Origin of the sequence: Stappia sp. TSB10GB4 (genome assembly GCF_900185745.1) — a bacterium.
In the GTDB taxonomy this organism is placed as follows: Bacteria; Pseudomonadota; Alphaproteobacteria; order Rhizobiales; family Stappiaceae; genus Stappia.
This window is the reverse complement of the sequence record NZ_FYAV01000024.1, coordinates 1-56,110: the sequence shown is the minus strand read 5'-3', so window position 1 is coordinate 56,110 and position 56,110 is coordinate 1. Positions and strand designations below refer to the sequence as shown.

Genomic DNA, 56,110 nt, shown 5'->3' with positions numbered 1-56,110 from the left:
AGCATCGCGACCGATCGGCATGCCGCAAGCCAACCAAGGCACTGGAAAGACGCACCGCCATACTCAGCTCTGCCTGGAAGGAAGGCGGCTTACCCGCTCACGGTTGCAGGGACGACATCCGTCGTCTGGTGCAGCCCGATGTTCGCTCCCATGCGGTGCGACAGGCGCGTGGCGATCCGCTGGACACTGGCAATGATGCAATCCTGGCTGGTGTCCTCCAGCCGGTCGACCGGCAGGCTGACAGCGACACCTGCCATCGGCCGGTTGCGCGAATCGAGGACGGACGCACCAAAGCAGATGATCCCTTCGGCCACCTGCTGGTCGTCGACGGAAAAGCCGTTCTGCCGCACCAGCGCGAGTTCCGACAGTAGGGTCTCGATGTCCTTTACGCTGTAGGGCGTGCGGGGCTCCGGAAGCCCGTCGGGATACAATCTCCGGACCTCGAACTCGCTCATATGGCTGAGGAAGGCCTTGCCGGTCGCGGTGAAACAGGCTGGCAGGCGCATGCCGGCGCGAAACTCGATGAGGGAGTGGGAAATGGCCGAATTCCGCGCCGCGATATACACGACCTCGCCCCCTTCCAGCACGGTCAGGGTAATGGTCGCACCCGGCAGTTCGGTCTCTTCGTCCCACAGTGTGGCGAACTCGGCGGCGACATCGGACTGCTGAACGAAGGCGTTGGCCCAGCGCATCACATGCGGGCCGACGCGGAAGGTCTGATCCGGCCTGCGGATCAGCAGTCCCAGCTCCGTGAGCGTGTGGCACAGCGTATGCGCGGAGCTCTTGGCGATCTCGAGTTCCCGGGCGATCTCGGTGAGCGAGGGGGGATTTCTGGCGTGAGTCACGAAATCGAGAATCCGTATGCCCCGCTCCAGCGCAGGCACCAGCCGCGGCTTCAGCCCATCCGTCGCCATCCATTCCTCCTGTGCCCGCTGCAATCTTCGCGAGTGTTCTACGCCCCCCGCCCAGCTTGTCAATTCAGGCAATATATCCGCGTTTTGTCCTTGACATGCGTCTAGCATGATGACTAACGTTCAGTCCACAGAAAAGAGTTCAGCATATTGAACCGAAATCGCCAAGGAGAACGCAGTTCTTCTTGAGGGTGGATTGGGCGGCACTCCTGGCGCCGCCTCCGGGGAGGAACAGCAATGGTGATGAGCCTGCGCGACTGGGCCGTGCGCTTCAGCGAGGCTTCGGATCGTGACGCCACCATCGGCGCGATGGCCAAGTATTTCACGTGCACCTACATGTGGGACATGGGCACGGCGAAGGTCATCGTCGAAATGATCGACGGCAAGGTCTATCGCATCAACACCGATCCCCGGCCGCTGGATGCCTACGACTTCGCCCTGCGCGCAAGTCCTGCGACCTGGCGCGAGTTCGCCCGCCCGGTTCCCGAGCCGATGTATCACGGCATCTGGGCAGCAAGTTTCCGCCGCGACTTGAAGATCGAGGGCAACACCCTCGTGATGATGCAGAACCTGCGGAACTTCACCGTCCAGTTCGAGCTCCTGCGCAAGGTCGGCGTTCCCGTCTGACCCCGCGTTTCAATCCCAGACCTGAAGGACTCCGGTATGGCCAAGCACTCGCCGGTCATCGGTCGCTATGTGACCATCGACGTCGACGGCTATGAATACAAGGTGTTCTACCTGCGCAACGGCCAGGGACAGCCCCTGGTGTGCCAGCATACGGCCGGCTGCCACAATCATCAGTGGCGCGGCCTGCTGGAGGACGAGGCGATCACCCGGGACTACGACGTGATCGCCTATGATCTGGCCCGGCACGGCAAGTCCGACCCGCCGCACAATCGCGAATGGTGGAAGGAGGAGTACCTCCTCACCGCCGATCACTACATGAAGTTCGTCGTCGCGTTCTGCGACGCGCTGGAGCTGAAGAACCCGATCTTCATGGGCTCTTCCTTCGGCGGCAACCTTGCCCTTCAGCTCGCCCTGCACCATCCGGACCGCTTCCGCGCCGTGATCCCGGTCGAGGCGGCGGAGCATGCCCCCGGCTTCTTCCTCGACTGGTGGCGGCATCCCCACGCCAACGCCGCTCAGGTTTGCGCCTCCGGCGTGTGGGATCTGATGGCGCCGCAGTCCCCCGACCAGGACCGCTGGCTGACCTGGCACTACTACACGCAAGGCTCCGAGGTGTTCCGGGGCGATCTCTATTTCTACTCGATCGACCACGACCTGCGCGGCCATCTCGGCAACATCGATACCCGGCGCTGCCCGGTGATCATGATGACGGGTACCTACGACTATCTGACGCCCCCCGAAGCAACCGAGAACACCGCCCGCCAGATCCCCGGCGGCATCTACATCGAGATGGAGGACATCGGCCATTTCCCGATGTCCGAAAACTATCCGCTGTTCGCCGTCTACCTGAGGGAAGCGCTGCGCATCATCGAGGAGCGGACATGAGCCGCGCCGCCGCCGGAGGAGTGATCGCCCGATGAAGATCGTGGAGTTCGACGATAAGGGCCTGCGGGTCGAGGTCGAAGCGGATGGCGCCGGCGGCAGGAGCCGCGCGGACGGCTCGGCGCTTGCCCCCCGCCCGGTCTTCGCGCCGACGCCGGCACCGGCCGCAACGCCGGCGCGGCGGCGCAAGTCCTCGGGGATGGAGCTGCACATGTTCCAGACCGGCACGCTGCGCACCAAGCTCAAATACATCAAGATGAACCAGGGCGAGGAGGACTTCGAGATCCCCGTGCCGTGGTTCCTGATCCGCCACCCCAAGGGCAACGTGGTGATCGATGGCGGCAATGCCGCCGAGGTCGCCGTCGACAAGCGCGGACACTGGGGCAAGGTGGTGGATGCCTATGACCCGGTCATGGGCCTGTCCGAGAACTGCATCGAGCAGCTCAAGATGGTGGATGTGGCGCCGCATACGGTGCGCTACGTCCTGCAGTCGCACCTGCATCTCGACCACACCGGCGCCATCGGCCGCTTCCCGAAGGCCACCTATGTCGTGCAGAGGGCGGAATACGACTATGCCTTCCGCCCCCACTGGTTCTCCCAGGGCGCCTATATCCGCTCGGATTTCGACCGGCCGGGCCTCGACTGGAAGTTTCTCGGCGGCGACTACACCGACAATTACGACCTGTTCGGCGACGGCACGGTGCGGATGATCTTCACGCCCGGCCATTCTCCCGGACACATGTCGTTCCTGGTCACCCTCCCCCAGACCGGACCGGTGCTGCTGACCATCGATGCCGCCTACACCCAGGACCACTGGGAGGACCGGGCGCTGCCGGGACTGGTTCACTCCGCCGCCGATGCCGCCAACTCCGTCGCCAAGCTGCGCCGGATCGCGAAGGACACCGGCGCGATGGTCGTCACCGGCCACGACCCCGACGGCTGGGCCGCGTTCCGCAAGGCGCCGCACGACTTCTACGACTGAAGCCACGCCCCGAGAGAGGGCAACTGAGGAGGAAATAGCATGACGCTGAAAAGATACCTCGGCCTGACCGCAGCCCTGCTGGCCGTTGCGATCAGCCCGGCCCTGGCGGAAGGCCTCGACGAACTCAACCCCGCTGTCGTCGAGCGTCTCTACAACAAGGACATGCTCGACCCGATGCAGCCGGTCGGGCCCAGCGCCTGGCGCGAGTTCAAGGCGAAGAACCCGCCGCCGTGGAAGATCGGTTATGCCTCGTCCTATGCCGGCAACACCTGGCGCGCCGCCGCCATGGACGAGTTGCAGAACACCATCATTCCCGAATGGCAGTCGCTGGGGCTTGTGTCCGAGGTCGTCGTCACCCAGTCCAACCTGAACGACGCGACGCAGATCCAGCAGATGCGCCAGTTGGTCGACCAGGGCGTCGATGCGATCATCGTGTGCTGCTCGAACCCGACCGCGCTCAATGCCACCGTCAAGTATGCCGCCGACCGCGGTGTCCCGGTGTTCTCGATGACCGGCTACCTGACCTCGGAATACTCGGTCAATTCCTCGGTCAACTACCAGGTGGCGGGCTATGAGATCGCCCGGGAAGTGGTCGAGCAGCTCGGCGGCAAGGGCAACGTCCTGGTGGTCGAGGGCATTCCCGGCACCTCCGGATCCGACAGCCAGCATCGCGGCGTCCTTGCCGGACTGGCAAGCTCGCCCGACATTCGCGTGGCCGGCCAGGTCGCGGGCATGTGGACCGATCAGGTCGCCCAGGGCGAGGTCCAGCGCTGGCTTGCGACCAATCCCGGCCAGCTTGACGCGATCGTCGTCCAGTCGGCCGCCGAGATGGGCGTGCTGCGCGCCGTGCAGCAGTCGGGCCGGGGCAACATCCCCGTCGCGATCGGCGGCGAGCTGGGCGCGCTCTGCTACTGGCGCAAGAACCCCGACTACATCACCGCGGCCTATCAGGTCTGGCCGCCGGCCGACGAGATCCAACTGATCTGGAACATCATGATGCGCACGCTGCAGGGCCAGGGTCCGAAGGTGCAGTCGGTGCTCGTCGATCCGGTCAAGATCACCCACCAGGATCTCGCCGAGGTGATGGGCGAAGACTGCAACGAGGACAGCCCGGACTGGCTGGCCGTCGGAGCGAGCCGCTGGGGCCAGGACCCCGCCTATCTGGACGACTTCTTCCTGCGTCCGGCCGATCCGCGCGCCTACAAGCCGTGAACCGGATCTGAAACCGCGGGGCCGCACACCGTGCGGCCCCCCTTTCCACCTGACCGCCGGAACCCCATGGCCGACGCCGCTCCCCCCGCCGCAACAGCGAAGCCCGGCCGCGAGACCATCGCGGTTCGGAACGTTCGCAAGTATTTCGGGCCGACCCGCGCGCTCGACGGCGTCAACTTCTCCGCCCGGGCCGGAGAGATCCATGCCGTCGTCGGCGGCAACGGCTGCGGCAAGAGCACGCTGGCAAAGGTTGTTTCCGGCATCCTTCCGGTGGACGGCGGCACTGTATCGATCCTTGGCGAAAGCCCGTCCACCCCGGCCGAAAGCCGCGCACTCGGCATCTCCACCGTCTATCAGGAGGTGCTCGTCGCCGACGAGGCCAGCGTCGTCGACAACATCTTCATGGGCGCAGACACGCTCTTCACCAAGACCCTGGGCCAGGCGCAGAAAGTCGCTCGCGCCGCCCAGTTGATGGAAGAGCTTTCGGGGGAACCGGTCGATCCGCACGCCCTCGCCGGCACCCTGCCCCTATCCCTGAAACAGTGGCTCACGATCGCACGCGCGCTTCTGTCGGATCCGCGCATCCTGATCCTCGACGAGAGCTCGGCGGCGCTCGACTTCGATTCCACCGAACGGCTGTTTTCCAAGATGCGCGCCCTGCGCGACGCCGGCACCACGGTGCTGATCGTGACCCACCGCATCGCCGAACTGGTCCGCATCTCGGACCGTGCCACGGTCATGCGCGACGGCCGCGACGTCGGCGTGCTCGAGCGCGCCGATATCACCGAGCGCAATCTTCTGTCGCTGATGACCGGCGAGGACCCTGGAACCGGGCACATGACGCAGGAGCCGGCCCGGCCGGCGACGCCGGAACGGGCCCTGCGCGCCGCCGCCCTCAAACTATGGCCGACCAGCCGCAGCTTCGACTTCGACCTGCGCCGGGGCGAGATCGTCGGCATCGCGGGATTGGACGGACAGGGGCAGGACGCCTTCGTGCGGGCGCTGGCGGGCGTCCAGCCCGCCCCTTACGGCAGCGTCGAGGTGCAGGATCGGCACGGACACTGGCATCCGGTGCGCGCCCTTGCCGAAGCTGTCAAAGGACGCATTGCCTACGTCTCCGGCGACCGCAAGCGCGAAGGCATCTTCGCGTCGCTGTCGATCTTCGAGAACATGGTGATGCCTCTCTACCGGGAGAAGAAGCGCGCCGGCGTCCTCGGCATCATCGACTGGGAAACCCTGAACACCACGTTCCGGCGCGAGGCCGACAACCTGCTGATCAAGTTCGGGGTCAAGGAAGACCGCATCACCTCGCTGTCGGGCGGCAACCAGCAGAAGGTGCTGATCGGGCGCGGCTTCGCCATGCGTCCCGACATCATCGTGCTGAACGACCCGGCGCGCGGCATCGATGTCGGCGCCAAGAACGAACTCTACAAGCACCTGCATCGCTTCGCGGCCGAGGGGCGCTCCGTCGTCTATCTCTCGTCCGAGATCGAGGAGTTCCTCGGCTTCGCTACGCGAGTGATCGTCTTCCGCGACGGTGCGCCGTTCGATGCGTTTGACGGGCGCGGCCTGCGCGCCAATCTCGTGCTCGAGGCGATGTTCGGCCAGACCGACGGACGCGGGCTCAACGCCCCCTGGGGGCTGAAGCCGGTTGCCGGCGAAGCGGCGGAAACGCCCGCGACCGGCGACGGCGTGCGGGTCCGCGTCGACATCCCTGACCACCTTCGCGCCGCCCCGCCCCAGCCCCGCCCGCCGGCGGAAGACCGCGTGCCGCAGGCGGCTCACCGGACGCCCTCCCCCGCAGCAACGCCCCCGGCGCGCCGTATCAAGATCGTCGAGTTCGATACCGAAGGTCGCCAGACCCGTGGAGGCCAGCGGTGAGCATGACCACGACAGGTCCCGGTGCCAGCGCTCGCAGCGACGCCCCCCGGCAGGGAGGACGGTCGAATCCGTTCCTGCTGATGCCGATCACCCTGTTCTTCGCGCTGCTGACGCTCGCCGTCCTGCGCTCGCCCAGCCTGACCACCAGCTACGGCCTCGGCGCGGCGGTGATCGTCGTCTCGCCGCTGATCCTGGCAACCTATGCGTTGATGGCCTCGGTGATCTCCGGACGCGGCACCGTCGACCTGTCGGTCGGACCGCTGATCGGCTTCATCAACGTCACGCTGATCCAACTGAGCGGCGCCGGCATTATCTCGTCCCCGATCGCGGTGTTCCTCTACGCCATCGCCGCAGGCGCGCTGTACCAGTTCCTGTTCGCCCTGATCGTCATCTATGTCCGCGTCCAGCCGATCATCGTGTCGCTGTCCGGTTATCTGGCCCTGTCGGGGATCAATCTTGTCATCCTGCCGCGACCAGGCGGCCTTGCCCCGGAATTCATGGCCGAATGGGGCTACGGCACCACCATCTTCTCGCCGCCGCTGATCATCGTCCTGATCGCCACCGGCCTGTGGCTGCTGTTCACCGCGACCGCCTTCTACACCCATCTGCGCCTGATGGGCTCGGACGAGCGCGCCGCCTATACCTCCGGCGTCCAGATCTCCGTCGTACGGATCGGCGCGCATCTGATTTCGGGCGCCTTTGCCGGGTTGGCTGCGATCTGCTTCACCGCCCTGATCGGCTCCGGCGACCCCTCGCAGGGCACGACCTACACGCTGATCGCCGTCACCGCGCTGGTGCTGGGTGGCGCGTCGCTGGCCGGCGGGCGGGCGGGCGTCTTCGGGTCGGCGCTCGGCGCGCTGAACCTCTACCTCATCACCTTCTCGCTCTCGACCTTCAACTTCGGCGCGGTGCAGAGCTTCGTCACCAATCTCGCCTATGGCACGATCCTCGTGGTGTCGCTGCTGCTGACGCTGCTGATCCCGGTGATCCAGCGGCGGATACCGAACTTCTCGCCGCTGCTCTACTTCGTCGCCCTGTCGGTGGTGGTGCTCGGCGTCATCCTGCATGCCAGCTTCGACTATCGCAGCCTTGGCGCTGTCGGCGCCGTCCTTCCCGGCCCGCTCGACATGCAGGCTGCCCTGACCGGCCCGCTGGAAATCGCCGTCGTGTCGCCGGCAACCGAGGCCCTGCGCCTGCAGGCCGCGCCGCTGATCCTTTCGGTGATCGTCCTTGCCGTGGTTGCCCTGTTCCTGCGCCTTGCGATCACCGAGGCCGGCCGGCGGCGTGAGATCGGCATGGCCACTGGCGTCATCGTGGCGGCGCTGGTTCTGGCAATTGCCTGGGTGATGAGCAGCGAGAGACCGGCACCGCCCGCACAGACTGCGGCGCCCGTTTCGCAGGAGGCCGCCGAATGACCGACGCCGCCCGCATTGCCCCGCGCACCCCCCTGCCGCTCGGCGCCCGCATCCTCGGCCTGGTGGCCGGCCTGATCCTGACCGGCATCGGCATCATCATGGGCTTTGCCCAGGATGCCAGCGTGCAGTTGGTGATCCTGGCCGCCATCGCCACGCTCGCCCTGTGGATGTGGGGCTGGCACTACGTTCTTGGCCAGTTCTGGGAGATCGGCGGCGACAGCGAAGACGGCCCCGGTCCGATCCGCAGCCTGTGGAACAGCTATCGCTGGCCGCTTCTGGGGCTCGCCGCGATCCTGCTCGCGTTCCTCGTGCTCAGCGCGACCGTGACGGGTTTCTTCAATGTCTGGAACGTCATCTCGCTGCTGATCCTGCTGACGATCCTGGTCCTGACGCGCACGCTCGGCCGGCAGTTCCAGCAGAACCGCTCCGCCTTCATCGGCATCATGGTTCTGTCGGGCCTCTTTTCCGTCGGCGCGATGAACATCGAAGGCTTCTCCTCGGCGCAGAACATCAAGTCGATGCTGCTCTTCGCGGCCTTCCTCGGGCTGGCCTCGGTCGGGCAGACCATGGTGGCGCTGCTTGGCGGACTGGACCTGTCGATCCCCTTCATCATCGGCGCGGCGAATGTCGGCCTGCTCTACCTGATCTCGCTCGGCGTGCCGCCCTGGCTCGCCATGATCATCGTGCTGACCGTCGGCGTCATCCTGGGCGTCATCAACGGGTTCCTCAGTTACCGGCTGCAGGGTCAGGCGCTGATCGTGACGCTGGGCACCGGCTTCGCGATCTCCGGCGGCGTGCAGATCCTGACGTCGATCGGCACCGCCTATTCGGGCAACGTGTTCGGCACCGTTCCCAAATGGCTGGCCAACCTGAGCTCGATGAACGGCACCACGTTCGGCCTGCCTGTTCCGCCGGTGATCGTGATCTGGGCCCTCATCGCGCTGGTTCTGATCGTCGGCATGCGCACCACCGTCTATGGGCGCTACCTCTACGCGCTCGGCGTCAACCGCACCTCGGCCAACCGGGTGATGATCTCGGAGCTGCGTTACTGGGTCTCCATGTACGCCCTGTCCGGCTTCTTCGCGGCGCTGACCGGATCGCTGCTGCTCGGCTGGTCGGGCGGCGGGTTCATCGGCGTCGGCGACCAGTATCTGTTCCTGACGCTGGCCGCTGTCGTGGTCGGAGGCACCTCGCTGCTGGGCGGACAGGGCGGCTACGGCTTCACAGTGATCGGCGTCCTGGTCCTGCAGGTCCTGTCGAGCTTCCTTGTCGGGCTCGGCCTCAACTTTCAATGGCAGCAGTTCATCTTCGGACTGCTGATCCTGCCCATGGTCGCGCTCTATGCGCGCTCCCCGCACATCCGCACACAGATCTGAGGCGGAACCATGGGCAACAGGCACATCCGCGAACGGAGGAAACGCGATGGCGGTTTATGAGACGGCCGACCTGACCGCGGCAAGCTATTCGGTGGCGATCTTCGGTCTTGCCGCGACAGCGGTGCTGCTGCTTCTCGGCACGGCCTGGGTGGGGCGGGCCTGGAAGCTGCCGGTGACGCTGTGCGCCGTTGCGGCGCTGGTGGGCGTCGCCGCGGCCTGGGAGGGACGGATCGCCTGGGGCGCGGCCGGACAGGTGCCGGTCGTCTATCACTATGTCGGCTGGGTCGTGTCGATCCCGCTGCAGGTGATGGCCCTCTACTTCTTCGCCGCCACCTCGCGGCGGCTCGGAGCCGGCCTGTTCTGGCGCCTCATCGTCGTCGCCGTGCTGATGGTCTTCGTCCGCTACCTGGGCGAGGCGGCCTATATGAACGCCACGCTGGCCTTCCTGATCGGGCTCGTGTTCTGGCTCTACATTCTCGGCGAGCTCTATTTCGGCGGAATGGACGACGCGGTGCGCGAGGCCGAAAGCGATGCGGTGCGCAGCGGCTATTTCTGGCTGCGCCTGATCGTCACCATCGGCTGGGCGATCTATCCGCTCGGCAATTTCCTGACCGCCTTCGCCGGCATCCCCGACACCGGGGAACTGACGGTGGCCTACAATATCGCCGACATCCTGAACCGCATGGCCTTCGGCGTCGCGGTGCTGGCCACCGGGGTGCTGTGCGCATCCTCGGAGACCCGCCGTGACTGACGCCATCGGTCATTCCTCTGCCGCGCATATGAAGGGAGCACGTCCATGAACGGTGCAGACGTCATTGCCATCATCATCCTGGCGGCGATCGTCATCGCCGTGGCCGCCTACCTGCTTCACTGGCTCTACCGCCGATCGACCAAGGACATCTCCTTCGTGCGAACCGGCTTCGGCGGCGAGAAGGTCGTCATGGGCGGCGGCGCGCTGGTGCTGCCCATCCTGCACGACATCACCGAGGTGAACATGAACACCCTGCGGCTGGAGGTGACGCGCGCCCGCGAGCGCTCGCTCATCACCAAGGACCGCATGCGCGTGGAGCTGACCGTGGAATTCTACGTCCGCGTCGCCCCGACGGAAGAGGCCGTGGCGATTGCCGCGCGGTCCCTCGGCTCCCGGACAATGAATGCCGAACAGCTCAAGGACCTGATCCAGGGCCGTTTTGTCGACGCCATGGGCGGCGCCGCGGCGAAGATGACGCTCGAACACATCCACGAGCACCGACAGGCCTTCGTCAAGGAGGTCAAGCAGGAGGTGGCCGAGAGCCTTGCCCTCGACGGGCTGGAACTGGAAAGCGTCTCGCTCACCTCGCTCGACCAAACCGACATCAAGCTGTTCGACGAGTCCAACACCTTCGACGCCGAAGGCCTGACGCGCCTCACCGAGCAGATCGAGAGCCGCAAGAAGAAGCGCAACGACATCGAGAAGGACACGGCGGTCGCGATGCGCGCCAAGAACCTCGAAGCCGAGAAGCGCAGCCTCGAGATCCAGCGCGAGAGCGAATATGCGCGGCTGGCGCATGAAGCCGAAGTGGCGGTCGAGCGCGCCAACCGCAAGGCCGAGATCGCCAACGAGGCGGCCGCCCGCGAACGCGAGATCGAGACGGCGAAGGTGAAGGAACGCGAGGCGGTCGAGCGCACCCGCATCGAGATGGAGCTGGAAATCGAGCGGCTGGAGATCAAGCGCCGCGAGGCCCTGGATCTGGAGCAGCAGATGCGCGAGATCGCCGTCTCGCTGAAGTCGAAGGAGCGGGCCGAGGCGCAGTCGATCGCCGAAGCGGCACGCGCCGCCGCCGTGGAGGCCACCGAACGGGTGCAGACCCTGCGCGACCTGGAGATCGCCAACCGCCAGAAGAAGGTGGAGGTGATCGAGGCCGAGCGCGCTGCCGAGTCCGAGGCCGTCCGGCTGCGCATCCTGGCGGAAGCGGAGAAGGCCGCTGCGAGCGACCGGGCGGATGCCGACCGCATCGCCGTCGCTGCGCTCGAGGAGCGTCTGCGCGTGGAAGCGGAGGGCAAGGAGAAGCTGAACGCGGCCGAAAACCTGCGCTCCGACGCCAGCCGCCGGTCGGCGCTGCACAAGGCGCTGGTGGAGAACCTTCCCGCCATCATCCGCGAGAGCGTCAAGCCGATGGAGCAGATCGACGAGATCAAGATCGTCCATGTGGAAGGCTTGCCCGGGCTCTCGGGAGCCTCGCTCTCGGGACAGGCGAGCGGCGCTGCGATCGACGGCGGCACCCCGCGCGACGGCAACCTGGCCGACCAGGTGGTGACCTCGGCCCTGCGCTATCGCAGCCAGGCGCCCTTCGTCGATACGCTGCTGGGTGAGATCGGCCTGTCGGCAGACACGGTCCACCGCCCGCATACGCTGCAGGACCTGTCGAAGATCGTCTACACCGACCCTTCGGCCCCCGCACCGGCGACCAAGGGCACCAAGGCGCGCGGCGGCAAGCCTTCGGCCAACTGACACATCGCGGGGCGCGCGACCTGCGCCCCGCCCTCCCCAACGGAGCGGCTGAGCCATGCGCGAACGCACCCCGAACGTCGACCGCGGAATCCTTGTCTTCTCGATCTGGGGCAGCCTTGGCTTTCTGGGCCTCGGGCTGTTCCTTGAAGGGATGGCGCACGATGTCTGGGCCGTCTCGGCAGCGGGCGTCGCCGTGATCCTGACGGCCCTTGGCGCGCATGTCGTCGTCAATGCCGTCCACGGCACCGGGTTCACCCGCGGCGAGGCGGCGCTCGGTGTCGGAACCTACGGTGTGCTCGGCTTCGTGTTCATCGTCGGGGCGCTGCAGGGAGACATGACCATGGCCGATTACTATGCGGGCCTGACCCTGTTCGGCACGCTGGCGGCCGGCTTCCTTGCCTATCTCGTCACCCGCCACGGGCTGCGCGGCGCCTTCTCGCAATTCCACATGCGCTCGGCGGGACCCGCCATGCGGAAGGGTGACTAGATGATCTGGCTCCCGCTCTACCTGCTGTTCTGGGCTGCCGTCACCCTGTACTGGGCGCGGGTGGCGGCCCTCGCCAACGCCGGCCACGAGACCTGGTTCTCGGCCGGACACACGCTTCCCGCTTGGGTGTCGGCGCTGGTCGTCGCCGGCGCCTCCGTCTCCGGCTGGGCAACGCTGGCGCTGCCTGCCGAGATCGCGGCGCAGGGCTTTTCGCATCCCTCGCTCCTGCAGGCAGGCGTGGTTCTGGCCATCCCCGGGGTCCTGTTCTTCAAGCGGCTGTGGCTGGTCGGCCAACGGCTGCGCCTGTCCTCGCAAGGGGAACTTCTGCGCGTCTATTGGCAGTCGGAGTTCCTCGTGGTGTTTTCCGCCCTGGTGGCGGTGGTCTTCGCCGTGGCCTTCGCAGGGCTGCAGTTGCGGACCCTCTCCGCCATCGCCGCGCAGCTCACCGATGGGGCACTGTCGCTTGAAGGAGCGGCCTTGCTGCTGGGGGCGATCCTGATCGGCTATGTGGTGATCGGCGGCATGCGGGCCGTCGGCTATCTCGGCGCGATCCAGGCGGTGCTGGCAATGGCCGCGCTGATCGGCCTTGCCACCTTCGCCCTCGTCGAGGCCGGGGGTTTCGCCGCGCTCAACCGGGGCCTGCAGGCCGTTGTGGCCGAGAGCGGCGGCGGCCACCTGACCGTTGCCGGCGTCATCCAGTTCACCGCCGGGATCGGGCGCGAAGCCGCCGCCGGGCATGAGGGCACCGCCGTCGCTGCCCTGTCGCTGGCCTTTGCGCTGCTGGGGATGCAGGCCAGCCCCGTCGTGCTGAAGGTGGTGCTGTCCACGGCCACGCCGCGCGGTCTTGCCGCCGGGCAGACCTGGGTGATGGCGGGCGCCTTCGGTCTTGTGGTGGCGCTGGCCGCCGCCGCCGTCGGGGTGGCCGGCTATACCGATCCGGCGCTGTCTGTGCCGGCCCTGATGGCGAACCTGTCGCCCTGGTTCGCGGCCTGGATCTTCATCGGCATCCTCTGCGGCATCCAGCTCCTGGCCGGGCTGGCCCTGCTGACGGCGGCCGAAGCGCTGGTCCGCACCCTCTACAAGCCCTGGTTCCACAGTGCCCTGTCGCGCTCGGCGACGGTGTCCCTGGCGCGCATCGCCGTGGTGCTTCTGGCACTGCTGTCGCTGCTGATGCAGGCGCTGACCCCGGTCACGCTGTCCGTGCTCGGCGCGCTGGCGCTGCCCCTCTCCGTCCAGTTGTGGACGCCGCTGCTCGGCATGACCTGGGTGCGCTGGTTCACGCGCCCCGCGGTCATCACCGGCACCGGCTTCGGCATCGCCGGCGTGCTGCTGACCGAGCCTTTCGGCCAGGCGGTGCTGTCCTTCCTCGGGCTGGACCTGCCATGGGGGCGCTGGCCCTGGACGATCCACTCCGCCGCCTGGGGTCTTGTGCCCAACCTTGTCGTGACCATGCTCGTCTCCCTCTTCACCCAGCGCCGGGGCTTCGGCAGCGAGGCGGAAGAAGCAAGGCGGTTCCTTGCCGGCACGCTGCGCCAGTCGCCCCGCGCCGAGGCGCTGCGCTCGACCGCCTGGTCGGTGGCGCTGGCCTGGGCCTTCTTCGCCGTCGGTCCCGGCCTGGTGTTCGGAAACATCGCCTTCGGCGCGCCCGCAGGCACCTGGCTGGTCGGAATGCCGTCGCAATGGGCCTGGGGTCTTCTGTTCTGGGCCCTCGGCCTCGGGCTCGTCTGGTTCCTCTCCTACAAGATGGAGATGGCCAGCCCACACACCGGCGCCATACCGGCCTATACCCCGCCGCCGCGCCTGCGCCCCGACACGCGCGCGGCAGAGCGGGAACGGCTGCGCGCCCTGGTGCTGACCGCAGCCATCGGTTTCGCGCTGATCGTCCTGACGGCGCTGTCCTTCGGCGGATAGGAGCAACAACATGACCGCCCCCTTCACCTTCAACACCACCCGTTCCGTCCGCTTCGGCGCCGGCGTGCTCGGCGAACTGCCGGCCCTTGCCCTGCCGCTGACAGGCCCGCGTGTGCTGATCGTCACCGATCCCGGCATGATGGGCACCGGCATCGTCGATCGCGCGGTGGCCCTGCTGCGTGACGCCGGCTTGGAGACGACGCTGTTCGCGGATGTCCAGGCCGACCCGCCGGAAGCCGTGGTGCTTGCCGCGGTCGATGCCGCACGCGAAGCCAGGGCCGGCGGCATCATCGGCCTGGGAGGCGGATCGTCGCTCGACGTGGCGAAGCTTGTCGCGCTGCTTGCTCCGGGAACGGAAGCGCTCGCCGATGTCTATGGCGTCGGCAAGGCCAGGGGGCCGCGTCTGCCGCTGGTGCTGATCCCCACCACCTCGGGCACCGGCTCGGAGGTCACGCCGATTTCCATCGTCACCACCGGGGCGGCGGAGAAGATGGGCGTCGTCAGCCCGCACCTGATCCCCGACCTCGCGCTGCTTGATCCCGAGTTGACCCTGGGTCTGCCGCCGCATGTGACGGCCGCCACCGGCATCGACGCGATGGTGCACGCGATCGAGGCCTATGCCTCCGCCAGCCCGAACAACAATCCGGTGTCCCGGGCGCTCGCCTGCGAGGCCCTGCGGCTGATGGGTGGAGCCTTGCTGAGGGCCGTGCGGGATGGCAGCGATGCGGCGGCGCGGGCCGACATGCTGCTCGGGTCAATGCTCGCGGGCCAGGCCTTCGCCAATTCCCCGGTCGCGGCGGTGCACGCCCTCGCCTATCCGCTGGGCGGACATTTCCACATCCCGCACGGCCTGTCGAACGCCCTCGTCCTGCCCCATGTCCTGCGGTTCAACGCGGTGGTCGCCCCGGCGCCCTATGCGGAACTCGCGCCCCATGCTTTCCCCGATCTTGCCGCTCTCGACGGGCAGGAGCGGGCCGCAGCCTTCATCGAGCGGCTGGCGACCCTGTCGGCCGATTGCGGTCTGCCGCAGCGGCTGCGCGACATGGACATTTCGGCCGAGGTGCTGCCACGGCTGGCGCGCGACGCCATGAACCAGACCCGGTTGCTGGTCAACAATCCGAGGCCCCTGACCGAGGCCGACGCCCTCGCCATCTACACCGCCGCCCACTGACGTCTCCATCGACGCCCCGAAAGGACAGATCATGGCCCTTGCCTTGCGTGACCCCTCGCTCCTGGAGCCGCGTGCCTTCGTGGCGGGACGATGGGAAGAGGGAGGCGCCCGCTTCGCCGTCACCAACCCGGCCACCGGAGAGAAGGTGGCGGAGGTGGCGGATCTCGGGCCCGCCGACATCCGCCGCGCGATCGACGCTGCCTATGACGCGCAAAAAAGCTGGGCGGCGCGCACCGCAAAGGACCGCTGCGCGATCCTGCTCGCCTGGCAGGCGCTGATGCTGGACAATGCCGACGACCTCGCCGCGATCCTGACCGCCGAAATGGGCAAGCCGCTGGCCGAGGCCAAGGGCGAGATCGCCTATGGCGCCAGCTTCATCCAGTGGTTTGCCGAGGAAGGCCGCCGGATCTATGGCGACGTGATCCCCGGCCACCAGCCCGACAAGCGCATTCTGGTGCTCAAGCAGCCCGTGGGCGTGGTGGGATCGATCACGCCCTGGAACTTTCCCAATGCGATGATCGCACGCAAGGTCGCACCGGCGCTCGCCGCCGGCTGCAGCTTCGTCGGGCGGCCGGCGGAGAAGACCCCCCTCTCGGCGCTGGCGATGGCGGTGCTGGCGGAGCGCGCCGGCATCCCGGCAGGTGTGCTGTCCATCGTGCCGGGCCTCGATGCTCCGGGCATGGGTCTTGAGCTTTGCACCAACCCGAAGGTGCGCAAGCTGACCTTCACCGGCTCGACCAATGTCGGGCGCATCCTGATGCGTCAATGCGCCCATGACATCAAGAAGCTCTCCCTGGAACTCGGCGGCAATGCCCCGTTCCTCATCTTCGACGATGCCGACCTCGATGCCGCCGTCGAAGGCGCGTTGATCGCCAAGTACCGCAACTCGGGTCAGACCTGCGTTTGCGCCAACCGCATCTATGTGCAGCGCGGGGTGATGGACGCCTTCGCCGAGAAACTCGCCGAGGCAACGGCGGCCCTGCGCGTCGGCGACGGGGTCGTCCCCGGCGTCCAGATCGGGCCATTGATCGATGCCCAGGGGCTGGCCAAGGTCGAGAGCCATGTGGCCGATGCCCTGGCCCACGGCGCGCGCGTGATGACCGGCGGACGCCGCTCCGAGCTCGGCGGCACCTTCTACGAGCCGACGGTGCTGGCCGATGTGGCGCCGGGCATGAAAATCCTCACGGAGGAAACCTTCGGGCCGGTCGCTCCGCTGATCCCCTTCGACACCGAGAGCGAGGGCATCTCGATGGCGAACGACACCGAATTCGGCCTCGCCTCCTACTTCTATGCCCGCGATGTCTCGCGCATCTGGCGCGTCGCGGAAGCCCTGGAATACGGCATGGTCGGCATCAACACCGGCCTCATCTCGACTGCCGAGGCACCGTTCGGCGGCATCAAGTCCTCAGGCCTCGGCCGTGAAGGGTCGAAATACGGGATCGAGGACTATCTCGAGACCAAGTATCTGTGCCTCGCGGTCGCCGCCTCGTGAGGGAGATGGAACCCCGCAGCGCCGCCTGACCGAGGCCGCCGCCCCGGGTGGACGACCGGGGCACCAGCGCCAGCGATGAGATCGATCTGGCCCCCCCTCAGGCCGGTCGGTCGAGCCGCCAACGTGCGCCGGCCAGTCCGACGCGGCGCTGGATTATCACAGGTGTCGGCCCTCCCGTGCTGCTTGAGGGCGTGCGGGGAGGGCTGGCCGCCTGCCCTGCCCGACCCGACCCTGCTCCACCCGCGTCCCTGCTGCTTCCTGCCTTCGCTCGGCTCTGGTGCCGCCGGCCGGCCGCATCACTCGCCCCTCAACGCCCTTCCCCGTCCTTTCACCACCGGCCTTCACCTCCCCGTCGGGAGTTCTCAAAAGCGCACCCCTTCAAGTCATCAGTTGTCAGACATCGGATCACCTGCTATGTAAGATTTCACAAGGGAGACTGCAATGAGCCGCGCCGAACAGGAAAGACCGTTTGCACCGCGACCGCTCGGCCGCCGCCGGCTTCCGGACGAAATTGCGGAGCAGCTTTCCGAGATGATCGTGTCCGGCCGCTTCTCCGCCGGCGACCAGTTGCCGACGGAAGCAACGCTCACGGCGGAGTTCGGCGTCGGCCGAAGCGCCGTGCGCGAGGCGATCGCCAAGCTGCGCGAGGCGGGCCTGGTGGAAACCCGCCATGGCGTCGGGGCTTTCGTGTCGTCCGACCCCACTCCCGCCAGCTTCCGCATCGATGCCGGACGGCTCCAGTCGATCGAGGCGCTGCGCCAGGTCCTGGAACTGCGCATGGAAATCGAGGTGGCCGGCGCCGCCATGGCCGCCCGCCGGCGCACCCTGGCGCAGATGGCGCTGATTGACGAGGCCTTCGCCGCCATGCGGGCCAGACTGGAAGCGGGTGATGCCGCCGTTGCGGAACAGCGCGAGTTCCAGCGGGTGGTCGCCGCGGCGACCGGCAACCCCTACTTCCGTGATTTCATGCAGTTTCTCAGCCTGCGGATCGGCACCGGCATCGCCGACGAACTGGCACGCTCGGTGCTGCGCGGCACCGGCCCCGCCGACCTGATCCGGGAGCATACCAACATCGTCGAGGCGATCCGCATCGGCGATCCCGACAAGGCCCGCCGCGCCGCCTGGAACCACCTGCTGCGCTCGGCCGACAGACTTGGACTACGCGGCCTGCAAGGCTGGGAGGAGAGCAGAATGACATCCATCGGCGAGACGATGATCCCGGTTTGCGCGGCGGCCGACCCGGCTCCGCGCGCGCCGCGCTTCACGCCGCCTCCCGGTGCCTGCGACTGCCACGCGCATATCATCGGCCCCGCCGCGACCTATCCTTTCACTCCGCACCGCACCTACACCCCGCCGCCGGCGAGCCTGTCCGCCTACATGGCGATGCTGAACGCCCTCGGCCTCGAACGCGGTGTCATCGTCCAGCCGAGCGTCTATGGCCGCGACAATCGCTGCACGCTCGATGCGACACGGATGATGCCCGACAGGCTGCGCGCCATCGTGGTGGTGGACCACACGGTCACCGAGCGCGAGTTAGAGGAGATGCACGAGGCCGGGGCGCGCGGCGTTCGCCTCAACCTGCTCTTCCGCTCAGGCATCGAGGTCTCCGACGTTCGCACCATGGCGGAGAAGGTGGCGCCGCTCGGCTGGCATCTGCAGATGCTCGTCGACGTGTCCGAGTTCGCCGACATCCGCGAAACCTTCGGCAAGCTCCCCATCGAGACCGTGTTCGACCACCTCGGACACATGCCGACCTCCGCCGGCATCAACCACAAGGGCTTCCAGGACATGCTCTCGCTGATGGCGGACGGGCGCGCCTGGGTGAAGCTGTCGGGCAGCTACCGCATCACCAGCGAGGCGCAAACGCCCTATTCCGACATCGCACCCTTTGCGCGGGAGATCATCCGCGCCAACCCGGAACGGGTGTTGTGGGCCAGCGACTGGCCGCACCCCTACATCAACGTGCCCATGCCCAACGACGGCGCCCTGCTCGACATGCTCAGCGACTGGGCACCCGATGCCGCCACACGCGACCGGATCCTCGCGGACAATCCGGCCCGGCTGTACGGCTTCTGATCCGCAACACCAACGGAAACTGGGAGGAAACGATAATGAGAATGTCCTTTACCCGTAGCTTGCAGGCCGCTGTCGCGGTCTGTGGGATCGCCATTGCCGGCCTTGCACCGGCAGACGCCGCCGACAAGCTGCGCATCGGCTGGACGACATCGGACGGGCCGACGGATCCCTATGCGATCACCGCGCGCACCCTTGCCGCCGAACTCGACCAACGGTTGCCGGGCAAGTTCGACGTGGCCATGTTCCCGAACAACCAGTTGGGTGACGAAAAGCAGATGCTGGAAGGCCTCGGCTTCGGCACGCTGGACGTCGGCATCATCACCAATGCCCCCATCGGCAACATCGCCCCGGCCTTCCAACTGAACGACATGCCCTTCCTCTACGCGAGCGAAGAGCAGGCACACCAGGTGCTGGACGGCGAGATCGGCCAGCAGATCCTCGCCACGCTCGATGGCAAGGGCATTGTCGGCCTCGGCTTCGCCGAAGGCGGCTTCCGGCACATGATCAACAACAAGCGCCCGGTCCTGGAGCCCGAGGACGTTTCTGGCGTCAAGTACCGGGTGATGCAGAACCCGGTCTTCATCGGCATGTTCGAGGCGCTCGGCGGCAATGCGACGCCGATGGCCTGGGGCGAGACCTATACGGCCACCCAGCAGGGCACCATCGACGGGCTGGAAATCCCGCTCGCAGTGATCGCCGCTAACAAATATGCCGAGGTCACCAAGTATCTCTCCCTGACCCGCCACACCTATTCGGCCCTCGGCGTGCTCGTGTCGAAGCGCTTCTTCGACAAGCTCTCCGCCGAGGAGCAGGAGGCCTTCCGCGCGGCGGCAGCCGCGGCGATCACCAGCCAGCGCGCCGAGACGGCGCGCAACACCGCCGAACTGCTCGACGTGCTGAAGGCGGCCGGCATGGAGGTCAACGAGGTCAAGGATGCGGCCGCCTTCCGCGCCCGCGTCGGCAATGTCTACGAGCAGTTCAAACCGGTGATCGGCGCCGAACTGTTCGACAAGGCCCTTGCCGCGGTCGAATAGAGTGCAGTCTTCCGGCGCCCGTCAAAGGGCGGGCGCCGTCCCCGCCCCGCACGAAACGGAACCGGCCATGGCCTGGCTTTTGGATCGCCTCTCGCATCACGTGGCGCGCCTGACCAATGTCGTTGTCGCCATCATGGCGACCGTGATGATGGCCGCGCTCATTCTCCAGGTCTTCTCGCGCTATGTGCTCGGCGCCTCGCTGGTCTGGTCCGAGGAACTCGCCCTGATGCTGTTCACCTGGTCGACGCTGCTCGCCGCGACGACAGCCCTGCGGGCGGGGGCGCATGTGCGGCTGGACCTGTTCCTCTCCCTTCTGTCGCCGCGCCTGCGGCGAGCCTGGCAGGCCTTGATCATGCTGGCGATCCTCGGCTTCTGCCTGGTGCTGCTGCGCTCGGGCATCGACTACACCGATGCCACCCTCGGTCAGGTCTCCGCCGCCATGCGCGTGCCGATCGAGGTCCTCCACCTCGCCGCGCCGGTCTGCGGAGCGCTCGGCTGCCTGCACGCGCTGGCGCTCCTGTTCAACCCGCCGGCGCCCACCGAAGCGGAGAAAATCGGATGAGCGCCGTCGCTCTCGCCATTCTCGCCACCTTCCTGACGACGATGTTCGGCGGCATGCCCATCGCATTCTGCCTCGGCCTTGCCTCAATCATCGGCCTGCTGGTCGCCGACCTGCCGCTGGTCGTCCTGGCGCAGCGGATCATCGCCGGCACCCAGAGCTTCTCTCTGCTTGCCATTCCCGGCTTCATCCTGGCCGGCGATCTGATGATGCACGGCGGCCTGTCGCGGCGGCTCGTGCGCTTCTGCCAATGCCTGGTGCAGCATGTCACCGGCGGGCTCGGCATGGTGACGGTGCTGTCGGCGACATTCTTCGCCGCCATCTCCGGATCGGCTCCCGCCACCACCGCCGCGATCGGCGGCATCATGATCCCGGAGATGGAGCAGCGCGGATGGCGCCGGGATTTCTCGGCAGCCCTTGCCACCGCATCCGGCCCCATCGGCCAGATGATCCCGCCCTCGATCCCCCTGATCATCTGGGGCGTGGTGGCGGAGGAATCGATCAGCCAGCTCTTTCTCGCCGGGATCATCCCCGGCCTTCTGGTCGCGCTCGGCCTGATGCTGGTCTGCTACATCGCTGCCCGGCGCAGCGGGCAGATCCGCGCGAGCAGCCGCACGACCCTTTCCGAACTGCTGAAGGCTCTCGATGCCGGAAAGTGGTCGCTGCTCGCGCCGCTGGTGATCCTGGGCGGCATCTACGGCAGCGTCTTCACCCCGACCGAAGCCTCCGCCATCGCCGTCCTCTATGCGCTCATCATCGGCGTCTTCGTGCATCGCGAGATGAAGATCGCCGATCTCGGCCGGATCGTCGTCGCCTCGATGCGCACCTCGGCGATCATCTGCTTCATCATCGCCATTGCCTCCGCCTTCGGCTGGCTGATCGCGATCGAGCAGCTTCCGACCGCCATCGCCGCGGCGATCCTGTCGATCTCCGACAATCCGATCGTCATCCTGCTGATCCTGAACCTGTTCCTGCTGTTCATCGGCGCGATCATGGACAATATCGCGGCGATGATCATTCTCGGCACGACGCTGACCGCGATCGGGGCGCAGATCGGCCTGGATCCGGTCCATCTCGGCGCGCTGGTGGTGATCAACCTGGCCATCGGCATGGCAACGCCGCCCTTCGGCTACTCGCTGTTCGTTGCCGCAGCGATCAGCAAACTGTCGATCGAGCGCATCTCCCTCGCGCTCTGGCCGATGCTTCTGGTCAGCTTCGTCGTGCTGATGCTGGTCACCTATCTGCCGGCCGTCACGCTGTTCCTGCCCTCGCTGATGCGCTGAAGCCCGGCAACAAGCAGGAGGCCCGCGCAGCAACAGATCGGCGCAGCGCCGTCACGCCCCGCCGGGGCTGCCCGCCGCAACATGGGCGATCGCCTCGATCTCGACCCTGGCATCGACCGCCAGCAGCGAAACGACGCAGGATCGGGCCGGCGGCAGAGACGGGAAATACTCGCGATAGACGGAGTTGAAGGCGGCAAAGTCGGCCGCGTCGGTCAGCCAGACCGTGGTCTTCACCACATCCTCCATCGAAGCCCCGACCTCGCCGAGCACGGCAGCGATATTCTCCAGCACCTGACGGGTCTGGACGGCGATATCTCCCGGCACAAGCCGGCCGTCCGGCCCGAACGGCACCTGGCCCGACAGGAAGAGAAAATCGCCCGCCTGGACCGCCGCGCTCAGCGGCACGGTCGGATGCACGCCGTGAACCGTCCTGGTCATGATCTCTCCTCCCCCATCCGCAGCGATGCCCCCGAGGGGGCCGGCCGTCCCTGCCCCCCGAGCACGAGAACGTTGCCGACCAGCACCGCCGCGCTGCCGGCCAGGATATAGACGTCGAGGGTCAGGTTCTCGAACAGCGCCGACAGGATCAGCGCCACCACGGGCACCAGTGCCAGCGTGTAGGAGGCGCTGGCTGCGCCGATACGCTGGACGAGACTGAAATACATGAAGAAGGTCAGGCAGGACGAGAACACCGCCAAATAGGCCAGCCCCATCAGGTATTCCGCCGACACCTCGACGCGGAAACTCATCTGTCCCAGAACGGCAAGCAGGAACGAGAACAGCGCGCCGAACAGGGCCGCCCAACTGATCAGGGCGGCGATCGGCATGCCGCCGCGCTGGTTGCGCATCGCCACCACCGTGCCGCAACCGGTGCAGAACGCCGCGGCGACGGCCAGCACCGCGCCGACGAGGCTGCTCTGCGTCACGGCGGCATCGGAGGCGATGCCCGAGACCGTGGCGGCGAGCTGCGGCAAGGCGATAATGGCAAGTCCGACGACGCCGGCGAGGATCCCGGCAACAGTCCGGCCGGTTACGGGGGCGGACAGGAACAGCCAGCCGACCAGGGCGGCGAAAAGCGAGGAGGTCGACAGGATCAGCGCCGCGATGCCGCTCGGGATCAGCGTCGTCGCGTGGTAGAAGGTGATGAAGGCGAGGCCGAAGAAAAGCACCCCCTGCAGCATCACCCAGGGTCGGTCGACGGCGCGCAGGCCGAGCTTCTGGCCCGATGCGAGGCACCAGCCGAACATGATCAGGCTGACCAGCGCCATGCGATAGCCGACGGACACCTCCGGCGCGCCGGAAACGGCCTGATGGCCGGTGACGATGGCACTGCTGCCCCACAGGATCGCGGTGGCGGCGAACAGGAATGCGTGCATGGCCGTCCCTTTCAAGCGCCGAGCGGACGGCTGCCTGTCCTGGTCAGGACCGGTCGCTTCTGCCGCCCACCTTGCTGTCCATCACCCCATGCCAGCCACGCGCCAGAACGCCAGCGCTGGCATTGTCGAGCTTGGCGAGCAGGACATCGAGCATCGCCAGTTCCTCGTCGGTGATCGACCCGGTCAGTTCCGCATGGATGCGGCGCGACAACTGCGAGATCTCGCCATAGGCCGACCATCCGGTTTCGGAGAGCTCGATCGCCGCATAGCGCCGGTCGGACTTGCCGGTCTGGCGTTGCGCGAAGCCGAGTTCGACCAGTTGCCGGATGGCCCGCGACACCGCGAACTGATCGAGCCCGCCGGCCTGGCAGATCTCCTTGACGCTGATCCCCGGACGGTTCGCGACGATCGCCATCGTTCGCCAGGCCGCGCGGGACAGGCCGTATTTCGGTCCGTAGAAGGCGCCGAGCACGTCCGCGACGCGTGAGGAGATCCGAAACAGCCGATAGGGCAGCCAGGTTTCGAGTTGAAGCCATTCGTCGGCACCGGTTTCCGTGGTTCCGGCCTTTGCGGGTCGCGAACCTTGATTGCTATTTGCTTGCATATTGCAATCATATCCCTTCTAATTGTCCCAGGCAACCCGAGAGGTTGTGCCGCGTCCGGGCGTGAAAAAGCAACCGCCTTCGCTCTCGCGAGCCGGCGTGCCATGCCGCCCGACGCGGGAACGGCGACCATCGGCGGTACGGGCACCGGCAGGTCAGCGCCAGCCGGTCTTCCAGCGCGCGGCCGGTGCAATCCCTGGGGCGGCGCGGCCATTCTGCCGAGACCCCGGAACCGTGTGGAACCGGAAGGAGAGACAGCGTGCCCTATGTCGTCTATTGCATCGACCGACCCGACGCTGGCGACCTGCGCCGCCGCACCCGTGCCGTTCATCTGGAATACATGATAGCGCACCAGTCCCAGGTGCTGTTCGGCGGCCCGCTGCAAAGCGAGGATGGCAGCCGGGTGCTCGGCAGCCTGATGGTGCTCGCCTTCGACGACAGGCAAGCGGTCGAGGCGTTCCTCGCCGACGAACCCTATGCCCAGGCCGGATTGTTTTCCTCGGTCGGCGTGCACCGGCTGCGGCAGATGGTGCCGGAACATCCCCCCGGTCTGCTCCTGTCGGAACTGGCAAGGGAACGGGCCCTGGCCTGAAGCCGGCCCCGCCCCGGATCGCCCGATCCCGCACCCGCCCGGCCCGCCGGGCCGGTGCGCGGGTCACGCCAGGACCAGTTGATCGTCCTCGACCGCCTTGCCGGTGGTCTTCTTGAAGAGCGCGAGCAGGTCGGGCACGTCGTAGCCCTTGCGCTCATCGCCGCGAATATCGAGCAGCACGCGGCCGGCATTCATCATGATCGTCCGCTCCCCGTGATCGAGCGAATTGCGCATACTGTGGGTGACCATCAGCGTGGTCAGCCGCTGCTCGCCCGTGATCTCGCTCGACAGCGCCAGGATCGTCGCCGCCGCGCCGGGGTCGAGCGCCGCGGTATGCTCGTCAAGGATCAGGATCTTCATCGGCAGAAGCGTTGCCATCAACAGGCTGAGCGCCTGGCGCTGCCCGCCCGAGAGCGTGCCGACATGCGCGCCGAGCCTGTCCTCCAGCCCCATGCCGAGCCGTGCCAGGTGCTCCTTCAGGCGCGCGCGCTCCGCCCCCCGCCCGAGGGCCAGCCGCAGCCGGCGGCGGCCGCCCCGGCTTGCCGCCAGCGCCAGGTTCTCCTCCACGGTCAGCGAACTGCAGGTGCCGGCGCGCGGCTCCTGAAAGACACGGCCGATCAGGCTGGCGCGCCGCTCGGTCGGCCAGCGCGTCACGTCATGGCCGTCCACATAGATCCCGCCCCGGTCCAGCCGCACATCGCCGGCGACCGCCGACATCAGCGTCGACTTGCCGGCGCCATTGGTGCCGATGACGGTGACGAACTCGCCCGGCGCGAGATCCAGATCGACCCCGCGCAGTGCGGGAACCGCGATCGGCGTGCCGGGATTGAACGTGACATAGGCATCGCAGATACTCAGCATGGGTCAGGCACCTTTCTGTCCTTGCGGGCGGGCGAAAAGCCGCTGCAGCCGCGTGCGCAGATGCAGCGGGTGCTTGCGGCGGGCGCGGGAGAGGACCACCGCCACGGCCACCACCACCGCTGTCACCAGGTTGAGATCCTGGGCCTGGATGCCGAGAAAACCGGCACTCAGCGCAAGCGCGATGAAGAAGCGGTAGAGCAGCGCCCCGGCCAGACAGCCGAGCGTCGCCCAGCCGACCTTGAGCGAACCGAGCAGGGTCTCGCCGATGATCAGCGCCGCAAGGCCGGTGACGATGGTGCCGATGCCCATGGAGACATCGGCAACCCCCTGGCTCTGGGCGAAGAGCGAACCGGCCAGGCCGACAAGGCCGTTGCTGATGGTCAGGCCGATCAGGGTCATCCGGTCGTTGTCGACCGACTGCGCCCGCGCCATCACCGGGTTCTCGCCGCTGGCTCGCAGCGCCAGTCCGATCTCCGTTGCGAGAAACCAGTCGACGGCGAATTTCATCGCGACGGCAATCGCCAGCAGCACGACGGCGTTGGTCCAGATGCCGAGCCCGAGCAGCCCGTCGAACGGGGTGAAGATCGTTTCCTCGCCATAGAGGGAGATGTTCGGCCGCCCCATGACGCGCAGGTTGATCGAGTAGAGCGCGACCATGGTCAGGATGCCGGCCAACAGGTTCAGGATCCTGAAGCGCACGTTGAGATAGGCCGAGACGAAACCGGCACAGGCGCCCGCCCCCGTGCCGATCAAGGTTGCCAGCAGCGGATTGACGCCCGAGACGATCGCCACCGCCGTGGCGGCAGCCCCCAGAGGGAAGCTGCCGTCCACCGTCAGATCCGGAAAATTCAGGACACGGAACGAGATATAGACCCCGAGCGCCACCAGCGAGAACAGCAGCCCCGCCTCGATAGCCCCGGACAATGCCAGCATGCTCATCTAGAGCCCTTTCGGCCAGTTCGCAGTCAATTCTGCTTCTCGATTGGAGCGGCGATCCGGCGTCGAAACGGGTGCCGCGCGATGCCTTCGCATCGGGCAAGATCGGTTCGGCGTCGGGCGCCCACCAATCGGAAGCCCTGTGGGGCGGGCGATTTTGCGCCAATTCCGGCGCAAATCCCCTTGTCCGTCTCCAGATACGGCCTGCGTGTCTTTGCTTGACCTTGTCACAAAATCGCTCCGTCAGAATGGCTCCGAATTACAAACGGGCTTAGTCGACCACCTTCTTGGCCGAGGCGAGCAGCGCTTCGGGCAGCTCGACGCCCATGGCCGCGGCCGATGTCTTGTTGAGATAGAGATCCTGGCTCTCCAGCGCCCCGACCGGGATCGTCGCCGGGCTCTCGCCCGACAGCACCCGGATCGCCATCTTTCCGGTGATGCGGCCAAGCTGATAATAGTCGAAACCGAGGGCCGCGACGGCGCCCCGCTCGACCGAATCCGTGTCGCTGGCAAAGACCGGGATCTTCGCCTTCCGGCCCACATTGACGACGCTTTCGACCGCCGCCACCACGGTGCTGTCGGTGGGAATGAGAATGGCGTCGGCGCGGCCGGCAAGGCTCAGCGCGGCATCGCCGACCATCGCCGTCTGCGAGGCGGAGCTCTCCTCGATCTCGAACCCATAGGCGCCCGCCTCCTGCTTCAGCGCCGCGACCTGGGAGACCGAGTTGGCTTCGCCGGCATTGTAGATGACGCCGAGCTTGCTGGCCTCGGGCAGCAGGTCGCGGATCAGTTGCAGGGTCGGGCCGAACGGCTGCTTGTCGGTGGTTCCGGTGATGTTGCCGCCCGGGCTCTCCAGGCTCGCCACCAGCTTTGCCTCGACGGGATCGGTCACCGCCGAGAACAGCACCGGGATGTCGCCCGCCGCGCTCTGCAGGGCCTGGGCTGAAGGCGTGCTGATGGCCACCAGCAGGTCGGGCTTCAGCCCGGCGAATTCCTTGGCGATCTGCAACTGCGTCGGCATGCTGCCCTGGGCGCTCTGGGTGTGCAGCTTCAGCGTCTCGCCGGCCTTGTAGCCGGCCTCGGCCAGTTCCTCGACAATGCCGTTGCGCGCCGCGTCGATCGCCGGATGATCGATGATATAGGTGATCGCCACCTGCTTCTGTTCGGCCGCCTCGGCGCCCCAAAGCCCGGCACCCGCGAGCAGCATCGCCGCCATGGCGGCCCATTTCGATCGGAACATCGCTTTTCTCCTCACTCCGTCATCACCGTTGGAAGATCCTGTTGGCGGGCTCCCGCCCGCTCGCTCCGAACCGCCGGTCCATTGCCGGCGGCCGGTTCCCGCAGCATGGACCGCGTGAATTCGGCCGGACGCCGCACGCCCATGAGCATCTGGACGACCTCGAACTCGCGTCTGAGGACGGCAAGCGCCTGGACGACGCCGCACTCGCCCGCCGCGGCCAGCGCATAGAGGGTTGCCCGTCCCACCTGCACGGCATCCGCCCCGCGAGCGAGCGCACGAGCGATGTCCGAGCCGCTCCGGAAGCCGCTGTCGACCAAGAGCGCAAGCCGCCGGCCGGCTTCGGCGCGGAACTCGGGCAGGATGTCGATGCTGGCGACCGCACCATCGAGCTGTCGCCCGCCGTGATTGCTGACGACGAGGCCGTCGACGCCGATCTCCACGGCGCGGCGCACCTGCGCCGGATCCATCATCCCCTTGACGATCAGCGGCCCCCGCCAGGCGTCGCGGATCCGGTCGATGTCGTCCCAACCGACCGACGGATCGAGCTGCGACTGCATCAGTTCGGCAATCGTGTCCGTGGCGGCCAGCCGGCCGAGTTCGGCCGCCATCACCTCCAGCCTCGGCGCCCCGGCCCGCGCCATCTGCAGCGACCAGCGGGGATGCGCCAGGAGGCTCGCGAGCTTTGCGGGCGACCAGCGGAACGGCAGCGAGAACCCGTTGCGCACATCGCGCAGGCGCCGCCCCGGCACCGCATTGTCGACCGTCACCTCCAGCGCGCGAAACCCCAGCGCGGCGGCCCTCTCGACCAGCCGCCGGCTGACCTCCCGGTTGCGGAACAGATAGAGCTGGAACCATTTGGGACCGGCACCGGCCGCCGCCACCTCTTCCATGCTGGCGGTCGCCGCCGAACTCATGACGAAGGGAATGCCGCAACGCGAGGCGGCCCGCGCAAGATCCAGATCGCCGCGCGGCCAGGCCGCCCCGGCAAGCCCGGTCGGCCCGATGATCAGCGGCATCGACAGCGGTTCGCCAAAAAGCGTGATCGCCGGGCTGCAGGCGCTGACATCGCGCGGAGCCGAGCCGACCAGCCGGATGCGGTCGAGCGCGGCGCGGTTTTCCGCCAGCGTATCTTCCGAGCCGCTGCCGCCATCGATGAAATCGAAGACGAAGCGCGGCAGCCGCCGGCACGCCAAGCTGCGGAAATCCTCGATCGACTGCGGCAGCCCCGCGATCTCGCCCGGAACCTCCGCCCCGGCTTTGTCCATTCGCCCCGGCATTTCCCCTCTCACACCGTCCTCCCCGGACGACCAGGCATCGCGACGCCTGGATCGATCGCCCTCGTTTTCAAATGCCTTTTCGACTGTCCGGCGCGTGTTCCGCCGCCGCGATCCGCAGGCCTGCGCCCTGGGCATGCATGGCGAACACGCCGAGCACCGCGTGGCGGGTCGTGTTGCGCCGAAGCACCTCGATCGCCCGGCGCACGGCCGGTTGCTCGGGATGCCCCTGGAACTCGCAGAAGAAGCGCGTGGCGACGAACTGCCCTCCGACGAGGTAGCTCTCGAGCTTGGTCAGGTTGACCCCCTCCCCGGCGAAACCGGCCATCGCGCGAAACAGCGCCCCCGGTTCGTTGCGCAGCTCGAACAGCAGGCTGGTGATCGGCTCCGGCACGTCCGCCGCCGGCATGACGGGCCGGGCGGCGAGCACGTAGAAGCGTGTCCGATTGGCCGGGTCGTCCTCGATGTTGCGCTTGAGGATCGACAGTCCGTGGACCTCCGCCGCCAGTTCCGAGGCCACCGCCGCTTCCGACGGGTCGGCCCGCTCCCGCACCAGCGCCGCCGCCATCGCCGTGTTCGGCGCCTCCACGCCGGCAATCCCGTGGGTCGCCAGAAACCGGCGCACCTGCATCAGGGCCACGGGGTGCGAATGCACCCGCCGGATGAGATCGAGACGCCAGCCGGGCGGGGCGACCAGATGATGCTCGATCCGCTCGAAGATCTCCCCGACGATCGCCAGCCCGCTTTCGGGCAGCAGCAGGTGGATGTCCGGCACCCGGCCGACCAGCACGTTCTCGCAAGGCAGCACCGCCGCTTCCGCAGCACCGCTGCGCACCGCCTCGATCACCCCCATGAGACTGGTCCGTCCGACCGCCTCCGCCTCGGGAAAGGCCGAGCGGCAGGCGATATGGGCGAAGGCCCCTGCCGAGCCGTGATAGACGACCTTCGCCGGCGCGAAGCCACCCTCGCCGAGGCGGACCGCCTCGCCTGTCCGGCCCGCAGTGCCCGTGAGGCGCGCCTGACCGCCGCCGCGCCCCAGCACGCGCAGCCGTGGCGGCTGGGCAAGCCGCCGATGTCCCGGCCCGCTGCGGCGCTCGCCGGCGCCGGACGGGGCCACCTGACCCGACCTGATCATGGCGCCCTCCGCTCTAGCCATGGGCCGGGCGCGTGCTGGTCATGACCGTCATCGGCCACATCAGCGCCCAGCCGGATCCGGTCTCGGTGACGCTCAGGAAGTGATCCGCCGCCTCCAGGCAATCCTGCGGCGAATAGCCGGGCTTGGCGGAAAACAGCAGATGCAGGAAGTGGCCGATCTCCTCCTTGCGAGCGAATTCCCAAGGGGTGACCACCTCGTGAAACACCGGCGGCGCCCAGCCGGTCAGCTCGCACAGGCTTTCGGCGAACTCCCGCGACAGGAAGGCGACCTCGTGGCCGGTCGAACAGCTCCGCGCGATGAAGGCATCGAAATAGCGGGCGAGCGGCGTGCCGGCGAAAATGTCGGCGATGACGAGCCGCCCTCCCGGACGCGCGACCTCGTTGAAGCGCCGGAAGGCGGAGGTCTTGTCGGCAACGTGATGAATGGCGCCCCGGCTCCAGACCGCGTCGAACCCGTCATGGCCGACATCCAGCGTGTCCGCCGAGGCAGGCACGACGACAATGTTGCCGAAGGGCGCTTCCGCCCCCAGATTGGCCAGTTGCTCCACCGACGGGTCGCTGGCGACGAGCAGGCCGCTCGGACCGATGGCAGCAGCGATCGCCCGGCTGAAATAGCCGTTTCCGGCACCGACTTCGAGAATGTGTTCTCCGGGGGCGGGCGCCAGGAATCGCTTCATGCAGGCGATATCCGGCAACCAGGCATCCGCGTAGAGCGACAGTGCATCGCGATAGTCTGCGGAGCGCTTTCCGACAAATTCCACGGACTTGGCATCGGCATACATGGTGCAAGCTCCCTGTGGCTTTCGATGGATCCGATCCGGACGCTTTCCTCCCCGACTTCTTTTGACGGCCCTGTTGTGTCGAGCCCTCGCCTCTGTGCCCGGCGCCCCCGCCCAGCCTCACCCGAACCCGGCCTGCGCCAGGTTCCCGCGGTGAGGAGCCGGCAAGTACCGACACTTCTGTCATGGACACTTACGCCGAGGGGAATGGCCGTTTCCGGCGAGTTCCCCCTTGCAGTATCACGACGATATCTAGCGTTTTATTTGCTTGTCAATTGCAATATGCAATCATTTTTTGCACTGCAAAATCTTTGTGCAGGCGCCCGCAAATCAACCAGAGGCAGCAGGGGCGGGAGACTGCCGATCGCCGGACACCTCGTCGGCCGACGGTCCGGGAGGGGCGAAACGACAGGAGCGGGCATGTCAGGAGCAGGCATGGCAGGAGCGGGCAGGCGCCGCCTGGGCCAGCAGGAGCAGCCCCTCCCTTTGGCGCCCGTCCCGGCGCGTTGTGGCCACACCTTGGCAAGTCGCTGACAGAAGCCCCCCGCCGCCTCCCGGGCCCATTTGTCCGACAAACCGGCAAAGGCCAGAATTTCGAACGGACGGGCCCTCTCGCCGGACATTTTCTCGAGTTGATGCTCGGAAATCTCCACTTGACGGCCGGTTCAGGCTCATGCCAAGCTTTGTCGGACAAAGGGACGAACCGACAATACGCGCCATCAAGACGTGCGATGCCGGAGCGTTCGGGAGGAGACGTTCAGAATGTCGTTGGCGGAGCCAGGGCGCTTCGAGAAGATCAAGGTGCCGTCCGCCTACCAGATGGTCGCGGAGGCGATCGAGCGCGAGATCATGGCCGGCCGGCTGCGTCCGGGCGACGAGATCGGCACCGAGGCGGTGCTGGTGCGCCAGTTCGGCGTCAACCGCTCGACGGTCCGCGAGGGCATCCGCCTCTTGGAGCAGGCGGGACTGGTCCAGCGCGAGGCCGGCCGCAAGCTCTATGTCTGCCTTCCCCATTATCGCAAGCTGTCGGATCGCATGAGCCGGGCGCTGGTGCTGCATCAGGTCACGTTCCGTGAGCTGTTCGAGGCGGCCGTGATCCTGGAACTCGGCGTCATCGACGCCGCCGTCGACGAGGCTTCGGAGCAAGACCTTGCCGCGCTGGAGGAGAACCAGGCGCTGGCCGAGGCGGCGCTGGGCGATCCCGTCCGCCTTGCCGGCCTCGACACGGAGTTTCATGCGCTGCTGGCCAAGGCCTCGCGCAACCGGGTGCTGGAACTGGCGCGTGAGCCGGCAGCGCTCCTGTTCTTTCCCACATCCGAGCTGATCTGCCGCCGGGTGCCGCAGGGCGCCGGCCGCATGGTCGCCGCCCATCGCCGACTGATCGATGCCGTTGCCGCGCGCGACAAGGAGGAAGCGCGCCTTTGGATGCGGCGGCACGTGGTCGACTGGAAGCGCGGTTTCGAACGCGCGGGCCGAGATATCGACGAGCCGGTGGAGAGCATCTTCGAGAGGCTGTCGAGCGTCCGGCAATACGCATGAGGTAAGGCGGGCGGCCCTGGAGGGGGCGGCGCGGAAGATCGAGAAAAGAAACCCGTAAAAGACCGGCAGGCGACGCACCGGCAAGGAAGACATCGGGGAGGAACATGTCGAACGTCCTGCACGACCGGCCGCAATCGGCCGGCCCCATCACGTTGGCACGTGGGCGGAGTGTCCCCACGAGCGCCCGGACGGTATGCCGATGACGGGCGCGCTCGACAGTGGCGCGACCGGCGCCGCCCGTCTGGAGGTGGAAGACCTGTCGCTGTCCTTCGGCGGCCTCAAGGCGCTGCGCGGCGTGTCCTTCTCGGCCGAGCCCGGCTCGATCACCGCGCTGATCGGCCCGAACGGCGCCGGCAAGACCTCCATGTTCAACTGCATCTCCGGCTTCTACAAGCCGCAGAAAGGCAGCGTCCGCTTCGATGGACGCGACGTGACGCGGATGCATCCGCCCGAACGCGCCGCCCTCGGCTTCGCCCGCACGTTCCAGAACATCGCGCTCTTCCGCGGCATGACCGTGCTCGACAACATCAAGCTCGGCCGCCACGCCCATATGAAGACCGGCCTGCTGCAGGCCCTCGCCTATTGGGGGCCGGCCCAGCGCGAGGAGATGGAACTGCGCGCCGAGGTCGAGCGTCGCATCATCGATTTCCTCGAGATCGACCACATCCGCAACATGCCGGTCGCCGCGCTCTCCTACGGCTTGCAGAAGCGGGTCGAGCTCGCCCGCGCCCTCGCCATGCGCCCCCGCATCCTCCTGCTCGACGAGCCGGTCGCGGGCATGAACCGCGAAGAGACCGAGGATATGGCCCGCTTCATCCTCGACGTGAAAGAGGAATGGGGCACCACGATCCTGATGGTCGAGCACGACATGGGCATGGTGATGGACATCTCCGACCATGTCGTCGTGCTGAATTTCGGCGAGGTCATCGCTCGCGGCCTGCCGCACGAGGTGCAGGCCGACCCGCATGTCACCGAGGCCTATCTCGGCAGCGGCGACCCGGCGGCGCTGATGGCCCGGCTCAAGGGCGAAACGGGAACCACCGGCAATTCCGGTGCGCCCACGGACGACAGGCGCGAGGACGTGGCATGAGCGACCTTCTGTTCTTCTTCGAGGTGACGCTGGCCGGCCTCGGTTCGGGGGCGCTGCTGTCGCTGACGGCCCTCGCCTTCGTGCTGATCTACAAGGCGACCCGCGTCATCAACCTCGCCGTCGGCGAAATGCTGATGCTCGGCGGCTACCTGTTCTTCGCCTTCGCCGCCGGGTTCGGCCTGCCGGCCTGGGCGGCGATCCCGCTCGCCATCGCCGGCGGCGGCCTCGTCGGCGCAGTGGTCGAGCGCGGGTTGATCCGCCCGATGCTCGGCGAGAGCCCGATTGCCGTCTTCATGGTGACCATCGGCCTCGGCTCGATCCTGGTCGGCCTCGTCGAACTGATCTGGGGCACCGACCCGCGCGCCCTGCCCGCCTTCATGGGCAACACCCCGATCTTCATCGGCGAGGCCTATGTCTCGCGCAAGATCGCCATCGCCTTCGCGGTTGCCGCCGTGGTCATCGCGGTCTTCCTCGTCCTCTTCCGCTACTGGCGCGGCGGTGTCGCGCTGCGGGCGACGGCGACCGACCAGGCCGCGGCCTATTCCTGCGGGATCAACGTGCCTGGTGTCTTCTCGCTCGCCTGGGTGATCGGCTGCGGCACCGCTGCCGGCGCCGGCGTGCTGCTCGGCTCCATCGGCGGCATCTCGCCAGCCATGGGCGTGTTCGGCCTCTCCGCTCTGGTCGTGGTCATTGTCGGCGGGCTCGACTCCGTCGCCGGAGCCCTCGTCGGCGGTCTCGTGATCGGCCTCATCGAGGCCTGGGCCGGCACCTATCTCGGCGGCGAATTCAAGCTCGTCACCACCTTCGGCCTCCTCCTCGTCGCCTTGATGATCCGTCCCTACGGACTGTTCGGCACGACAGAAATCGAGCGTCTCTGACATGAAGATCGGAACCGCCAAGCACAGCTACCAGGCCGACGAGGCGCTGCTGACCACCCGGCCGCAGCGCCTGTGGATGGGGCTCTTCGCCCTCGGTCTTTGCATCGCCCCGTTCATGCTCGACAACTATTGGCTCTATCTCGCCTGCCTTGTCGCCATCAACGTGGCGAGCGCCACCGGTCTCAACATCCTGACCGGCTATACCGGCCTCGTCAGCCTCGGCCAGGCGGCGTTCATGGCGGTCGGCGCCTATACGGTCGGCTGGATGCAGCTCCGCCTCGGCACGCCCTTCCTGCTCAACATCGTGGCCGGCGGCATCGTTGCCGCCGCCGTCGGCCTGCTGGTCGGCCTGCCTAGCCTCAGGGTCAAGGGCCTCTATCTGGCCATCGCCACCATCGCCGCCTCCATCATCCTGCATTTCGTCTTCGTCAACTGGCAGAGCGTGACCAACGGCAACAGCGGCCTGACGCTGACGCCGGCGACCTTCCTCGGCACGCCGCTCACCGACTACAAGCAGCTCTATTTCGTCTTCGTGCCGATCACCGCGCTGATGGTGCTGGGCGCGGCGAACCTCTTCCGCACCCGCGTCGGACGGGCCTTCATCGCCATCCGCGACCGCGACATCTCGGCCGAGGTGCTGGGCATCTCGCTGCTGCGCTACAAGCTGACGAGCTTTGCCATCTCGTCCTTCTATGCCGGCGTCGCCGGCGGCATGTGGGCCTATTTCTTCCGCGTGGTGACGCCGGAGAGCTTCCCCTTCGTCTATTCGATCTTCTTCCTCGCCGCGATCATCGTCGGCGGCATGGGCACGATCCTCGGCGCCATTCTCGGCGCCGTCTTCATGACCCTCGTGCCGGAGCTGCTGCGCTTCGGCATCGACTGGCTCACCCCTGTCCTTCCCAACGCGGCGGCGATGCTCTCGCCCGTCCGCACCATCGTTTTCGGCCTCCTGATCGTCGGCTTTCTCATCTTCGAGCCGAAGGGACTTGCCGAAATCGTCCAGAGAACCCGGCGTTACTTCCATCTCTGGCCCTTCAAGAAGTGAATGACCAAAAGTCACGCGATAAAACCGGAGGAAACAATGCTTAGCTTTACCAGGAGAACGCTGCTTGCCCTGTCGGCATCGGCAGCCATCGCCACCGCGCTGCCGGCTGCGGCCGCGGACGACATCGTCATCGGTGGTTCGATCCCGCTCACCGGCGTCTTCGCCTTCGCCGGCGTCGGCATCGAGGCCGGCATGCAGGACTATATCAAGATCGTCAACGAGGCCGGCGGCCTCCAGGGGCGCAAGCTGCGCCTCGCCTACGAGGATACCGGCTACAAGGTCGACGCCTCCGTCGCCGCCTTCAACAAGCTGACGAGCCAGAACACGATCCACCTCTACTATGGCGACTCCACCGGCTTCGCCAAGACCATCAACGGCGAGCTCGACCGGATGGGCACGACCATCATGGCCGGCGCCTCCTTCGCCACCGAGCTGAACGATCCCAAGGCCTTCCAGTATCAGTTCATGGCCGGCCCCGACTATTCGGAGATGACCGGCATCCTGCTGGAATACATCGCCAAGGAGAAGCCGGGCGCCCGCATCGTGCTGGTCAATTCCGACACCGAGTTCGGCCGCGACCCGATCGCCGCCACCAAGGCGCGCGCCAGCGAGCTCGGCCTCGAAGTGGTCGAGGAGATCATCACCCCGCCGACCGCCGTCGACGTCTCCACCGAGGTGCTGAAGCTGCGCCGCGCCCGGCCGGACTACACCATCTTCCACGGCTACGTGCTGGCGCCGCTGCCCGAGTTCATGACCCAGGCCAAGCAGCTTGGCCTTGAGACCAAGTTCATGGGCACCTTCTGGTCGATGGATGCCAGCATCTGGAGCAAGGTCGGCGAGGCCGCCGACGGCTTCATGGGCGTCATGCCCTATCGCTACTACTATGACGAAGCGGACAACGCGCCGATGCTCGACCGCATCCGCGAGATGCGCCCCGAGTACCAGTCGACGCCCTACATGCAGGGCTTCCTCACCGCCATGCTGTTCACCGAGGCGGCCAAGCGCACGCTGGAGGCGGGCCAGGAGCTCAACGCCCCCAACCTGAAGGCGGCCCTCAACTCGATCGAGAACTTCGACACCGGCGGCATCATCGGCGTGCCGATCTCGATCCCCGGCAACTCGATCCCGGTCGGCCGCATCTATCGCTACGACGCCAGCGCCCAGCAGATGCTGCCGGCGTCCGACTGGATCAGCGTGCAGGAGTAAGCGAGATGGCCGCGGACATCCTCCTCGACATCAACAACATCGAGGTCGTCTACAACAAGACGGTACAGGTGCTCCGCGGCCTGTCCCTGAGCGTCGGGCGCGGCAAGATCGTCACCCTGCTCGGCTCCAACGGCGCGGGCAAGTCGACGACGCTGAAGGCGGTGTCGAACCTCCTGACGCTGGAGAACGGCGCCGTCACGGCGGGAACCATCCGCTTCGACGGCAACGACATCTCCCGCCTGACGCCCCATGCCCTGGTGCGGCGCGGCCTCTTCCACGTGATGGAGGGGCGCCGCATCTTCGAGGACCTGACGGTCGAGGAGAACCTGACGGCGGCGACCTTCGCCCTGTCCGGGCGCGGGCTCAAGCCGACGCCCTTCGACCTCGTCTACCAGTATTTCCCGCGCCTGTTCGAGCGGCGCAACGGCCGTGCCGGCTACCTGTCCGGCGGAGAGCAGCAGATGCTGGCGATCGGGCGCGCGCTCATCGCCCAGCCCTCGCTGATCCTCTTGGACGAGCCCTCGCTCGGCCTCTCGCCGGTGCTGGTCGAGGAGATCTTCACCATCATCGCCTCGATCAACCGCGATCTCGGCGTCTCCATGCTCCTGGTCGAGCAGAACGCGGCCGTCGCCTTCGCCGTCGCCCATTACGGCTACATCATGGAGACCGGCAAGATCGTGCTCGACGGGCCGACCGAGCGGCTGGTGAAGGACGAGGACGTGCGCGAATTCTACCTCGGCGCCAGCGGCGGCGAGGGCACCAGGAGCTATCGCGACATCAAGCACTACAAGCGCCGCAAGCGCTGGCTGTCCTGAGGCAAGAGATCATGGCCGACTTCCCCGAACTCACCCTGCCGCAGATGCTGCGCGCCCATGCCGAGGCGACGCCCGACCGGGTGGCGGTCCTGCAGAAGGACTTCGGCATCTGGAATCCCCTTTCCTGGCGCCAGTATCACGAGCGCGCCTGCGATGTCGGCGAAGGCCTTGTGGCCCTCGGCCTCGGCGAAGGTGGCCATGTGGCGGTGCTGTCGGAAAACCGCGTCGAATGGGTGCTCGCCCAGCTCGGCACCGGCCTTGTCGGCGGCGTCACCATCGGCGTCTATCCGACCAGCCCGGCCAACGAGGTCGGCTATGTGCTGGAACATTCCGACAGCGAGATCATCGTCTGCGAGGACCAGGAGCAGCTCGACAAGGTGATCGAGGTTCGCGAACAGTTGCCGAAGCTGCGGCGTGTCGTCGTGGTGGAGACCAAGGGCCTGCGCGGCTATTCGGGAGACTTCGTCATCTCCTTCGACGCTATGGAGGAGATCGGGCGGACGCGGCGCGCCGCTGGCCCGGCCGCCACCGGAGACGGGCCAACCGCCCGCTCGCTCGATGACATCGCCCTGATGATCTACACCTCCGGCTCGACCGGAAAGCCCAAGGGCGCGATGCTCTCCTATCGCAACCTGCGCGCCCAGGCGATCGCGGTCGCCGACCGCATCGGCCTCGACGCGCAGTCCGTCCACCTGTCCTATCTGCCGCTGTGCCATGTCGCCGAGCAGATGGTGACGGTGATGGCGCCGATCTATCTCGGCTCGCGGATCTGCTTCGGCGAGTCCCTGCGCACCGTCCAGGAGGACCTGCGCGAGGTCGCCCCCTCCTCCTTCCTCGGCGTGCCGCGGATCTGGGAGAAACTGCATTCCTCGATCCATATCCGCATGCTGGAGGCCGGCGGCTATCGCCGCGCGCTCTACGAATGGGCTTATCGCGCCTGCGAGCCCTTCGCCGAAAAATCCCGCACGGAGCGCAGCCTCAGCGAGCGGGTACTTTTCGCGATCTGCTACCTCCTCGTCTTCCGCGCGCTGCAGAATTACATCGGCCTGCGCCGCACCCATGTCGCCATGACCGGTGCCGCGCCGATCTCGCCGCGCATCGTCCGCTTCTTCCGCACCATCGGCGTGCCCCTCGTCGAGGTCTACGGCATGACGGAATCGAGCGGCATCGCGCTTGGCCAGACGCTCGGCCGGCTGGTGCCGGGTTCGGTCGGCCCCTCGGTCAAGGGCGTCGAGGCGCGCGTCGGCGAGCACGGCGAACTGCTGCTGAAGGGCGACACCGTTTTCGCCGGCTACTACAAGAACCCCGCCGCCACGCAGGCAACCCTGAAGGACGGCTGGCTGCATACCGGCGACGTGGTCGAGGTGGAGAACGGCGAGTTCCGCATCGTCGACCGCCTCAAGGACATCATGATCACCGCCGGCGGTAAGAATCTCAGCCCCTCGGAAATCGAGAACACGGTCAAGGGCAGCCCCTACATCAAGGAATGCATCGTCATCGGCGAGGCCCGCAAATATGTCGCGGCGCTCGTCCAGATCGATTTCGAGACCGTCGCCAAATGGGCGGAGGAACAGGGCCTGTCCTACACCAACTTCCGCAGTCTGGCCGAAAACCCGGCGGTGCGCGAACTGGTCGATGCGGAGATCCGCACCGCCAACAGCCAGTTGGCGCAGGTCTCGCACATCCGCCGCTTCCACCTGCTGACCAAGGAACTGGACCACGACGACGACGAGGTCACGGCGACCATGAAGGTGCGCCGCTCCAGCATCCAGACCAAATACGCCGGAGAGATCGCCAGCCTCTATCCGAGCGGCTGACGCATCCCTCGCCCGGATCCAACGGAGCCCGACACCCCGACATGCCCGACGCCCTGATCTACGACCACCTGCGCACGCCGCGCGGCAGGGGCAAGCCCGATGGCGCCCTGCACGAGGTGACGCCGATCCGCCTTGCCACCACGGTGCTGGAGGCGGTGCGCGAGCGCAACGCGCTCGACACCGCCCTCGTCGACGATGTGGTGATGGGCATCGTCATGCCCGTCGGCGAACAGGGCCAGTGCCTGCCGCGCGTTGCCGCCATCGCCGCCGGCTATGCGGAAGAGACCGCAGGCGTGCAGATCAACCGCTTCTGCGCCTCGGGGCTCGAGGCCTGCAACATGGCCGCCGCCAAGGTGATGGCCGGCCAGGCCGACATGATGGTCGCCGGCGGCGTCGAATCCATGTCACGCATCCCGATCCTCTCCGACGGCGGCGCCTGGGGCGCCGATCCGCAGGTGGCGGCCGCCACGACCTTCGTGCCGCAAGGCATTTCCGCCGATCTCATCGCCACCAAATGGGGCTATTCGCGCGCGCAGCTCGACGCCTTCGCGGTCGAGAGTCACCGCCGCGCCGCGCGGGCCTGGTCGGAGGACCGCTTCACCCGCAGCGTCGTTCCCGTCCACGACCGGGTCGGCGAGGTGCTGCTCGCCCGCGACGAGACCATCCGCGGCAATTCCACGGTCGAGGACCTTGCCCGGCTGAAGCCCTCCTTTGCAGCCCTCGGCGAGAAGGCCGGCTTCGACGCGGTGGCGCTGGAGCGCTATCCGGACTTCGCGGAAATCCGCCACGTCCACCATGCCGGCAACTCGTCCGGCATCGTCGACGGCGCCTCCGCCGTGCTGCTCGGCACCCGCGAGGCGGGAGAGCGCGCCGGCCTCGTTCCGCGCGCTCGCATCCGCGCCTTCGCCGAAATCGGCTCGGAGCCGACGATCATGCTCACCGCCCCCTCCTTCGCGGCGGAAAAGGCGCTGAAGCGGGCCGGCATGACCGTTTCCGACATCGATCTTTTCGAGATCAACGAGGCCTTCGCGGCCGTCGCCCTGCGCTTCATCGAGGCGCTCGATCTCGACCCGGAGATCGTCAACGCCAATGGCGGGGCCATCGCCATGGGCCATCCGCTGGGAGCCACCGGCGCGATGATCCTCGGCACCGCGCTGGACGAGCTCGAGCGCACGGACCGACAGACCGCCCTCGTCACCCTGTGCGTCGGCGCCGGCATGGGCGTCGCCACCATCATCGAGCGGATCTGAGGAGGCGCCCCATGCTGACACACGAGATCGACGATGGCGGCATCGCCCTCCTGACCATCGACATGCCCGGCCGCTCGATGAACGTGATCGACTGGGCCTTCACGGAAGCCCTGCGCGAGGAGATCGCCCGGCTCGCCGCCGATCCGGCGGTCACCGGCATCATCGTCGCGTCCGGCAAGGACAGCTTCATCGCCGGTGCCGATCTTGCGATCATGAACGGCATGACCGGTCCGGGCACCTCGCCGGCCACCGCGTCGGAGCGCATCCGCGCCATGACCGACGCCTTCCGCGCGCTGGAAACCTGCGGCAAGCCGGTCGTCGCAGCGGCCAGCGGCACCGCGCTCGGCGGCGGGCTGGAACTGATGCTCGCCTGCCATTACCGGATCGCCGCGCGCAATCCCAAGGCCGTCTTCGGCCTGCCCGAGGTCACGCTCGGCATCCTGCCGGGCGCCGGCGGCACCCAGCGCCTGCCCCGCGTCATCGGCATCGAGGCCGCCCTCCCCCTGCTTCTGGAAGGCAAGCGCCTCTCCGCCGAGGAGGCGCTGTCGCTCGGCATTCTCGACGAGTTGGCCGAGCCGGACGATCTGGTTGCCGCGGCACGGCGCGCGCTCACCGAAGGCCGCGTCCCTGCCGCCGCCCCGTGGGACGCCAAGGGCTTCGCCCCGCCGGGTCCCGCCGTCACGTCCGAGGCAGCGTCGAACGTCTTCCTCTTCGCCAATGCTCAGATCCGCGCGCGCGGCCACCGCAACTATCCGGCGCTGGAGGCGATCCTCTCCTGCGTCTACGAGGGCCTGCGGCTGCCCATCGACAAGGCGCTGAAGGTTGAGCGCCAGTATTTCGGCCATCTCGTCCATGGCGATGTCGCGCAGGCGATGATCCGCACCCAGTTCTTCGCCCGCCAGGTGCTGGCCCGCGAGGGCCGGGCGCGGGCGGACAAGGACGGGCCGCTCGCCAACGCCTGCCGAAACGCGCTCGACGCCGAGGCGCTGCGCATGCAGGCTGAGGGCATGAGTCCCGCCTTCATCCGCAATGCCGCCGAGGGTGTCGGCCTCTCCACGCTGCCCGCCTTGCCGACCGACGCGCCCCTTGCGGCCACCGACGACAAGAGCGCGCGAGCGGCCCTGCGCCCCGCCGGCCTGCGGCTCTTGCGCGCCATGGCGCTTGCCGCTGCCGCTACGTTTGAGCGCGGCGATGTCGCCTCGGCCGCCGAGGCCGATGTCCATGCCATCGACGCGGCGGGGTTCCCCGTGTGGACCGGCGGGCCGCTGAGCCTGATCGACACCCAAGGGGCGGCCGGGTTCGTCGCCGCCTGCCATGCCGACAAGCTGGAAATCCCGGTCGGCCTTGCCGCCATGGCCCGCGACGGCGGCCGGTTCCACGCACCCAAGGAGGCCGTCGCATGAGCGAGGATCTGGTGCTCACCGAGATCGATGCCGCAACCGGCATCGCCACCCTCACGATCAACCGGCCGAAGGTGCTGAACGCGCTCGACGTACCGACCGCCCGCGCTTTCCTGCAGGCCGTGCGCAAGGTCACCGCGACCAAGGGCCTGCGCTGCATCGTCCTTGCAGGTTCCGGCCGCGCCTTCATGGCCGGCGGCGATGTCGCCGCCTTCGGCAAGGATCCGGACCGCGCCGCCGAGGTCGTCCACGACCTCCTCGACGCGCTGCACCCCGCCCTCACCGCCCTGCGCGAGTCCCCTGCCCCGGTGATCGCCAAGGTGCAGGGCGTCGCCGCCGGCGCCGGCTTCAGCCTGATGCTCGGTGCCGACCTGGTGATCGCCGAGGCCGGCGCGCGCTTCGTCGTCGCCTATGATCGGATCGGCACCTCGCCCGACTGCGGCGGCACCTGGGCGCTGCCGCGCAAGGTCGGCCGGGCGAAGGCGATGGAACTGCTGCTGCTCGGCGAGACCTTGAGCGCGGAGGAAGCCCGCGCGGCGGGCATCGTCAACAAGGTAGTGCCTGCGGAAGAGCTCGACGCCGAGGCCCTCGCCCTTGCAAAGCGGATCGCCAGCGGCCCGACCCAGGCGCTGGGCGCGGTTCGCGCGCTCATTGATGCCGCACTCGACCGCCCCTTCGCCGCCCATCTGGAGGCCGAGCGCGCCTCCTTCATCCGCATGACCGGGACCCGCGACTTCCGCGAGGGCGTCTCGGCCTTCCTCGAAAAGCGCCAGCCGCAGTTCCGCGGCGAGTAACCGGCACGCCCGGCAGACCGGAGGGTTCCCGCATGACCATGCCGAACGCATTCGACGGCCGCCTCAAGGTTCCGGCGATCGCCTCGCCGATGTTCCTCGCCTCTGGCCCGGACCTCGTCGTCGCCACCTGCCGCGCCGGTGTGATCGGCACCTTCCCGGCGCTCAACCAGCGCACGACCGAAGGCTATGGCGAGTGGCTGAGCGAGATCGAGGACCGCCTCTCCGGTCATGCCGATGCCGCGCCCTACGGCGTCAACCTGATCGTCCACCGCAGCAACACGCGACTGGAGGCGGATCTGGCGATGACCGTCGCGCGCAAGGTGCCGCTGGTCATCACCTCGCTCGGCGCCAATCCGGATGTCGTCTCCGCCGTTCAGTCCTATGGCGGCCTCGTCTTCCATGACGTCATCAACCCGCGCCATGCCCGCAAGGCGGCCGAGGCCGGCGTCGACGGCATCATCGCGGTCTGCGCCGGCGCCGGCGGCCATGCCGGCACGATGAGCCCCTTCGCGCTGGTCTCGGAAATCCGCGCCTTCTACGACGGCGCCATCATCCTCGCCGGTGCCATCAACACCGGCGCGCAGATCGCTGCCACCCGCGCCATGGGTGCGGACCTCGCCTATCTCGGCACCCGCTTCCTCGCCACCGAGGAAGCGATGATCGTTAATGATTACAAGCAGATGATCCTGGATGCGACCGCCGCCGACATTCTCTACACACCGGCGATCAGCGGGGTAAACGCCAACTTCCTGCGCCCGAGCATCGAGCGCGCCGGCCTCGACCCGGACAACCTGCAACATGCGGGCGCGCTCGACATGGGCAGCGAGGCGAAGGTCTGGAAGAACATCTGGTCCGCCGGCCAGGGCACGGGAACCATCACGGACCTGCCGCCCGCCGCCGAGCTGTGCGCGCGCCTGCGCGCCGAATACCGCGCCGCCTGCGCCGCCCTTGCCTCCGATCCTTACGCCTGATCGCCAGGTCGCAGACTCATAATTGTGCCAGCAACGGCGTCGCAAGACCTTGGAAAATAACGCCTTTGTGCTCCTTTCATTCGGACAGGCACGCGCAGACCGTTTCTCGCCAGAATGATGGTTCACGACCTAGAGCGGGCGGGTCTTCGTCACATAGGCCTCGAAGAAATCGGAGAACCGCGCGACCCGCATCGGCAGGCGCTCGTACGGGGGATAATAGAGCGTCAGCCAGATCTCCGGCGCCTCCCAGTCGGGCAGCACCTGGGCGAGCCGGCCCTGCGCCAGCCCCTCCTCGACGATGAACAGCGGCAGCAGGGCGATGCCCTCGCCGTTTTCCGCAAGCCGCGCCAGCAGGTCGCCATTGTTGCCGGCAATCGTTGTACCGGCCCGCACCCGGCGCGTGCGCCCGTCGCGGCCCAGGTCCCAGGTCTCGGCCTGCGAGCGCTCGTCATAGGCAAGGCAGGCATGGGCCGAAAGGTCCTCCGGCGTCTGAGGCGCGCCGCGCAGCGCCAGATAGGCGGGCGAGGCAACCATCACCCGGCGCACGCGGCAGATCTTGCGCCAGATCGTCGACTTGTCGCGCGGGGCCTCGGAAATGCGGATCGCCAGATCGACATCGCCGGCGACGATGTCGATGAAGCGGTCGGTGAGCCCGATCGACAGCGACACCCGGGGATACTGGCTGCGGAACCCGGCGACGACATCCGGCAGCACCTGCTGTCCGAGCGACATCGGGGCGTTGATACGGATCGTGCCGGCCACATCGCCCTGCTGCTCCTGCAGGTCCTCGGTCGTGCGGCGGAACGCCTCCAGCAGCGGGGCGATGCGGGCGGCATAGACCGCGCCGGCCGAGGTCAGCGACACCTGCCGGGTGGTGCGCAACAGCAGTTGCACCCCGAGTTCTTCTTCCAGCGCGCTCACCGCGCGCGTCACCGTTGGTGCCGTCATCGAGAGCTGCCGGGCGGCGGCGACGAAGCTCCGCTGCTCGGCGACCGCCAGGAACACGCGAATATGGTCGAGATCGATCATGCAGCGATTATTGCATGAATTGAAATGATATCCGAGGAATTGCTTCCATTCTCAAAGCATCCCGCCCGCCCCATCTTTGCAGCAGCGGCGAAGGCCGCAGCCACGGTTCGGGAAAGGGAGCAGCGCCATGCTGACGCAGATCAAGGGCCTCCATCACGTCACGTCGATGGCGGGAAACGCTCAGGAAAACAACGACTTCTTCACCCGCACCCTCGGCCTGCGGCGGGTCAAGAAGACGGTCAACTTCGACGCCCCGGAGGTCTACCACCTCTATTATGGCGACGAGACCGGCACGCCCGGCTCGGTCATGACCTACTTCCCCTTCCCGGATATCGTGCAGGGCCGCCCCGGCGCCGGCGAGGTCGGAAACACCTATTTCGCGGTGCCCGAAGGTTCCCTGCCCTACTGGAAAGAGCGCCTTGCCGGCCTCGGCGTCGGCGGTCTTGAGGAGGATAACCCCTTCGGCGAGGCGCGCCTGCGCTTCCAGGGACCGGACGGCGACGGCTTCTCGCTGGTCGAGACGACGGGCGACGAGCGCCTCGGCTGGAGCGCCGGCGGTGTCAGTTCGGCCGAGGCGATCCAGGGCTTCCGCGGCGCGGCCTTCCGCCTGCGGGATAGCGGGGGGACAGCCGAACTGCTCCGCTTCATGAACTACCGCGAGGTGGAGCGCAGCGGCACCTGGACCCGCTTCGCGATCGAGGGTGGAAACGGCGCCGATGTCATTGATATCGAAGAGGTTTCCTCGGCCGCTCCCGCCCGCCAGGGGGCCGGCTCGGTGCACCATATCGCCTTCGCGGTGGAGAACCGGGCGGCCCAGTTGGAGGTGCGCAAGGCGTTGATGGACACGGGCTATCAGGTCACGCCGGTGATCGACCGGGACTATTTCTGGGCGATCTACTTCCGCAGCCCCGGCGGCATCCTGTTCGAGGTGGCGACCAACGAGCCCGGCTTCGACCGGGACGAGGATACCGCCCATCTCGGCGAGGCCCTGAAGCTGCCGACCCGCTACGAGCAGTTCCGCGCGCAGATCGAGGACATCCTGACCCCGATCCGGGACTAACTCGGCTCCTTCCCTCCGGCCACAAGGGACTCACCGTCATGATCACGCACACCTATCACGCCCTGACCACGCAGCCGGCGCCCGGCGCGCCGCTGGTCTTTGCCTACCACGGCACCGGCGGCGACGAGCACCAGTTCGCCCGCTTCGTCGAGGAGGCCGTGCCCGGCGCCGGCCTTGTCGCCCCGCGCGGCGATGTCTCGGAGCACGGCGCGCTGCGCTTCTTCCGCCGCACCGGCGAAGGCGTCTACGACATGGACGACCTCGCCCGGCGCACGCAGGCGATGGCCGGCTTCGTCGAGGCCCACCGCAAGGCCCATCCGGGCCGCCCGGTCTACGGCTTCGGCTATTCCAACGGCGCCAACATCCTGGCCTCGGTCGCCTTCCTGCGGCCGGAGCTGTTCGACCGGATCGCGCTTCTGCATCCGCTGATCCCGTTCGAGCCGGCGCCCCAGCCCGGCCTTGCCGGGCGAAAGGTGCTGATTTCCGCCGGCAAGCGGGACCCGATCTGCCCGCCGGCCGCGACCGGCGCGCTGATCGACTGGTTCAAGGCGCAGGGTGCAGACGTGACGCTCGCCGCCCACGAGGGCGGGCACGAGTTGCGACAGACCGAAATCGACGCGCTGGTCGGCTTTCTGAGCGAGCCGCCGGACGCCGCATGACGACGCATGACAAGGAGACGGAGCGATGGTGCTGATCCATGAGAACATGAGCCGCGGCCGCACCCAGAGCGGCTGGCTCGACGCCTGGCATACCTTCTCCTTCGGCGGTTTCCGCGATCCCGCCCGCATGGGCTACGCCGCCCTGCGGGTGCTCAACGAGGACCGCGTCGTCCCCGGCGCCGGCTTTTCCGAGCACGGCCATGCGGACATGGACATTCTGACCATGGTCCTGTCGGGCCGGCTGCGCCACACCGACACGCTGGGCAACGAGGCGGAGATTGCCGCCGGCGAACTCCAACTGATGTCGGCGGGACGCGGCATCCGCCATGCGGAGATGAACGCCTCCGGCAGCGAACCCGCCCATGTGCTGCAGATCTGGCTGATCCCCGACACCACCGGCGGCGCGCCGACCTATCAGCAGATGACGCTGCCGGCACCGGAGACGGTGCGGGACTGGACGCTGCTGGCCAGCGGCAAGGCGGGCGAGGCGCCGTTGAGGCTTCTGTCCGACACGCGCGTGTCGATTGCCGCGCCGCTGGCGGGAGATGCCACCGCGCTTCCCCTCGCCGATGGGCGGCGGCTGTTCGTCCATCTGGTGGAAGGCATCGCCACGGTCGAGGGCGAGCGCCTCGTCGCCGGCGACGGGTTGCAGGTCGGCGAGGAGGAGATCGGCGATCTCCTCTGGCAGACAGACGGCCGCGCCCTGCTCTTCGACATGAGCGCGCGCCCCGGCGTCAGCCGGGTTGCGGGCTGACGGCACCGCCCGGTCCGGCGCTCGCGTCGGATCGGGTCCGCATCTCCTGCGCGGTCTGGCGCACCGCATCGGCGATCTGCGCCAGTTGCCGGGCGAGCGGGCTCGCCTTGCGCCAGATCATGCCGATGGTGCGCGAGGGCTGCGGCTCGTCGAAACGCGAGACGGAGACGGCCGCCGAGCGGGTTTCCACCGGCAGCGCCATTTCCGGGATCAAGGTCACGCCGATGCCGGCGCTCACCATCTGCACCAGCGTCGACAGCGAACTGCCGTCCATCAGCTCGCGCGGCTGCGCCGGCCCCATGTTGCAGAAGGACAGCGCCTGCTCGCGGAAACAGTGCCCCTCCTCCAGCAGCAGCAGGCGCATTTCGCGCAAGGCTTCGCGGTTGGGCACCGGCTTGCCCTCGTCCTCGGTCGGCCGCACCAGAACGAAATTCTCCGAAAACAGAGCTACTTCGCTCAAGGCCGGTTCGGAGACCGGCAGCGCGACGATGGCGGTATCGAGCCGGCCTTCGGCGAGTTCCTGCACCAGGCGGGAGGTCACCGTCTCGCGCACATGGATGTCGAGCCCCTCGTTGGCGCGGGTCAGCCGGGCGATCACCGCCGGCAGCAGATAGGGCGCGATCGTCGGAATGATGCCGATGCGCAGGCGCCCGGCCAGCCGGTCGCGCGAGGCGCGGGCAAGGTCCCCGAGTTCATCGACCGCCTGCAGGATGTCATTGGCCCGCCGCGCGAATTCCTCGCCGAACGCCGTCAGCCGGACCTGTCGGGCGGTACGCTCGAACAGCTCCGTGCCGAGCGTCTCCTCCAGATCGCGGATCTGCACGGAGAGCGCCGGCTGCGAGATCGAGCAGGCTTCCGCCGCCCGGCCGAAATGGCCGTACTCGGCCAGCGCCCGGAAGTAGCGAAGCTGCTTGAGGGTCAGATTTCTCATAACTAAAAACTATCGCTACAATCAAAAAATACAACTTAAATTAATCATCCGACTGAGGCATAGTGAGCCTGCGAGGATGAGAAGCGACGACCTCGGCGCCCCGCTGGCGCAACGGTTTCCGCATGCGCGCCACGGCGTGCTTCGGAGGCCGGAAGGATCGTCGCCCCTCCCGGCAGTCAATGCTTCGGGACAGTCTCGAGAGGGAGAGTGCATGGCAGCGACAACGGTTCGCCATGCGGGTCACAGGGCGGGTCTCCGCCCCGTACGCCATGATTTTCTCCTTCTCAGGCAGTCATTTGCACAAACCTGACGAGTGAGAGACATGGACAGACCTGATTTCGACACCGCCGGCAAATGCCCGGTCGTTCACAACACCGCCCGGACCCGGCAGAACTGGTGGCCCAACCAGCTCAACATCCGCGTCCTGCACCAGAACTCTTCGCTGTCCAACCCGATGGGCAAGGACTTCAACTATGCGGAAGAGTTCAAGAAGCTCGATCTGGCCGCAGTCAAGGCCGACCTGACCGCGCTGATGACCGACAGCCAGGCCTGGTGGCCGGCGGACTGGGGCCATTACGGCCCGCTGTTCATCCGCATGGCGTGGCACAGCGCCGGCACCTACCGCACCTTCGACGGCCGCGGCGGCGGCGGCAACGGCCAGCAGCGTTTCGCCCCGCTGAACAGTTGGCCGGACAACGTCAACCTCGACAAGGCCCGCCGCCTGCTGTGGCCGGTCAAGCAGAAATACGGCGACAAGCTGTCCTGGGCCGACCTGATGATCCTGGCCGGCAATGTCGCGCTGGAGAGCATGGGCTTCAAGACCTTCGGCTTTGCCGGCGGCCGCGCCGACACCTGGGAGCCCGAGGAGCATGTCTACTGGGGCGCCGAGACCGAATGGCTGGCCACCAGCGACAAGGCAAACAGCCGCTATTCCGGCGAGCGCGAGCTGGAAAACCCGCTGGCGGCGGTGCAGATGGGCCTGATCTACGTCAACCCGGAAGGCCCGGACGGCAATCCGGACCCGGTCGCCTCCGGCCGCGACATCCGCGAGACCTTCGCCCGCATGGCCATGAACGATGAGGAAACCGTCGCCCTGGTGGCCGGCGGCCACACGTTCGGCAAGTGCCACGGCGCGGGCGATGCTGCGCTGCTGGGCGCCGAGCCGGAGGGCGCGGGCCTTGAGGACATGGGCCTCGGCTGGACCAGCCGCTTTGCCTCGGGCCTGGCCGGCGACACGATTTCCAGCGGTATCGAAGGCGCCTGGAAGCCGAACCCGACGACCTGGGACATGGGCTATCTGAAGGTCCTGTTCAAATACGAGTGGGAACTGGTCAAGAGCCCGGCCGGCGCCAAGATGTGGCTGGCCAAGGATGTCGACGACGAGGACATGATCGTCGACGCCCACGACCCGTCGAAGAGGCATCGCCCGATGATGACGACGGCCGACCTGGCGCTGCGCTTCGACCCGATCTACGAGCCGATCGCCCGCCGCTTCCTGGCAAACCCGGCCGAATTCGCCGACACCTTCGCCCGCGCCTGGTTCAAGCTGACCCACCGCGACATGGGCCCGAAGTCGCGCTACCTCGGCCCGGAGGTCCCGTCCGAAGACCTGATCTGGCAGGATCCGGTCCCGGGCGTCGACCATCCGCTGGTGAACGACGCAGATGTCGCCGAGCTCAAGGCCAAGGTCCTCGCCTCCGGCCTGACCGTCTCCGAACTGGTCTCGACCGCCTGGGCCTCGGCCTCGACCTTCCGCGGTTCGGACAAGCGTGGCGGCGCCAACGGCGCGCGCATCCGCCTCGCCCCGCAGAAGGACTGGGAGGTCAACCAGCCGGCGCAGCTCGCCAAGGTGCTGGCGAAGCTGGAGGAGATCCGCTCCGCCTTCAACGCGGCCCAGTCCGGCGGCAAGAAGATCTCGCTTGCCGACCTGATCGTGCTGGCCGGCGGTGCCGCCGTCGAGAAGGCCGCCAAGGACGCCGGTCTCGACGTGAGCGTGCCCTTCGCGCCGGGCCGCACCGACGCGAGCGCCGAGCAGACGGACGCGGAGTCCTTCGACGTGCTGGAGCCCAGCGCCGACGGCTTCCGCAACTATGTCTCGGCCAATCCGGTGCTGTCGCCCGAAGCGCTCTTGATCGACCGGGCCGAGCTGCTGACCCTGACCGCACCGGAAATGACCGTGCTGATCGGCGGCCTGCGCGTGCTCGGCGCCAACCATGGCGGGTCGACGCATGGCGTCTTCACCGACTGTCCGGGCACCCTCACCAACGACTTCTTCGTCAACCTGCTCGACATGGGGACAAAGTGGAAGCCGGTGTCGGATAAGCAGGACGTGTTCGAGGGCTCCGACCGGGCCACCGGCAAGGCGAAGTGGACCGGCACCCGCGTGGATTTGGTGTTCGGCTCGAACTCGCAATTGCGGGCGCTGTCGGAGGTTTACGGCCAGAATGACGCCAAGGAGAAGTTCGCCCGCGACTTCGTCGCCGCCTGGACCAAGGTGATGAACGCGGACCGCTTCGACCTGCGTTAAAGGCATGCTGTGCCCGCCGGCGGCCGGGGGTCTCCCCGCCTGCCGGCGCCAGCGACACGAGAGGCGCGGCGGACCCTCCGCCGCGCCTTTTTTGTGTGGCGGCAGAGGCTTGCCGGCGATTGACTCCTGCCGCCCGCGGCCTACCATCCACGTCCCCGAGGCGGGATGGGCGCAACTATCCCCGCCGGCCCGCACGCCTCTCCACGCTCCTCGCGAATTTTGAGAAATTTTGCGCGGAATTTTGCAAAATTTCGTCTCGAAATCGCTGAAATTTGAGACTCCCGTCTCAATCCACCTCCTGCGGAAGGACATCATGGCCCGACTGGACGAAAGTGCCCGCGGCGTCTACCTGATCGCCGTCACCCCCTTCACCGACACCGGCGCGCTCGACCTCGACGGCTGCGACCGGATGGTCGACTTCTATCTGGAGGCGGGCGCCACCGGGCTGACCCTCTTGGGCGTGATGGGCGAGGCGCCGAAGCTGACGACCGACGAGTCCGCCACCGTGGTGGGCCGGGTGTTGAAACGCGTCGACGGGCGGGTGCCGATCGTCGTCGGCGTGTCGTCGCCGGGCTTCGCCCAGATGCAGTCGCTGACGGCGCGCGTGATGGACGACGGCGCCGCCGGCGTGATGATCGCCCCGCCGGGGACCTTGCGCACCGACGACCAGATCGCCGGCTATTACGAGCAGGCGGCCGAGATGATCGCAGATGTCCCCTTCGTGCTGCAGGACTTCCCGCTGACCACCGGCGTGCAGATGTCCGTGCCGGTGATCGCCCGCATCATCCAGGATATCCCCAGTTGCGTCTGCCTGAAGCACGAGGACTGGCCCGGCCTTGCCAAGATCACGGCGCTGCGCAAGGAGGGGGCGACCGCCCGCCGGGTGTCGATCCTGTGCGGCAATGGCGGCGTGTTCCTGCCCGAGGAGATGGAGCGCGGCGCCGACGGCGCGATGACCGGCTTCGCCTATCCGGAGATGATGACCGGCGTTGTCGAGAACCACGCGAAAGGCGACATGGAGCGGGCCCGCGACCTGTTCGACGCCTATCTGCCGCTCGCCCGCTTCGAACAGCAGCCGGGCCTCGGCCTTGCCATCCGCAAATACGTCCTCTACCGGCGCGGCGTGCTCGCAAGCCCCGCCCTGCGCAGGCCGGGCGCCGCCCTCGATCCGCTGTCGCGGGCCGAGGTCGACCGGCTGATGGCCCGTCTCGACAAACGCCTGAAGGAGCTCAACTGATGGATCTCGGCCTGACGGGCAAGCGCGCCCTCGTCCTTGGCGCCAGCCGCGGCCTCGGCCGGGCGATCGCCGAAACGCTGGCGCGCGAGGGCGTCCGCGTCATCGCCGCCGCCCGCAACGAACCGGCGATCGCCGAATGGGCCGCAGCAACGCCCGACTGCGACATCACCCCGCTGCGGATCGACCTTGCCGACATCGCCTCGATCGACGGCGCGCTGGAGGCGATCCTCGCCGATGGCGGGGTCGACATCCTGATCAACAATGCCGGCGGCCCGCCCCCCGGAACGGCGCTCGAGGCCGATCCCGCCGCCTGGACCGCCAATTTCTCGGCGATGGCCGCAAGCCTCTTCCACATCACCGCAAAACTGGTGCCACCGATGCGCGAGCGCGGCTTCGGCCGGGTGGTCACCATCGGCTCCTCCGGCGTCGAGCAGCCGATCCCGAACCTTGCCATGTCGAACGGCATCCGCGCGGCGGTGCTGGCCTGGTCGAAGACGCTGGCGAGCGAGGTCGCGGGCGACGGCGTCACCGTCAACATGGTGGTGCCGGGGCGCATCCACACCGCCCGCGTCGACGAGTTGGACGCCGCCGCCGCCAAGCGGACGGGCAAGAGCGTGGAAGAAATCGCCAGGGCGTCCGCCGCTTCGATCCCGGCCGGGCGCTACGGCCGGCCGCAGGAATTCGCCGACATGGTGGTGTTCCTGGCCTCCGAGCGCGCGTCCTATGTGACCGGCAGCCGCCTGCGCGTCGATGGCGGGGCGATCCGAAGCCTCTGACCGCAAACACCTTTTTCGACAGCCTCCCGGGTCCCGCTCAAAAGGCGGTGATCCGGCGGGTGGTCTCCGGATCGAGGAAGCCGGCAACCGTCGCCTCGGTCTCCAGATCGAGCGCCCGGTGGAGATCGCCGGCGGCGACCGCGTTGAGCACCCGCTTCATCGACCGCACGGCGAGCGGCGGCAGCTCGGCAAGCCGCCGGGCCAGCGCCTCCGCTTCCGCCAGCAGCGCGTCATCCGCCACCACCTTGTGGGCAAGGCCCAGCCTGCCGAGCTCGGCCGCCGTGTAGCGTTCGCCCAGAAACAGCATCTCGCGCGCCTTCATCAGCCCGACCAGCGCCGGCAGCAGCGCCGTCACCGCGCCGGTGACGAAGACGTTGAGCGAGACTTCCGGGAAGAAGGCCTTCGCCCCCTCGCCCCAGAGCGGGAAGTCGCAATTGATCGCCCATTCGAAACCGCCGCCCACGGCCCAGCCGTGGATCGCCCCGACCACCGGCTTCGGCCCGAAGGCGATGGCATGGGTCGCCCGCTGGATGGCAAGGACGAGATCGCGCGCGGCCTCCTCCGTTTCCGGGTGGACATGCTCGCGCCGGTCGTCGCCGGCGCAGAACGCCTTGCCGGCGCCGGTGAAGAGGATCGCCCGGGTTTGCGGGTCGCGGTTGGCATCGTCGAAGGCGCGCGCGACATCGTCGATCAATTGCCGGTTCATGGCGTTGAGGCTTTCCGGCCGGTTGAGGGCGATGGTGCGCACCCCGCCCTCACCGAGCGTGCTCAGCACGGTCTCGTAAGCAAAATCGGTCATTGCCCCTCCCTGATGACCCGCCGGGTCTTGCCTTCGGTGCGCGGCAGGCTGCCGGCGGGCAGCAGCGTGACGCTGGCGCTCGCCCCGAGCCGTGCCTTGATCTCGCCCGCCACCCGCATTGCGAGCTCCGATGTTTCGGGCGCGCCCTTCGCCAGTTCCGCCTCCACCGGCAGCGTGTCGTAGGGGGGCGGGGTGGCAAGGCGGATGCGGTATTCGCCCGACAGTTCGGCGAAGGAGTTCAGCACCGCCGCGACCATGGTCGGGAACATGTTGAGCCCGCGCACCACCACCATGTCGTCGGAGCGGCCGACGACGGAGAAGCGGAAGCCGGTGCGGCCGCAGGTACAGGGTGTGGTGGCGGCGACGCGGATGATGTCGCCGGTGCGAAAGCGCACCAAGGGCTGGCAGTCGCGCACCAGATGGGTGAGCACCAGTTCGCCGCTCTCGCCGGCCGCCAAAGCCTTCGGCGCGCCGCTGTCCGGGTCGATCAGTTCGGCATGAAGCACGTCGGCGGCCATGAAATGCAGATGCGTGTCGTGCTCGCATTCGGAGGCGAAATTGCAGAAGACGTCGGAAACGCCATAGTTGGAATTGCGCGGCTGCAGGCCCCAGGTCTCGGTCATGCGGGCGCGGAAGGCGGGATCGTCGACGCCCGGCTCGCCGCCGAACAGGCCGAGCCGCAAGCCCAGATCGCGCGGCAGCAGGCCGGGAAACTTCTGCGCGATCACCCGTTCCAGCACCGCCGGATAGGACGGGGTGCAGGAGATCGCGGTCACCCCGACCTCCAGGATCGTGCGCACCAGGAGTTCGGTCGAGCCGACGCCGAAGGGCACCACCGTCGCCCCCGCCTCCTCCAGCGTCAGATGGTCGGTCAGCCCGCCCATCCACATCTGGTAATTGAGACAGTGGACCACCGTGTCCTGCGGGCCGAGGCCGGCGGCGCGCTGGCAGCGGCCGCCGACCTCCTGGGTGATGCGGGCATCGCGCGCCGACAGGGCAAGGTTCATCGCCTGCCCTGTGGTGCCGGAGGTGCGGTGCAGCCGGTTGACCAGGGTGCGCGGGGCGGCGAGGTAGTCGCCGAAGGGCGGATGGGCGGCCTGCGACAGGCGCAGTTGCGCCTTGTCGGACAGCGGCAACTCGGCAAGGTCGCGCAGCGAACAGGGCGGCACCGCGCCCTGCCACAGCGCCCGATAGAACGGCGATTGCGCCATCACATGGGCCCGCTGCCGCGCCCAGGCGGCATCGATATGGGGCTGCAACTCGTGAAGCGGAACCCGGTCCGCCTGCGCAACGGTGCTCATATCGTCATCGCCCGTTTCCAGATGAGGGTGAGTGTGTCGACGACCGCCTCGTCGCGGCCCGAGATCGCAACGAGCGCGGGGTCCTGCGACAGGATGAGGCCGGAGAGATACTGGTCGACCATGCCGCCGAGCGCATAGGCGCGGCGCAGCAGCTCCTCCCGGTCGACCGCGCCGCCGCGCCCGAGGCGGGTGAGGCGGCGCTCGACCGCCGCCACCACGCTTTCCAGCCAGTCGCGGTTCAGCCGGTGAAACGCCTCGCGCGCCTGCGGCAGCGTGTCGAGATGGTGGACGAGGCAGCGCATCAGCCCGCGATTGCCGCGAAACAGCGCGACATAGGCGCTGGTCGCCGCGCGCACCGGATCTTCCGGATGGGCGGAGCCGGCGACCCGCATCGCCGCCTGCAGGAAGCCGACGAAGCCGACCAGCAGTTCGTCCAGCAGCACGGTGCGGTCGGTGAAGTAGATGTAGAAGGTGCCGTTGGAGATGCCCGCCTCTTCGCACACGGCGGAGACGGTGAACTCCTGCGGCCCCTGCCGGTCGAGCACGGCGCAGGCCGCCGCCTGGATCTGGGCGCGGGTGCGCTCGCCCTTGGGCCGCCCGGCGGCGCGCGCGGCGAGAGCCTGCGGATAGAACAGCACCTGATCCTCCCCCTGCCGGGGCGCGGCACGCAGCATCGCGGCGACCTCATAACTAAAAATGACATCAGTTTCATATTTCGGAGACGAGCGAGAGTCAAACGGGATTTTGAGGGGGGTGGCACCACCCACCGGCCGTCACACCGGGCAAAGCGCAGGCAAAGGTTGGCGCAAAGACTCAATCGCCCCGGCGGAACCTGGATACCTGCCTTCGCAGGTATGACAGCCGAAAATGGGGTGAGCGCCTTCCGCCTCATGCCTGCTAAGGGCGCCAATGGGTCCCGGCTCTCCGGCTTCGCCTGCGGCCGGGATGACCTCCGAGAGGGGGCACGGCCTCGCGCTCCTCCGCTGCTCCGCGCGGGCGCTTGGGATGGCTGCGCGCTTTCCTCCCCCTCTGCCGTCACACCGGGCAAGCGAAGCGCGACCCGGTGCCCATTGGCTGCCAGAGCGGTGGCGAGGACACCTCGGCGGGGAGCGTATCGGCGGGGAGCGCATGCCCGTTTTGCGCGCCACCCCGCGCGCAGGCCCTACGGCGTCCTCCCGCACGAAGCGCCATTCGCGCGCAGACCCCTCCTTCGTCTTTCCGGACGGCGCGTAGCGCCGAGCCGGGATCGGGGAGCCGAGGGCCTACAGGGCGCGTACGAAAGACACCGCAAACGCCGTGGCTCGCCGGTTCCGGATCTTCGGCCTTGCGGCCTCGTCCGGGAAGACGAGGAGAGAGGCTGGTGCGAAGACCCGCACGCCGGCGGAACCTGGATACCTGCCTTCGCAGGTATGACAAGTGAGAGGGGGTGAGCGCCGCCCGCCACATGCCCACTGAGGGGGCCAATGGATCCCGGATCTCCGGCTTCGCCTGCGTCCGGGATTGTTCGTCTGAAGAGGTGGTAGAGTTTGGGCGGTCTCCCGGCCTGAACCGCCGGGAGACCAGTGGCAGGCGACCGGACCGGGGTTGGGCTTTCGCCCGTCGTCATCAGGGTCCCTGCCGCTTCCTT

General features: G+C 67.7%; 50 protein-coding genes. 35 read left to right on the top strand and 15 right to left on the bottom strand.

The window, feature by feature from the left end:
- Positions 1 to 89: 89 nt before the first annotated feature.
- Positions 90 to 914 carry an IclR family transcriptional regulator gene (locus tag TSB10GB4_RS02215; protein ID WP_186394381.1) on the bottom strand — a complete coding sequence of 275 codons (825 nt, stop codon included), beginning with the start codon at positions 912 to 914 and terminating at the stop codon, positions 90 to 92.
- 234 nt (positions 915 to 1,148) lie between these two features.
- On the opposite strand from TSB10GB4_RS02215, the gene TSB10GB4_RS02210 reads away from it, so the two are divergent.
- The 17 genes from TSB10GB4_RS02210 (at position 1,149) to TSB10GB4_RS02130 (ending at position 21,790) form a co-directional block, all read left to right on the top strand.
- Entirely contained in the window at positions 1,149 to 1,538 is a 390-nt protein-coding gene (locus TSB10GB4_RS02210; protein ID WP_186386786.1) for a hypothetical protein, read from the top strand.
- A 36-nt stretch (positions 1,539 to 1,574) separates the two neighbouring features.
- Complete coding sequence (locus TSB10GB4_RS02205; RefSeq protein WP_186394380.1) at positions 1,575 to 2,423, top strand: alpha/beta fold hydrolase; 849 nt, start codon at positions 1,575 to 1,577, stop codon at positions 2,421 to 2,423.
- A 196-nt stretch (positions 2,424 to 2,619) separates the two neighbouring features.
- Entirely contained in the window at positions 2,620 to 3,402 is a 783-nt protein-coding gene (attM, locus tag TSB10GB4_RS02200) for an N-acyl homoserine lactonase AttM (protein ID WP_186386803.1), read from the top strand.
- A 39-nt stretch (positions 3,403 to 3,441) separates the two neighbouring features.
- Positions 3,442 to 4,614: an ABC transporter substrate-binding protein gene (locus TSB10GB4_RS02195; protein WP_208984354.1), complete on the top strand. Its 1,173-nt coding sequence runs from the start codon at positions 3,442 to 3,444 to the stop codon at positions 4,612 to 4,614.
- 66 nt (positions 4,615 to 4,680) lie between these two features.
- Positions 4,681 to 6,495, top strand: coding sequence for a sugar ABC transporter ATP-binding protein (locus TSB10GB4_RS02190; protein WP_186394379.1), 1,815 nt, complete (start codon positions 4,681 to 4,683; stop codon positions 6,493 to 6,495).
- A gap of 2 nt (positions 6,496 to 6,497) precedes the next feature.
- Positions 6,498 to 7,910: an ABC transporter permease gene (locus TSB10GB4_RS02185; protein ID WP_186394420.1), complete on the top strand. Its 1,413-nt coding sequence runs from the start codon at positions 6,498 to 6,500 to the stop codon at positions 7,908 to 7,910.
- Entirely contained in the window at positions 7,907 to 9,286 is a 1,380-nt protein-coding gene (locus TSB10GB4_RS02180; protein WP_244296418.1) for an ABC transporter permease, read from the top strand. Before TSB10GB4_RS02185 ends, TSB10GB4_RS02180 begins: the two co-directional genes overlap by 4 nt.
- 46 nt (positions 9,287 to 9,332) lie before the next feature.
- Positions 9,333 to 10,037: a bacteriorhodopsin gene (locus TSB10GB4_RS02175; protein ID WP_186386783.1), complete on the top strand. Its 705-nt coding sequence runs from the start codon at positions 9,333 to 9,335 to the stop codon at positions 10,035 to 10,037.
- 45 nt (positions 10,038 to 10,082) lie between these two features.
- A complete protein-coding gene (locus TSB10GB4_RS02170) occupies positions 10,083 to 11,777 on the top strand; it encodes a flotillin family protein (RefSeq protein WP_186394378.1) in 1,695 nt (564 codons plus the stop codon).
- 55 nt (positions 11,778 to 11,832) lie between these two features.
- Entirely contained in the window at positions 11,833 to 12,264 is a 432-nt protein-coding gene (locus TSB10GB4_RS02165) for a hypothetical protein (protein WP_186386781.1), read from the top strand.
- Positions 12,265 to 14,175 (top strand): hypothetical protein, encoded by a 1,911-nt coding sequence (locus tag TSB10GB4_RS02160; protein ID WP_186394377.1) that lies wholly within the window; start codon positions 12,265 to 12,267, stop codon positions 14,173 to 14,175. It begins immediately after the preceding gene.
- A 10-nt stretch (positions 14,176 to 14,185) separates the two neighbouring features.
- Entirely contained in the window at positions 14,186 to 15,346 is a 1,161-nt protein-coding gene (locus TSB10GB4_RS02155; RefSeq protein WP_186394376.1) for an iron-containing alcohol dehydrogenase, read from the top strand.
- A 31-nt stretch (positions 15,347 to 15,377) separates the two neighbouring features.
- Positions 15,378 to 16,838, top strand: coding sequence for an NAD-dependent succinate-semialdehyde dehydrogenase (locus TSB10GB4_RS02150; RefSeq protein ID WP_186394375.1), 1,461 nt, complete (start codon positions 15,378 to 15,380; stop codon positions 16,836 to 16,838).
- 441 nt (positions 16,839 to 17,279) lie between these two features.
- The gene (locus TSB10GB4_RS02145; protein ID WP_186394374.1) at positions 17,280 to 18,914 is read left to right on the top strand and encodes an amidohydrolase family protein; all 1,635 of its coding nucleotides are present in this window, start codon (positions 17,280 to 17,282) and stop codon (positions 18,912 to 18,914) included.
- Between the two features lie 41 nt (positions 18,915 to 18,955).
- Complete coding sequence (gene dctP / locus TSB10GB4_RS02140; RefSeq protein WP_208984352.1) at positions 18,956 to 19,948, top strand: TRAP transporter substrate-binding protein DctP; 993 nt, start codon at positions 18,956 to 18,958, stop codon at positions 19,946 to 19,948.
- A gap of 67 nt (positions 19,949 to 20,015) precedes the next feature.
- Positions 20,016 to 20,510, top strand: a complete 495-nt coding sequence (locus TSB10GB4_RS02135) for a TRAP transporter small permease (protein ID WP_186394372.1) — start codon at positions 20,016 to 20,018, stop codon at positions 20,508 to 20,510.
- Positions 20,507 to 21,790, top strand: coding sequence for a TRAP transporter large permease (locus TSB10GB4_RS02130; protein WP_186394371.1), 1,284 nt, complete (start codon positions 20,507 to 20,509; stop codon positions 21,788 to 21,790). Before TSB10GB4_RS02135 ends, TSB10GB4_RS02130 begins: the two co-directional genes overlap by 4 nt.
- Positions 21,791 to 21,841: 51 nt before the next feature.
- On the opposite strand, the gene TSB10GB4_RS02125 is transcribed toward TSB10GB4_RS02130, so the two are convergent.
- Genes TSB10GB4_RS02125 through TSB10GB4_RS02115 form a run of 3 tightly spaced genes read right to left on the bottom strand, consistent with a single transcriptional unit; the run spans position 21,842 to position 23,770 of the window.
- The gene (locus TSB10GB4_RS02125; protein WP_186394370.1) at positions 21,842 to 22,228 is read right to left on the bottom strand and encodes a RidA family protein; all 387 of its coding nucleotides are present in this window, start codon (positions 22,226 to 22,228) and stop codon (positions 21,842 to 21,844) included.
- Positions 22,225 to 23,166 carry a DMT family transporter gene (locus TSB10GB4_RS02120; RefSeq protein ID WP_186394369.1) on the bottom strand — a complete coding sequence of 314 codons (942 nt, stop codon included), beginning with the start codon at positions 23,164 to 23,166 and terminating at the stop codon, positions 22,225 to 22,227. The genes TSB10GB4_RS02125 and TSB10GB4_RS02120 overlap by 4 nt, the downstream gene beginning before the upstream one ends.
- A gap of 43 nt (positions 23,167 to 23,209) precedes the next feature.
- Entirely contained in the window at positions 23,210 to 23,770 is a 561-nt protein-coding gene (locus TSB10GB4_RS02115; protein ID WP_186394368.1) for a MarR family winged helix-turn-helix transcriptional regulator, read from the bottom strand.
- Positions 23,771 to 24,027: 257 nt separating this feature from the next.
- Between TSB10GB4_RS02115 and TSB10GB4_RS02110 the strand changes: the two genes are divergently transcribed.
- Positions 24,028 to 24,360, top strand: coding sequence for a YciI family protein (locus TSB10GB4_RS02110; RefSeq protein ID WP_186394367.1), 333 nt, complete (start codon positions 24,028 to 24,030; stop codon positions 24,358 to 24,360).
- A 63-nt stretch (positions 24,361 to 24,423) separates the two neighbouring features.
- Here TSB10GB4_RS02110 and TSB10GB4_RS02105 read toward each other — a convergent pair whose 3' ends face one another.
- The 6 genes from TSB10GB4_RS02105 to TSB10GB4_RS02080 form a co-directional block, all read right to left on the bottom strand.
- Positions 24,424 to 25,221 (bottom strand): ABC transporter ATP-binding protein, encoded by a 798-nt coding sequence (locus TSB10GB4_RS02105; protein ID WP_186394366.1) that lies wholly within the window; start codon positions 25,219 to 25,221, stop codon positions 24,424 to 24,426.
- 3 nt (positions 25,222 to 25,224) lie between these two features.
- Positions 25,225 to 26,160, bottom strand: coding sequence for an ABC transporter permease (locus tag TSB10GB4_RS02100; RefSeq protein WP_186394365.1), 936 nt, complete (start codon positions 26,158 to 26,160; stop codon positions 25,225 to 25,227).
- A gap of 268 nt (positions 26,161 to 26,428) precedes the next feature.
- Complete coding sequence (locus tag TSB10GB4_RS02095; protein WP_371328844.1) at positions 26,429 to 27,373, bottom strand: ABC transporter substrate-binding protein; 945 nt, start codon at positions 27,371 to 27,373, stop codon at positions 26,429 to 26,431.
- A gap of 35 nt (positions 27,374 to 27,408) precedes the next feature.
- Positions 27,409 to 28,662, bottom strand: a complete 1,254-nt coding sequence (locus TSB10GB4_RS02090; RefSeq protein WP_186394364.1) for an alpha-hydroxy acid oxidase — start codon at positions 28,660 to 28,662, stop codon at positions 27,409 to 27,411.
- 79 nt (positions 28,663 to 28,741) lie between these two features.
- Positions 28,742 to 29,806, bottom strand: a complete 1,065-nt coding sequence (locus tag TSB10GB4_RS02085; protein ID WP_186394363.1) for a prephenate dehydratase domain-containing protein — start codon at positions 29,804 to 29,806, stop codon at positions 28,742 to 28,744.
- Positions 29,807 to 29,819: 13 nt separating this feature from the next.
- Complete coding sequence (locus TSB10GB4_RS02080) at positions 29,820 to 30,608, bottom strand: class I SAM-dependent methyltransferase (RefSeq protein WP_186394362.1); 789 nt, start codon at positions 30,606 to 30,608, stop codon at positions 29,820 to 29,822.
- Positions 30,609 to 31,367: 759 nt separating this feature from the next.
- Here TSB10GB4_RS02080 and TSB10GB4_RS02075 point away from each other — a divergent pair.
- From TSB10GB4_RS02075 to TSB10GB4_RS02025, 11 genes are all read left to right on the top strand, one after another.
- Positions 31,368 to 32,144, top strand: coding sequence for a FadR/GntR family transcriptional regulator (locus TSB10GB4_RS02075; RefSeq protein WP_186386763.1), 777 nt, complete (start codon positions 31,368 to 31,370; stop codon positions 32,142 to 32,144).
- Between the two features lie 199 nt (positions 32,145 to 32,343).
- Positions 32,344 to 33,234 carry an ABC transporter ATP-binding protein gene (locus TSB10GB4_RS02070; RefSeq protein WP_186386762.1) on the top strand — a complete coding sequence of 297 codons (891 nt, stop codon included), beginning with the start codon at positions 32,344 to 32,346 and terminating at the stop codon, positions 33,232 to 33,234.
- Positions 33,231 to 34,112: a branched-chain amino acid ABC transporter permease gene (locus tag TSB10GB4_RS02065; protein ID WP_186386761.1), complete on the top strand. Its 882-nt coding sequence runs from the start codon at positions 33,231 to 33,233 to the stop codon at positions 34,110 to 34,112. Before TSB10GB4_RS02070 ends, TSB10GB4_RS02065 begins: the two co-directional genes overlap by 4 nt.
- 1 nt (position 34,113) lies before the next feature.
- Complete coding sequence (locus TSB10GB4_RS02060; protein ID WP_186386760.1) at positions 34,114 to 35,157, top strand: branched-chain amino acid ABC transporter permease; 1,044 nt, start codon at positions 34,114 to 34,116, stop codon at positions 35,155 to 35,157.
- Between the two features lie 36 nt (positions 35,158 to 35,193).
- Positions 35,194 to 36,363 (top strand): ABC transporter substrate-binding protein, encoded by a 1,170-nt coding sequence (locus TSB10GB4_RS02055; RefSeq protein ID WP_186386759.1) that lies wholly within the window; start codon positions 35,194 to 35,196, stop codon positions 36,361 to 36,363.
- A gap of 5 nt (positions 36,364 to 36,368) precedes the next feature.
- On the top strand, positions 36,369 to 37,178 hold the full coding sequence (locus TSB10GB4_RS02050) for an ABC transporter ATP-binding protein (RefSeq protein ID WP_186386758.1): 810 nt from the start codon (positions 36,369 to 36,371) through the stop codon (positions 37,176 to 37,178).
- Positions 37,179 to 37,189: 11 nt separating this feature from the next.
- A complete protein-coding gene (locus tag TSB10GB4_RS02045; protein ID WP_186394361.1) occupies positions 37,190 to 38,995 on the top strand; it encodes a long-chain fatty acid--CoA ligase in 1,806 nt (601 codons plus the stop codon).
- Positions 38,996 to 39,036: 41 nt separating this feature from the next.
- A complete protein-coding gene (locus TSB10GB4_RS02040; RefSeq protein ID WP_186394360.1) occupies positions 39,037 to 40,245 on the top strand; it encodes an acetyl-CoA C-acetyltransferase in 1,209 nt (402 codons plus the stop codon).
- Positions 40,246 to 40,256: 11 nt separating this feature from the next.
- Entirely contained in the window at positions 40,257 to 41,648 is a 1,392-nt protein-coding gene (locus tag TSB10GB4_RS02035) for an enoyl-CoA hydratase-related protein (protein WP_186394359.1), read from the top strand.
- Positions 41,645 to 42,439, top strand: a complete 795-nt coding sequence (locus tag TSB10GB4_RS02030) for an enoyl-CoA hydratase/isomerase family protein (protein ID WP_186394358.1) — start codon at positions 41,645 to 41,647, stop codon at positions 42,437 to 42,439. Before TSB10GB4_RS02035 ends, TSB10GB4_RS02030 begins: the two co-directional genes overlap by 4 nt.
- A gap of 32 nt (positions 42,440 to 42,471) precedes the next feature.
- Positions 42,472 to 43,410 carry a nitronate monooxygenase family protein gene (locus tag TSB10GB4_RS02025; RefSeq protein ID WP_186394357.1) on the top strand — a complete coding sequence of 313 codons (939 nt, stop codon included), beginning with the start codon at positions 42,472 to 42,474 and terminating at the stop codon, positions 43,408 to 43,410.
- A 129-nt stretch (positions 43,411 to 43,539) separates the two neighbouring features.
- On the opposite strand, the gene TSB10GB4_RS02020 is transcribed toward TSB10GB4_RS02025, so the two are convergent.
- On the bottom strand, positions 43,540 to 44,439 hold the full coding sequence (locus TSB10GB4_RS02020) for a LysR family transcriptional regulator (protein ID WP_186394356.1): 900 nt from the start codon (positions 44,437 to 44,439) through the stop codon (positions 43,540 to 43,542).
- Positions 44,440 to 44,566: 127 nt separating this feature from the next.
- On the opposite strand from TSB10GB4_RS02020, the gene TSB10GB4_RS02015 reads away from it, so the two are divergent.
- From TSB10GB4_RS02015 to TSB10GB4_RS02005, 3 genes are read left to right on the top strand one after another with little or no spacing between them, the layout of a single operon-like run.
- Positions 44,567 to 45,499, top strand: coding sequence for a VOC family protein (locus tag TSB10GB4_RS02015; RefSeq protein ID WP_186394355.1), 933 nt, complete (start codon positions 44,567 to 44,569; stop codon positions 45,497 to 45,499).
- A 38-nt stretch (positions 45,500 to 45,537) separates the two neighbouring features.
- Positions 45,538 to 46,158, top strand: a complete 621-nt coding sequence (locus tag TSB10GB4_RS02010) for an alpha/beta hydrolase (protein ID WP_186394354.1) — start codon at positions 45,538 to 45,540, stop codon at positions 46,156 to 46,158.
- Positions 46,159 to 46,183: 25 nt separating this feature from the next.
- Positions 46,184 to 46,912, top strand: a complete 729-nt coding sequence (locus TSB10GB4_RS02005; protein ID WP_186394353.1) for a pirin-like bicupin family protein — start codon at positions 46,184 to 46,186, stop codon at positions 46,910 to 46,912.
- Here TSB10GB4_RS02005 and TSB10GB4_RS02000 read toward each other — a convergent pair.
- Positions 46,893 to 47,843, bottom strand: a complete 951-nt coding sequence (locus tag TSB10GB4_RS02000) for a LysR substrate-binding domain-containing protein (RefSeq protein ID WP_186394352.1) — start codon at positions 47,841 to 47,843, stop codon at positions 46,893 to 46,895. The genes TSB10GB4_RS02005 and TSB10GB4_RS02000 overlap by 20 nt on opposite strands.
- A 322-nt stretch (positions 47,844 to 48,165) precedes the next feature.
- On the opposite strand from TSB10GB4_RS02000, the gene katG reads away from it, so the two are divergent.
- The 3 genes from katG to TSB10GB4_RS01985 all read left to right on the top strand — a co-directional run bounded on the left by katG (position 48,166) and on the right by TSB10GB4_RS01985 (position 52,383).
- Complete coding sequence (katG, locus tag TSB10GB4_RS01995; protein ID WP_186394351.1) at positions 48,166 to 50,370, top strand: catalase/peroxidase HPI; 2,205 nt, start codon at positions 48,166 to 48,168, stop codon at positions 50,368 to 50,370.
- 313 nt (positions 50,371 to 50,683) lie between these two features.
- On the top strand, positions 50,684 to 51,607 hold the full coding sequence (locus TSB10GB4_RS01990; protein WP_186394350.1) for a dihydrodipicolinate synthase family protein: 924 nt from the start codon (positions 50,684 to 50,686) through the stop codon (positions 51,605 to 51,607).
- Positions 51,607 to 52,383 (top strand): SDR family oxidoreductase, encoded by a 777-nt coding sequence (locus tag TSB10GB4_RS01985; protein WP_186394349.1) that lies wholly within the window; start codon positions 51,607 to 51,609, stop codon positions 52,381 to 52,383. The genes TSB10GB4_RS01990 and TSB10GB4_RS01985 overlap by 1 nt, the downstream gene beginning before the upstream one ends.
- 37 nt (positions 52,384 to 52,420) lie before the next feature.
- On the opposite strand, the gene TSB10GB4_RS01980 is transcribed toward TSB10GB4_RS01985, so the two are convergent.
- The 3 genes from TSB10GB4_RS01980 to TSB10GB4_RS01970 are packed head-to-tail and all read right to left on the bottom strand — an operon-like array spanning position 52,421 to position 55,157.
- Positions 52,421 to 53,182 carry an enoyl-CoA hydratase/isomerase family protein gene (locus TSB10GB4_RS01980; protein ID WP_186394348.1) on the bottom strand — a complete coding sequence of 254 codons (762 nt, stop codon included), beginning with the start codon at positions 53,180 to 53,182 and terminating at the stop codon, positions 52,421 to 52,423.
- Positions 53,179 to 54,483: a phenylacetate--CoA ligase family protein gene (locus TSB10GB4_RS01975; RefSeq protein WP_186394347.1), complete on the bottom strand. Its 1,305-nt coding sequence runs from the start codon at positions 54,481 to 54,483 to the stop codon at positions 53,179 to 53,181. Before TSB10GB4_RS01975 ends, TSB10GB4_RS01980 begins: the two co-directional genes overlap by 4 nt.
- Positions 54,480 to 55,157: a TetR/AcrR family transcriptional regulator gene (locus TSB10GB4_RS01970; protein ID WP_186394346.1), complete on the bottom strand. Its 678-nt coding sequence runs from the start codon at positions 55,155 to 55,157 to the stop codon at positions 54,480 to 54,482. The genes TSB10GB4_RS01975 and TSB10GB4_RS01970 overlap by 4 nt, the downstream gene beginning before the upstream one ends.
- Positions 55,158 to 56,110 lie beyond the last annotated feature (953 nt).

What these genes read in the sequence shown, in the direction of transcription:
- TSB10GB4_RS02005 (WP_186394353.1), top strand. Translation starts at nt 46,184, where the DNA reads ATGGTGCTGATCCATGAGAACATGAGCCGCGGCCGCACCCAGAGCGGC.
- TSB10GB4_RS02060 (WP_186386760.1), top strand. Translation starts at nt 34,114, where the DNA reads ATGAAGATCGGAACCGCCAAGCACAGCTACCAGGCCGACGAGGCGCTG.
- TSB10GB4_RS02170 (WP_186394378.1), top strand. Translation starts at nt 10,083, where the DNA reads ATGAACGGTGCAGACGTCATTGCCATCATCATCCTGGCGGCGATCGTC.
- TSB10GB4_RS02010 (WP_186394354.1), top strand. Translation starts at nt 45,538, where the DNA reads ATGATCACGCACACCTATCACGCCCTGACCACGCAGCCGGCGCCCGGC.
- TSB10GB4_RS01985 (WP_186394349.1), top strand. Translation starts at nt 51,607, where the DNA reads ATGGATCTCGGCCTGACGGGCAAGCGCGCCCTCGTCCTTGGCGCCAGC.
- TSB10GB4_RS02080 (WP_186394362.1), bottom strand. Translation starts at nt 30,608, where the DNA reads ATGTATGCCGATGCCAAGTCCGTGGAATTTGTCGGAAAGCGCTCCGCA.
- TSB10GB4_RS02175 (WP_186386783.1), top strand. Translation starts at nt 9,333, where the DNA reads ATGGCGGTTTATGAGACGGCCGACCTGACCGCGGCAAGCTATTCGGTG.
- TSB10GB4_RS02190 (WP_186394379.1), top strand. Translation starts at nt 4,681, where the DNA reads ATGGCCGACGCCGCTCCCCCCGCCGCAACAGCGAAGCCCGGCCGCGAG.
- TSB10GB4_RS02070 (WP_186386762.1), top strand. Translation starts at nt 32,344, where the DNA reads ATGACGGGCGCGCTCGACAGTGGCGCGACCGGCGCCGCCCGTCTGGAG.
- TSB10GB4_RS01980 (WP_186394348.1), bottom strand. Translation starts at nt 53,182, where the DNA reads ATGACCGATTTTGCTTACGAGACCGTGCTGAGCACGCTCGGTGAGGGC.
- TSB10GB4_RS02075 (WP_186386763.1), top strand. Translation starts at nt 31,368, where the DNA reads ATGTCGTTGGCGGAGCCAGGGCGCTTCGAGAAGATCAAGGTGCCGTCC.
- TSB10GB4_RS02185 (WP_186394420.1), top strand. Translation starts at nt 6,498, where the DNA reads ATGACCACGACAGGTCCCGGTGCCAGCGCTCGCAGCGACGCCCCCCGG.
- TSB10GB4_RS02165 (WP_186386781.1), top strand. Translation starts at nt 11,833, where the DNA reads ATGCGCGAACGCACCCCGAACGTCGACCGCGGAATCCTTGTCTTCTCG.
- TSB10GB4_RS02045 (WP_186394361.1), top strand. Translation starts at nt 37,190, where the DNA reads ATGGCCGACTTCCCCGAACTCACCCTGCCGCAGATGCTGCGCGCCCAT.
- TSB10GB4_RS02210 (WP_186386786.1), top strand. Translation starts at nt 1,149, where the DNA reads ATGGTGATGAGCCTGCGCGACTGGGCCGTGCGCTTCAGCGAGGCTTCG.
- TSB10GB4_RS02015 (WP_186394355.1), top strand. Translation starts at nt 44,567, where the DNA reads ATGCTGACGCAGATCAAGGGCCTCCATCACGTCACGTCGATGGCGGGA.
- TSB10GB4_RS02095 (WP_371328844.1), bottom strand. Translation starts at nt 27,373, where the DNA reads ATGGCGGCGATGCTGCTCGCGGGTGCCGGGCTTTGGGGCGCCGAGGCG.
- dctP (WP_208984352.1), top strand. Translation starts at nt 18,956, where the DNA reads ATGTCCTTTACCCGTAGCTTGCAGGCCGCTGTCGCGGTCTGTGGGATC.
- TSB10GB4_RS01970 (WP_186394346.1), bottom strand. Translation starts at nt 55,157, where the DNA reads ATGCTGCGTGCCGCGCCCCGGCAGGGGGAGGATCAGGTGCTGTTCTAT.
- TSB10GB4_RS02085 (WP_186394363.1), bottom strand. Translation starts at nt 29,806, where the DNA reads ATGATCAGGTCGGGTCAGGTGGCCCCGTCCGGCGCCGGCGAGCGCCGC.
- TSB10GB4_RS02125 (WP_186394370.1), bottom strand. Translation starts at nt 22,228, where the DNA reads ATGACCAGGACGGTTCACGGCGTGCATCCGACCGTGCCGCTGAGCGCG.
- TSB10GB4_RS02195 (WP_208984354.1), top strand. Translation starts at nt 3,442, where the DNA reads ATGACGCTGAAAAGATACCTCGGCCTGACCGCAGCCCTGCTGGCCGTT.
- TSB10GB4_RS02135 (WP_186394372.1), top strand. Translation starts at nt 20,016, where the DNA reads ATGGCCTGGCTTTTGGATCGCCTCTCGCATCACGTGGCGCGCCTGACC.
- TSB10GB4_RS02130 (WP_186394371.1), top strand. Translation starts at nt 20,507, where the DNA reads ATGAGCGCCGTCGCTCTCGCCATTCTCGCCACCTTCCTGACGACGATG.
- katG (WP_186394351.1), top strand. Translation starts at nt 48,166, where the DNA reads ATGGACAGACCTGATTTCGACACCGCCGGCAAATGCCCGGTCGTTCAC.
- TSB10GB4_RS02020 (WP_186394356.1), bottom strand. Translation starts at nt 44,439, where the DNA reads ATGATCGATCTCGACCATATTCGCGTGTTCCTGGCGGTCGCCGAGCAG.
- TSB10GB4_RS01990 (WP_186394350.1), top strand. Translation starts at nt 50,684, where the DNA reads ATGGCCCGACTGGACGAAAGTGCCCGCGGCGTCTACCTGATCGCCGTC.
- TSB10GB4_RS02180 (WP_244296418.1), top strand. Translation starts at nt 7,907, where the DNA reads ATGACCGACGCCGCCCGCATTGCCCCGCGCACCCCCCTGCCGCTCGGC.
- TSB10GB4_RS02065 (WP_186386761.1), top strand. Translation starts at nt 33,231, where the DNA reads ATGAGCGACCTTCTGTTCTTCTTCGAGGTGACGCTGGCCGGCCTCGGT.
- TSB10GB4_RS02115 (WP_186394368.1), bottom strand. Translation starts at nt 23,770, where the DNA reads ATGCAAGCAAATAGCAATCAAGGTTCGCGACCCGCAAAGGCCGGAACC.
- TSB10GB4_RS02055 (WP_186386759.1), top strand. Translation starts at nt 35,194, where the DNA reads ATGCTTAGCTTTACCAGGAGAACGCTGCTTGCCCTGTCGGCATCGGCA.
- TSB10GB4_RS02000 (WP_186394352.1), bottom strand. Translation starts at nt 47,843, where the DNA reads ATGAGAAATCTGACCCTCAAGCAGCTTCGCTACTTCCGGGCGCTGGCC.
- TSB10GB4_RS02035 (WP_186394359.1), top strand. Translation starts at nt 40,257, where the DNA reads ATGCTGACACACGAGATCGACGATGGCGGCATCGCCCTCCTGACCATC.
- TSB10GB4_RS02100 (WP_186394365.1), bottom strand. Translation starts at nt 26,160, where the DNA reads ATGAGCATGCTGGCATTGTCCGGGGCTATCGAGGCGGGGCTGCTGTTC.
- TSB10GB4_RS02215 (WP_186394381.1), bottom strand. Translation starts at nt 914, where the DNA reads ATGGCGACGGATGGGCTGAAGCCGCGGCTGGTGCCTGCGCTGGAGCGG.
- TSB10GB4_RS02040 (WP_186394360.1), top strand. Translation starts at nt 39,037, where the DNA reads ATGCCCGACGCCCTGATCTACGACCACCTGCGCACGCCGCGCGGCAGG.
- TSB10GB4_RS01975 (WP_186394347.1), bottom strand. Translation starts at nt 54,483, where the DNA reads ATGAGCACCGTTGCGCAGGCGGACCGGGTTCCGCTTCACGAGTTGCAG.
- TSB10GB4_RS02090 (WP_186394364.1), bottom strand. Translation starts at nt 28,662, where the DNA reads ATGGACAAAGCCGGGGCGGAGGTTCCGGGCGAGATCGCGGGGCTGCCG.
- TSB10GB4_RS02145 (WP_186394374.1), top strand. Translation starts at nt 17,280, where the DNA reads ATGAGCCGCGCCGAACAGGAAAGACCGTTTGCACCGCGACCGCTCGGC.
- TSB10GB4_RS02160 (WP_186394377.1), top strand. Translation starts at nt 12,265, where the DNA reads ATGATCTGGCTCCCGCTCTACCTGCTGTTCTGGGCTGCCGTCACCCTG.
- TSB10GB4_RS02150 (WP_186394375.1), top strand. Translation starts at nt 15,378, where the DNA reads ATGGCCCTTGCCTTGCGTGACCCCTCGCTCCTGGAGCCGCGTGCCTTC.
- TSB10GB4_RS02105 (WP_186394366.1), bottom strand. Translation starts at nt 25,221, where the DNA reads ATGCTGAGTATCTGCGATGCCTATGTCACGTTCAATCCCGGCACGCCG.
- TSB10GB4_RS02050 (WP_186386758.1), top strand. Translation starts at nt 36,369, where the DNA reads ATGGCCGCGGACATCCTCCTCGACATCAACAACATCGAGGTCGTCTAC.
- attM (WP_186386803.1), top strand. Translation starts at nt 2,620, where the DNA reads ATGGAGCTGCACATGTTCCAGACCGGCACGCTGCGCACCAAGCTCAAA.
- TSB10GB4_RS02205 (WP_186394380.1), top strand. Translation starts at nt 1,575, where the DNA reads ATGGCCAAGCACTCGCCGGTCATCGGTCGCTATGTGACCATCGACGTC.
- TSB10GB4_RS02030 (WP_186394358.1), top strand. Translation starts at nt 41,645, where the DNA reads ATGAGCGAGGATCTGGTGCTCACCGAGATCGATGCCGCAACCGGCATC.
- TSB10GB4_RS02120 (WP_186394369.1), bottom strand. Translation starts at nt 23,166, where the DNA reads ATGCACGCATTCCTGTTCGCCGCCACCGCGATCCTGTGGGGCAGCAGT.
- TSB10GB4_RS02155 (WP_186394376.1), top strand. Translation starts at nt 14,186, where the DNA reads ATGACCGCCCCCTTCACCTTCAACACCACCCGTTCCGTCCGCTTCGGC.
- TSB10GB4_RS02025 (WP_186394357.1), top strand. Translation starts at nt 42,472, where the DNA reads ATGACCATGCCGAACGCATTCGACGGCCGCCTCAAGGTTCCGGCGATC.